54 protein-coding genes (2 of these 54 running past the window's edge) are annotated in these 56,091 nt (G+C 67.2%); 30 read left to right on the forward strand and 24 right to left on the reverse strand.

The window, feature by feature from the left end:
• The 3 genes from ACEN9G_RS29045 to ACEN9G_RS29055 form a co-directional block, all read left to right on the forward strand.
• Nucleotides 1–38, forward strand: partial view of a peptidase U32 family protein gene (locus tag ACEN9G_RS29045; RefSeq protein ID WP_483127389.1) — the end only. 1,933 nt of this gene lie to the left of the window's left edge; 38 of the gene's 1,971 nt are visible here — the last part of the coding sequence; its start codon lies beyond the left edge, outside the window; its stop codon occupies nt 36–38.
• An 8-nt stretch (nt 39–46) separates the two neighbouring features.
• Nucleotides 47–475, forward strand: coding sequence for a hypothetical protein (locus ACEN9G_RS29050; RefSeq protein WP_483127390.1), 429 nt, complete (start codon nt 47–49; stop codon nt 473–475).
• Between the two features lie 379 nt (nt 476–854).
• A complete protein-coding gene (locus tag ACEN9G_RS29055; RefSeq protein WP_413344454.1) occupies nt 855–2,189 on the forward strand; it encodes a sigma-54 dependent transcriptional regulator in 1,335 nt (444 codons plus the stop codon).
• Between the two features lie 261 nt (nt 2,190–2,450).
• Here the strand turns inward: ACEN9G_RS29055 and ACEN9G_RS29060 are convergent, their stop codons facing one another.
• Nucleotides 2,451–3,431 carry a hypothetical protein gene (locus ACEN9G_RS29060; protein WP_495605493.1) on the reverse strand — a complete coding sequence of 327 codons (981 nt, stop codon included), beginning with the start codon at nt 3,429–3,431 and terminating at the stop codon, nt 2,451–2,453.
• On the opposite strand from ACEN9G_RS29060, the gene ACEN9G_RS29065 reads away from it, so the two are divergent.
• From ACEN9G_RS29065 to ACEN9G_RS29085, 5 genes are read left to right on the forward strand one after another with little or no spacing between them, the layout of a single operon-like run.
• Nucleotides 3,389–4,816 carry a hypothetical protein gene (locus tag ACEN9G_RS29065; protein ID WP_495605494.1) on the forward strand — a complete coding sequence of 476 codons (1,428 nt, stop codon included), beginning with the start codon at nt 3,389–3,391 and terminating at the stop codon, nt 4,814–4,816. The two genes, ACEN9G_RS29060 and ACEN9G_RS29065, sit on opposite strands and share 43 nt — an antisense overlap.
• A gap of 59 nt (nt 4,817–4,875) precedes the next feature.
• Nucleotides 4,876–5,316 (forward strand): hypothetical protein, encoded by a 441-nt coding sequence (locus ACEN9G_RS29070; protein WP_413345475.1) that lies wholly within the window; start codon nt 4,876–4,878, stop codon nt 5,314–5,316.
• Nucleotides 5,313–5,993 (forward strand): C39 family peptidase, encoded by a 681-nt coding sequence (locus ACEN9G_RS29075; RefSeq protein WP_413345473.1) that lies wholly within the window; start codon nt 5,313–5,315, stop codon nt 5,991–5,993. The genes ACEN9G_RS29070 and ACEN9G_RS29075 overlap by 4 nt, the downstream gene beginning before the upstream one ends.
• Before the next feature lie 11 nt (nt 5,994–6,004).
• Entirely contained in the window at nt 6,005–6,508 is a 504-nt protein-coding gene (locus ACEN9G_RS29080) for a hypothetical protein (protein WP_413345472.1), read from the forward strand.
• 24 nt (nt 6,509–6,532) lie between these two features.
• Nucleotides 6,533–7,921, forward strand: coding sequence for an acetate kinase (locus ACEN9G_RS29085; RefSeq protein WP_483127392.1), 1,389 nt, complete (start codon nt 6,533–6,535; stop codon nt 7,919–7,921).
• A 61-nt stretch (nt 7,922–7,982) separates the two neighbouring features.
• Here the strand turns inward: ACEN9G_RS29085 and lpxO are convergent, their stop codons facing one another.
• The 4 genes from lpxO to ACEN9G_RS29105 form a co-directional block, all read right to left on the reverse strand.
• Complete coding sequence (lpxO, locus tag ACEN9G_RS29090) at nt 7,983–8,882, reverse strand: lipid A hydroxylase LpxO (protein WP_413343987.1); 900 nt, start codon at nt 8,880–8,882, stop codon at nt 7,983–7,985.
• Nucleotides 8,883–9,023: 141 nt separating this feature from the next.
• Nucleotides 9,024–9,254, reverse strand: coding sequence for a DUF6139 family protein (locus ACEN9G_RS29095; protein WP_036229374.1), 231 nt, complete (start codon nt 9,252–9,254; stop codon nt 9,024–9,026).
• Between the two features lie 111 nt (nt 9,255–9,365).
• Entirely contained in the window at nt 9,366–9,566 is a 201-nt protein-coding gene (locus ACEN9G_RS29100) for a hypothetical protein (RefSeq protein ID WP_091662476.1), read from the reverse strand.
• A gap of 162 nt (nt 9,567–9,728) precedes the next feature.
• Nucleotides 9,729–10,652, reverse strand: a complete 924-nt coding sequence (locus tag ACEN9G_RS29105) for a class I SAM-dependent methyltransferase (RefSeq protein WP_495605495.1) — start codon at nt 10,650–10,652, stop codon at nt 9,729–9,731.
• A gap of 193 nt (nt 10,653–10,845) precedes the next feature.
• Between ACEN9G_RS29105 and ACEN9G_RS29110 the strand changes: the two genes are divergently transcribed.
• The gene (locus ACEN9G_RS29110; protein WP_483127393.1) at nt 10,846–12,159 is read left to right on the forward strand and encodes a diguanylate cyclase domain-containing protein; all 1,314 of its coding nucleotides are present in this window, start codon (nt 10,846–10,848) and stop codon (nt 12,157–12,159) included.
• A 1-nt stretch (nt 12,160) separates the two neighbouring features.
• Here the strand turns inward: ACEN9G_RS29110 and ACEN9G_RS29115 are convergent, their stop codons facing one another.
• The 7 genes from ACEN9G_RS29115 to mltG form a co-directional block, all read right to left on the reverse strand.
• Nucleotides 12,161–12,811 (reverse strand): ankyrin repeat domain-containing protein, encoded by a 651-nt coding sequence (locus ACEN9G_RS29115; RefSeq protein WP_413343323.1) that lies wholly within the window; start codon nt 12,809–12,811, stop codon nt 12,161–12,163.
• 2 nt (nt 12,812–12,813) lie between these two features.
• Nucleotides 12,814–13,596, reverse strand: a complete 783-nt coding sequence (locus ACEN9G_RS29120; RefSeq protein WP_413343321.1) for a TatD family hydrolase — start codon at nt 13,594–13,596, stop codon at nt 12,814–12,816.
• Between the two features lie 151 nt (nt 13,597–13,747).
• Complete coding sequence (locus tag ACEN9G_RS29125) at nt 13,748–14,266, reverse strand: GNAT family N-acetyltransferase (RefSeq protein WP_413343319.1); 519 nt, start codon at nt 14,264–14,266, stop codon at nt 13,748–13,750.
• A 15-nt stretch (nt 14,267–14,281) separates the two neighbouring features.
• Nucleotides 14,282–14,683 (reverse strand): PilZ domain-containing protein, encoded by a 402-nt coding sequence (locus ACEN9G_RS29130; RefSeq protein WP_413343317.1) that lies wholly within the window; start codon nt 14,681–14,683, stop codon nt 14,282–14,284.
• Between the two features lie 13 nt (nt 14,684–14,696).
• Entirely contained in the window at nt 14,697–15,719 is a 1,023-nt protein-coding gene (locus tag ACEN9G_RS29135) for a DNA polymerase III subunit delta' (RefSeq protein ID WP_413343315.1), read from the reverse strand.
• Between the two features lie 2 nt (nt 15,720–15,721).
• On the reverse strand, nt 15,722–16,357 hold the full coding sequence (gene tmk / locus ACEN9G_RS29140; RefSeq protein WP_413343313.1) for a dTMP kinase: 636 nt from the start codon (nt 16,355–16,357) through the stop codon (nt 15,722–15,724).
• 6 nt (nt 16,358–16,363) lie between these two features.
• The gene (mltG, locus tag ACEN9G_RS29145; protein WP_413343311.1) at nt 16,364–17,365 is read right to left on the reverse strand and encodes an endolytic transglycosylase MltG; all 1,002 of its coding nucleotides are present in this window, start codon (nt 17,363–17,365) and stop codon (nt 16,364–16,366) included.
• Between the two features lie 104 nt (nt 17,366–17,469).
• On the opposite strand from mltG, the gene ygfZ reads away from it, so the two are divergent.
• From ygfZ to ACEN9G_RS29160, 3 genes are read left to right on the forward strand one after another with little or no spacing between them, the layout of a single operon-like run.
• Nucleotides 17,470–18,528, forward strand: a complete 1,059-nt coding sequence (gene ygfZ / locus ACEN9G_RS29150; protein WP_483127394.1) for a CAF17-like 4Fe-4S cluster assembly/insertion protein YgfZ — start codon at nt 17,470–17,472, stop codon at nt 18,526–18,528.
• 5 nt (nt 18,529–18,533) lie between these two features.
• Nucleotides 18,534–18,812: a DUF4936 family protein gene (locus ACEN9G_RS29155; RefSeq protein ID WP_413388573.1), complete on the forward strand. Its 279-nt coding sequence runs from the start codon at nt 18,534–18,536 to the stop codon at nt 18,810–18,812.
• Nucleotides 18,803–19,561, forward strand: coding sequence for an NRDE family protein (locus ACEN9G_RS29160; protein ID WP_413342381.1), 759 nt, complete (start codon nt 18,803–18,805; stop codon nt 19,559–19,561). The genes ACEN9G_RS29155 and ACEN9G_RS29160 overlap by 10 nt, the downstream gene beginning before the upstream one ends.
• Nucleotides 19,562–19,698: 137 nt before the next feature.
• Here the strand turns inward: ACEN9G_RS29160 and ACEN9G_RS29165 are convergent, their stop codons facing one another.
• The 3 genes from ACEN9G_RS29165 to ACEN9G_RS29175 form a co-directional block, all read right to left on the reverse strand.
• Nucleotides 19,699–20,610: an SDR family oxidoreductase gene (locus ACEN9G_RS29165; RefSeq protein ID WP_413342380.1), complete on the reverse strand. Its 912-nt coding sequence runs from the start codon at nt 20,608–20,610 to the stop codon at nt 19,699–19,701.
• A 31-nt stretch (nt 20,611–20,641) separates the two neighbouring features.
• Nucleotides 20,642–20,944, reverse strand: coding sequence for a Dabb family protein (locus ACEN9G_RS29170; RefSeq protein WP_413342378.1), 303 nt, complete (start codon nt 20,942–20,944; stop codon nt 20,642–20,644).
• A 195-nt stretch (nt 20,945–21,139) separates the two neighbouring features.
• Nucleotides 21,140–21,340 carry a DUF1737 domain-containing protein gene (locus tag ACEN9G_RS29175; RefSeq protein WP_413342376.1) on the reverse strand — a complete coding sequence of 67 codons (201 nt, stop codon included), beginning with the start codon at nt 21,338–21,340 and terminating at the stop codon, nt 21,140–21,142.
• A 123-nt stretch (nt 21,341–21,463) separates the two neighbouring features.
• Here ACEN9G_RS29175 and ACEN9G_RS29180 point away from each other — a divergent pair, with 123 nt between their 5' ends.
• The 3 genes from ACEN9G_RS29180 (at nt 21,464) to ACEN9G_RS29190 (ending at nt 25,512) form a co-directional block, all read left to right on the forward strand.
• Nucleotides 21,464–22,516: a site-specific integrase gene (locus ACEN9G_RS29180; RefSeq protein ID WP_413342374.1), complete on the forward strand. Its 1,053-nt coding sequence runs from the start codon at nt 21,464–21,466 to the stop codon at nt 22,514–22,516.
• A gap of 96 nt (nt 22,517–22,612) precedes the next feature.
• Complete coding sequence (locus ACEN9G_RS29185) at nt 22,613–24,313, forward strand: MFS transporter (protein WP_413342372.1); 1,701 nt, start codon at nt 22,613–22,615, stop codon at nt 24,311–24,313.
• Nucleotides 24,314–24,462: 149 nt separating this feature from the next.
• Nucleotides 24,463–25,512, forward strand: a complete 1,050-nt coding sequence (locus ACEN9G_RS29190) for a glycoside hydrolase family 5 protein (protein ID WP_413342370.1) — start codon at nt 24,463–24,465, stop codon at nt 25,510–25,512.
• A gap of 17 nt (nt 25,513–25,529) precedes the next feature.
• Here the strand turns inward: ACEN9G_RS29190 and ACEN9G_RS29195 are convergent, their stop codons facing one another.
• From ACEN9G_RS29195 to ACEN9G_RS29205, 3 genes are read right to left on the reverse strand one after another with little or no spacing between them, the layout of a single operon-like run.
• The gene (locus tag ACEN9G_RS29195) at nt 25,530–26,129 is read right to left on the reverse strand and encodes an XAC2610-related protein (protein WP_483127395.1); all 600 of its coding nucleotides are present in this window, start codon (nt 26,127–26,129) and stop codon (nt 25,530–25,532) included.
• Between the two features lie 22 nt (nt 26,130–26,151).
• Nucleotides 26,152–27,363 (reverse strand): MFS transporter, encoded by a 1,212-nt coding sequence (locus ACEN9G_RS29200; protein ID WP_483127396.1) that lies wholly within the window; start codon nt 27,361–27,363, stop codon nt 26,152–26,154.
• Nucleotides 27,364–27,408: 45 nt separating this feature from the next.
• The gene (locus ACEN9G_RS29205; protein WP_483127397.1) at nt 27,409–27,930 is read right to left on the reverse strand and encodes a TetR/AcrR family transcriptional regulator; all 522 of its coding nucleotides are present in this window, start codon (nt 27,928–27,930) and stop codon (nt 27,409–27,411) included.
• 149 nt (nt 27,931–28,079) lie between these two features.
• On the opposite strand from ACEN9G_RS29205, the gene ACEN9G_RS29210 reads away from it, so the two are divergent.
• Nucleotides 28,080–28,748 (forward strand): hypothetical protein, encoded by a 669-nt coding sequence (locus ACEN9G_RS29210; protein WP_483127398.1) that lies wholly within the window; start codon nt 28,080–28,082, stop codon nt 28,746–28,748.
• Here ACEN9G_RS29210 and ACEN9G_RS29215 read toward each other — a convergent pair.
• Nucleotides 28,738–30,825: a 3-hydroxyacyl-CoA dehydrogenase NAD-binding domain-containing protein gene (locus ACEN9G_RS29215; RefSeq protein WP_483127399.1), complete on the reverse strand. Its 2,088-nt coding sequence runs from the start codon at nt 30,823–30,825 to the stop codon at nt 28,738–28,740. The two genes, ACEN9G_RS29210 and ACEN9G_RS29215, sit on opposite strands and share 11 nt — an antisense overlap.
• A 63-nt stretch (nt 30,826–30,888) precedes the next feature.
• Nucleotides 30,889–32,541: a 3-(methylthio)propionyl-CoA ligase gene (locus ACEN9G_RS29220; RefSeq protein WP_413337823.1), complete on the reverse strand. Its 1,653-nt coding sequence runs from the start codon at nt 32,539–32,541 to the stop codon at nt 30,889–30,891.
• A gap of 287 nt (nt 32,542–32,828) precedes the next feature.
• Between ACEN9G_RS29220 and ACEN9G_RS29225 the strand changes: the two genes are divergently transcribed.
• The 10 genes from ACEN9G_RS29225 (at nt 32,829) to ACEN9G_RS29270 (ending at nt 40,702) form a co-directional block, all read left to right on the forward strand.
• On the forward strand, nt 32,829–34,223 hold the full coding sequence (locus tag ACEN9G_RS29225) for a protein adenylyltransferase SelO (RefSeq protein ID WP_413337824.1): 1,395 nt from the start codon (nt 32,829–32,831) through the stop codon (nt 34,221–34,223).
• 22 nt (nt 34,224–34,245) lie between these two features.
• Nucleotides 34,246–34,641, forward strand: coding sequence for a peptide-methionine (R)-S-oxide reductase MsrB (gene msrB / locus ACEN9G_RS29230; protein WP_413337825.1), 396 nt, complete (start codon nt 34,246–34,248; stop codon nt 34,639–34,641).
• A gap of 18 nt (nt 34,642–34,659) precedes the next feature.
• Nucleotides 34,660–35,313 carry a septation protein A gene (locus tag ACEN9G_RS29235; protein WP_413337826.1) on the forward strand — a complete coding sequence of 218 codons (654 nt, stop codon included), beginning with the start codon at nt 34,660–34,662 and terminating at the stop codon, nt 35,311–35,313.
• Entirely contained in the window at nt 35,310–35,585 is a 276-nt protein-coding gene (locus tag ACEN9G_RS29240; RefSeq protein WP_036229424.1) for a BolA family protein, read from the forward strand. Before ACEN9G_RS29235 ends, ACEN9G_RS29240 begins: the two co-directional genes overlap by 4 nt.
• 114 nt (nt 35,586–35,699) lie before the next feature.
• Nucleotides 35,700–36,491: a peptidylprolyl isomerase gene (locus tag ACEN9G_RS29245; protein ID WP_413337827.1), complete on the forward strand. Its 792-nt coding sequence runs from the start codon at nt 35,700–35,702 to the stop codon at nt 36,489–36,491.
• Between the two features lie 100 nt (nt 36,492–36,591).
• Nucleotides 36,592–37,371 (forward strand): peptidylprolyl isomerase, encoded by a 780-nt coding sequence (locus ACEN9G_RS29250; protein WP_056129624.1) that lies wholly within the window; start codon nt 36,592–36,594, stop codon nt 37,369–37,371.
• An 84-nt stretch (nt 37,372–37,455) separates the two neighbouring features.
• Nucleotides 37,456–38,748 carry a GDSL-type esterase/lipase family protein gene (locus ACEN9G_RS29255; protein ID WP_413337828.1) on the forward strand — a complete coding sequence of 431 codons (1,293 nt, stop codon included), beginning with the start codon at nt 37,456–37,458 and terminating at the stop codon, nt 38,746–38,748.
• Nucleotides 38,749–38,762: 14 nt separating this feature from the next.
• Nucleotides 38,763–39,815 (forward strand): hypothetical protein, encoded by a 1,053-nt coding sequence (locus ACEN9G_RS29260; RefSeq protein WP_413337829.1) that lies wholly within the window; start codon nt 38,763–38,765, stop codon nt 39,813–39,815.
• A 64-nt stretch (nt 39,816–39,879) separates the two neighbouring features.
• Nucleotides 39,880–40,239 (forward strand): DUF1304 domain-containing protein, encoded by a 360-nt coding sequence (locus tag ACEN9G_RS29265; RefSeq protein WP_413337830.1) that lies wholly within the window; start codon nt 39,880–39,882, stop codon nt 40,237–40,239.
• A gap of 16 nt (nt 40,240–40,255) precedes the next feature.
• Nucleotides 40,256–40,702: a GNAT family N-acetyltransferase gene (locus tag ACEN9G_RS29270; protein WP_413337832.1), complete on the forward strand. Its 447-nt coding sequence runs from the start codon at nt 40,256–40,258 to the stop codon at nt 40,700–40,702.
• Nucleotides 40,703–40,746: 44 nt separating this feature from the next.
• Here the strand turns inward: ACEN9G_RS29270 and purL are convergent, their stop codons facing one another.
• Entirely contained in the window at nt 40,747–44,799 is a 4,053-nt protein-coding gene (purL, locus tag ACEN9G_RS29275) for a phosphoribosylformylglycinamidine synthase (protein ID WP_413337833.1), read from the reverse strand.
• 171 nt (nt 44,800–44,970) lie between these two features.
• On the opposite strand from purL, the gene ACEN9G_RS29280 reads away from it, so the two are divergent.
• Nucleotides 44,971–46,662, forward strand: coding sequence for a response regulator (locus ACEN9G_RS29280; RefSeq protein ID WP_483127400.1), 1,692 nt, complete (start codon nt 44,971–44,973; stop codon nt 46,660–46,662).
• Between the two features lie 18 nt (nt 46,663–46,680).
• Here the strand turns inward: ACEN9G_RS29280 and ACEN9G_RS29285 are convergent, their stop codons facing one another.
• Both ACEN9G_RS29285 and ACEN9G_RS29290 read right to left on the reverse strand, forming a co-directional pair.
• Entirely contained in the window at nt 46,681–48,798 is a 2,118-nt protein-coding gene (locus ACEN9G_RS29285; RefSeq protein ID WP_483127401.1) for a galactocerebrosidase, read from the reverse strand.
• A 56-nt stretch (nt 48,799–48,854) separates the two neighbouring features.
• Nucleotides 48,855–52,472, reverse strand: coding sequence for a hydantoinase B/oxoprolinase family protein (locus ACEN9G_RS29290; RefSeq protein ID WP_483127402.1), 3,618 nt, complete (start codon nt 52,470–52,472; stop codon nt 48,855–48,857).
• 99 nt (nt 52,473–52,571) lie between these two features.
• On the opposite strand from ACEN9G_RS29290, the gene ACEN9G_RS29295 reads away from it, so the two are divergent.
• Nucleotides 52,572–54,068, forward strand: coding sequence for an NAD(P)H-hydrate dehydratase (locus ACEN9G_RS29295; RefSeq protein ID WP_483127403.1), 1,497 nt, complete (start codon nt 52,572–52,574; stop codon nt 54,066–54,068).
• A gap of 4 nt (nt 54,069–54,072) precedes the next feature.
• On the opposite strand, the gene ACEN9G_RS29300 is transcribed toward ACEN9G_RS29295, so the two are convergent.
• Nucleotides 54,073–54,792, reverse strand: coding sequence for an ABC transporter ATP-binding protein (locus ACEN9G_RS29300; RefSeq protein WP_413343676.1), 720 nt, complete (start codon nt 54,790–54,792; stop codon nt 54,073–54,075).
• On the opposite strand from ACEN9G_RS29300, the gene ACEN9G_RS29305 reads away from it, so the two are divergent.
• The gene (locus ACEN9G_RS29305) at nt 54,791–55,423 is read left to right on the forward strand and encodes an arylesterase (protein WP_413343674.1); all 633 of its coding nucleotides are present in this window, start codon (nt 54,791–54,793) and stop codon (nt 55,421–55,423) included. The two genes, ACEN9G_RS29300 and ACEN9G_RS29305, sit on opposite strands and share 2 nt — an antisense overlap.
• Nucleotides 55,423–56,091: the 5' portion of a tRNA 2-selenouridine(34) synthase MnmH gene (mnmH, locus tag ACEN9G_RS29310; protein ID WP_413343672.1), read on the forward strand. The gene runs 384 nt beyond the window's last position; only the first 669 of its 1,053 coding nucleotides appear in the window; the start codon lies at nt 55,423–55,425; its stop codon lies beyond the right edge, outside the window. The genes ACEN9G_RS29305 and mnmH overlap by 1 nt, the downstream gene beginning before the upstream one ends.

The following is a 56,091-nucleotide window of genomic DNA, read 5'->3' on the forward strand; positions in this document are numbered from 1 at the left end:
GCCCGCTCGTCTTCCACCGCCAGCGTCCGCGCGCATGAGGCCCTTGATGATCCTGCGCACTTCTCTACTGCTGGCCCTGCTGGGCGCGACGGGCGTGGCCCTCGCCGACGATGCCGCCATCCTGGCATGCCGCAAGCTGGCCGACGGCGCCGCGCGCCTGGGCTGCTATGACGCGATTCCCGCCGAAGCGCGTCCGGCCGCCGCCGCCGCGCAAGCCTTCGGCCTCGAACAAAAGACGCCCGACGAACCAGCCCGCTCGATCGAGAGCACGATCGTCGGCACGGTCTCCGGCTGGAGCCCGGCCACGCTGTTCACCCTTGCCAACGGCCAGGTGTGGAAAGTGGTCGACGGCAGCTCGGCGGACCTCGCGCCGGTGAGCAATCCACCGGTCAAGATCGTGCGCAATCTGTTCGGCACCCTGTTCCTCGAGATCGAAGGCACCAACGCCTCGCCCAAGGTCCGGCGCGTCCGCTGAATCTTTTCGCCATTCGCACGGTCCGCATGCCGTTCGGTTTTTGACCCCTCCCTTCCACGACCTCCCCCCCAGCGATGGGGGGTTCCCCTTCCGCATTCGGGAAAAAGCCACACGGCGGCCGTTATTTCCTTGACCATGACGAGGATCGGTTACACGATTGTGACTAATTGTAACCGCCGGTCGATAATGTAGCGTCCGCCACGAATATTTCACGGGCGGCATAATATTAAACAAAGATCAACTGATAGTAAGAAATTGCTAACAGGCTACAGAACAGCAGCCCAGGTTACACCCAGATACACTTGTCAAGAAATTATGCCGGCTCTCCCATTCGTCTGCCGCCGTTGCGAGGACCGGCCGATTACCCGATGGAGGATGGATGACCCGAAAGCGCCTGCTGTGCATTGCCCCGGATGACAAGGGTGCGCGCGCCCTGCTCAATGAAGCAATGCACGACTGGGAGATCCGCAGTGTCAGCAACTTCGGCGAAGCCGGGCGCGAACTGCGTAACGACCGTTACCTGGTCGGCCTGCTCGTGCACGACCGCGAACAGCACCGGCCGGCCGAAGTGGACACCTTCCTGCGCCGCCACAGCCATATGCAGTGGGTCGGCGTGTTCAACCCGCGCGATCTCGAATCCGCGCCCTGCCGCGACCTCGTCGTGGAGCACCTGTGCGATTACCACACGGCCCCCGTCGATCCGGTCCGGCTGGCCCATACGCTCGGCCATGCGCACGGCTGGGCGATGCTGCGCCCGCGGCCCAGCGCCAAAGACGCGCACGACGATCCCGCGTCGCCGCTGATCGGCGGCTGCGACGCGATCGCACGGCTGCGCGCGCAGGTGTCGCGTGTCGCCAAGGTCGCGGCGCCCGTGCTGATCTGGGGAGAAAGCGGCAGCGGCAAGGAGTTGACCGCCCAGGCGATCCACGCGCAGTCGGACCGGGCCGCGGGACCGTTCGTCCCCATCAACTGCGGCGCCATCGCACCGAGCCTGATCCACTCCGAGCTGTTCGGCTACGAGCGCGGGGCGTTCACGGGCGCCACGCGGAGCAAGGCCGGCCTGATCGAGTCGGCGGACGGCGGCACGCTGTTCCTCGACGAGATCGGCGACCTGCCGAAGGACCTGCAGGCCAACCTGCTGCGCTTCCTGCAGGAGAAGACGATCTGCCGCCTGGGCAGTACCCGCAACATCCGCGTGGACGTGCGGGTGATCGCCGCGTCGCACGTGCAGCTGCAGCAGGCCGTCGCGAGCGGCGCGTTCCGCGAGGACCTGTACTACCGCCTCGCCGTGCTGCCGGTGACGGTACCGCCGCTGCGCGAACGGCGCGACGACCTGGTCACGCTGGCCGAACACTTCTTCCACATGTACGCGAGCGAAAAATCGCCGCGCCTGAAGGGTTTTTCCAACCGGGCGATCGAGGCGATCCTCGACCACGACTGGCCGGGCAATGTGCGCGAACTGATCAACCGGGTGCGGCGGGCACTGGTCATGTCGGACGGCCGCCTGATCATGCCGGAAGACCTGGGACTGACGCGCGCGATCATGGCGCCGACGTCCGCCGCGCTGGACGACACCCGCATGCGTTCCGAGCGGCGCGCCCTGCGCGAATGCCTGGACCGCAGCGGCCACAACGTGAGCCGCGCGGCACGCGACCTGGGTGTATCGCGCACGACGATGTACCGTTTGCTGAGCAAGCACGGCATCCGCGAGTGACGCGTGTCCGGTATGTGGCACAAGTGGACAAGGTGTCCACTTTTTTTTGTGTGTTGCAGCGCGTATGTGGACAGAGTTGTACCGGAAGTGAAACAGTTTTTCGATATTTTCGGTAATTCGTGCGGGGATTTCTCTGACAGGCGTGTAGGAAAATCCGTACAAAGTCAACAAAAACAATGGGTTAGAAAGCTCTGCAGTGGGGCTGGCACTGAAACTGCAAAGGGATGGAGGTCGGCGCTACAGCCGACCCATCACCAACCATCAAACCCAGAGGGGAACTCGAATGAACAAGACTTTGCTCGTGACTGCCATTTCGCTGGCATTCTCGCTGACCGCACAAGCCCAGGATGGCGTCAATGCGAACGGCGGCGGCGCCACCGTCACGCAGACCACGACCCGCACGTCGGACAGCAGCGACAACAGCACCCGTAACTCGAACAACACCTCGGACAGCAGCAACAACAGCACCAACTCCTCGGACAGCAGCAACAACAGCACGAACACGAGCACGGCAACCACGAACTCGGACCAGAACAACAACAAGAGCACCAACACGACCACTACGACCACGTCGACGGACAACAGCAACCGCAGCACCAACACGGCCGACAACAGCGACCGCAGCGACAACAGCAACCGCAGCACGACGACCACGACGACCGACAACAGCAACCGCAGCACCAACACGGCCGACAACAGCAACCGCAGCAGGACGGACAACAGCAACCGCAGCACGAACACCGACAACAGCAACCGCAGCGTCACCACCACGACGACCAACAGGTCGACGGACAACAGCGACAACAGCACCCGTAACTCGAACAACACGTCGGACAGCAGCAACAACAGCACCAACAACACCTCGACCAACCGCACGGTCTCGAACTCGACGACGACCAACCGCGACAACGACAACAGCACGGGCAAGAACAACAGCTCGGGCGACTCGACCGCGTCCGCGACCGGCTCCGTCGCCGTGAACAACGGCGGCACCGCGACGTCGAACTTCTCGAACAGCTTCAACACCTCGTCGTCCAACAACACGGCGAACCTGACGGGCCGCGTGTCGGGCAACACCATCTCGAACATCGGCAACGTCGCCACCAACACCGGTAACGCCAACGGCGCCGCCGGCACCGCGGGCAACGGCGCAGCCGGCACCGGCGGCGGCATCACGGCAACCGCCGGCGCGGGCGGCAGTGCGGGCAGCGCGAACGGCGCAGCCGGTTCGGCCGGCGGCACTGGCCACCAACGGCGGCGCCAGCGCAGGCGGCGCCACCATCGGCGGCGCGACCGCGGGTGCGGGCGGCGCAGGCGGCATGGCGACGGGCGCGACCAGCGGCAATGGCGGCCGCGGCGCGGCGGGCGGTGCCGGCGGCGGCTCCGGCATGGTCTCCGCCACCGGCGGCGCAGGTGCGGCCAGCGGCGCGGCCACGGGCACCGGCGGTGCGGGTGCGGCGGGCGGCATGGCCGGCAACGCGATGGGTGGCAATGGCGGCGCGTCGGGCGACCTGTCGGGCGGTAACGGCGGCGCCAGCGGTGCCACGACGGCAGGCCTGGGCGGCGCCGGCGGCAGGACCGGTGCGGCCACGGGCGGTGCCGGCGGTGCCGGTGCGGCAGGCGGCGCGGGCGGCGCAGGTGCGGCGGGCGGCATGGGCGGCACCGGCGGTGCAGGCGGCGCAGCAGGTTCGGCAGGCAATGCCGGCTCGACCGCATCGAACGCAGCCACGGGCGGCATGACCCGCGCCGGCGGCAGCTGGGCAACGTCGGGCGCCGGCGGCTCCTCGTCGGCCGACGGCGGCACGGGCGGCGCCAGCGGCACCGCCACCTCGGGCTCGCCCGCCTCGACCGGCGGCGCCACCACCAGCGGTGCGTCGACCTCGACGGCAGGCACCACGACCGGCGGCGCCGGCGGTGCAGGCGCAGCGGGTGCAGCAGGCGGTGCCGGCGGTGCGGGTGCGGCAGGTGCGGCAGGCGGTGCGGGCGCCGCAGGTGCTGCCGGCTCGAACATGGCCGGTAACGGCGCGGCAGGCGGCGCAGCGACCGGCGCTGCCGGCGGTGCGGGCGCAGCCCTGACCTCGACGGCCGGCAACGCTGCCGGCAACACGGGTGGCGCAGGCGGCGCGGGTGGTGCCGGTGCGGCCGGTACGGCGACCTCGGGCGCAGGCGGCGCAGGTGCCGCCGGCACGGCAACCTCGGGTGCGGGCGGTGCCGGCGCAGCGGGCGGTGCGGGTGCCGCCAGCGGCATGGCGTCGAACACGGCAGGCGCAGGTGCGGCCGGCGGTTCGGCCACGACCGGCAGCGCCACGACCGGTTCGGCAACCGTGGGCGATTCGACCGCCGGCAACGGCGGCGCGGGCGGCGCGGGCGGCTCGACCACCGGCGGCGCAGGCGGCGCCCTGGCCAACATCACGGCCGGCGTGGGCACGGGTGGCCTGGGCGGTGCGGGCACCGGCGGCAACGGCGGCTCGAACACCGTCAATGCCGGCTCCTTCGACATGTCCAACAACATGAGCGGTGTCGGCCAGTCGGCTGCGGGCGTGATGGTGATCAGCCAGAACAACGGCTTCTCCTCGCTGGTCCAGCAGAGTGTCAACGTCCAGAGCAACCTGGCTGTCGGCAAGTAATGCCAAGGACCGCCGTGCCTGCGGGCACGGCGGTTTTTCGATGCAACCGGGGGTAGAGAATGCAGTCATCACTCAAGAGTAGCGTCAGCAACCGCGTGTGCAGCTTCGCTGTGCTCGCGGTCTGCGCATCCGCGGCCTGGGCAGGACCGGAACTCGCGGTTCCCGCCCGGGACAGCGCGCCGGCCGCCCAGCCGGCCACGGGTGCCGACAAGGGAGACGGCAAGTCGGTCCAGGCGCAGGACTCGCTCGGATTCGGCCCCGCCGCCGACCTGGGCAAGCTGGAGCATTCGCGCGGTGGGACGGACACGTTCAACACCAGCAACAACGCGAATCTCGGCGGGGTCGTGAGCGGCAACAGCGCGGTGAACGTCGTCACGGGGTCGAACACGATCGATGCCGGCGCGTTCGCCAACATGTCGGGCATACCGGTGGTTATCCAGAACAGCGGCGCGAACGTCCTGATCCAGAATGCCACCATCGTCAACCTGCAGTTCAAATGAAGTACGGCGCCCTGCCCCTGCTGCTGTGCGCACTGGCGGGCGCTGCCCGCGTGGATGCGGCCGACCTGCCGATCGCGGGCGGCGCCCGGTTCGACGTACCGGTCAAGAGCATGCGCGAACTGCGCTTCGCGTCGACGACCCGCCAGCAATACGACTTCAGCTGCGGCTCGGCCGCCCTGGCCACGCTGCTGACCTATCACTACGGCTATCCGATCAGCGAAACGACCGCCTTCAAGGCGATGTGGGAGATCGGCGACCAGGCCAAGATCCGGCGCGAAGGCTTTTCGCTGCTGGACATGCAGCGCTATCTCGCAAAGATCGGCTATAAGGCGGACGGCTTCCAGGTGCCGTTGCAGAAACTGTTCGACAGCAAACTGCCCGCCATCGTGCTGATCTCCGAGAAGGGCTACAACCACTTCGTCGTGATCAAGGGCGCGGACGACGGGCGCATCCTGCTGGGCGATCCGTCCAGCGGCACGCGCTCCGTGACGCGCGAGCACTTCGAATCCATCTGGCCGACCCGGCTGCTGTTCGTGATCCACGACGCGCCCGGCAAGCCTTCGTTCAACGCCGACCTCGACTGGCGCGCCGCGCCGCGCGCGCCGCTGGCCGAGGGTGTGACCCGGACCGCGATCGACATGACGACGCTGCCGAAATTCGGTCCCGGCGATTTTTGACAGGAGACCCCATGCGCATCCCCGTCCAGATCGGCCTCGTGCTGGCCAGCGCCGCGATCGCGACGCAGGGCCATGCCAGCGGCCCGGACAACCCGTTCACCAGCGACAACGCCGTGGCGGCCGACTCGCTGGACGACTACCGCGGCGGCTTCATCACCGACAACGGCCTGGCGGTATCGCTCGGCATCGAGCGCATCGTCACGATCAACGGCAACGTGGCCGAACGCAGCCAGCTGGAGCTCGGCGACCTCGGCAAGCTGACGAGCGGCCACAGTACGCTCACCGCCGACATGGCGAACCAGGTGCGGCTGATCCAGAACGGCGGCGGCACGTTCAACGTCCAGATGGGCGACACCACGCTGGGCGGCACCGTCATCCAGAACAGCCTGAACAACCAGTTGATCAACAACCAGACCATCATCAATGCAAGCGTGAACGCACGCGGACTGCTGCAGTCCATGAACTTCCAGTCCAGCCTCGCGAACGCGCTCAATACCGCCGCCACCGGCAGGTGACGGATTTTTACCTGGAGAAAACCTATGCATAAAATTCCAGCGCTGTACGGCGTGATTGGTGTCAGCGTGGCCCTGGCGGCCATCCCGGCCGGTGCCCAGTCCGGTCCTGACCTCCTCGAGCAGCTCAAGATCATGCGACAACAGCTGGAAGAGCAGCGCGCGCGCGTCGACGAACTGGAACGCCAGTTGCGCGCGAGCGGCGTGGCGCCGCCCGCGAACACGGCGGCGGCGGCGCCGTCGCAGCTCGAGCGGATGCGCGGCACCGGCAACCTGCCGGCGCCCCAGCCCGACGCGCCCGCGCAGGTGCAGGCCGGCCCGCTCGACGCGCCGCCCAGGCTCGCCGTCCCGTTCGCGGATCCGGTCTATCCGGGCCGCCTGGCGCCGCTGCGCGGCACGGGTGGTGGCGGGCAGGCCCAGGCGGGCAACGATGCCGTCGGCCGCCCGCCCGCGCCGAAAACGCCGGAAGTGGCGCCGATCTTCGAGACCCCGGGCGTGCTCACGCCGCGGGGTAAAGTCGTGTTCGAGCCATCCGTGCAGTATGGCTATTCGTCCAGCAACCGCGTCGCCCTCGTCGGCTACACGGTGATCCCGGCCCTGCTGATCGGCCTGCTGGACGTGCGCGAAGTGAAACGCAATACGACGACGGGCACCGCCACGTTCCGCTACGGCTTCGACAACCGCCTGGAATTCGAAGCGAAGATCCCGTACGTCTACCGCAGCGATTCGACCGTCAGCCGCGAGCTGTTCACGGGCACCGCCGCCGAGCGCGCGTTCGAGACGAGCGGCAAGGGCATCGGCGACATCGAGCTGGGCTGGCGCTACCAGCTGAACGACGGCGGCGTCGACACCCCGTACTACATCGCCGGCCTGCGCTTCAAGTCGCGCACGGGCCGCGATCCGTTCGAGGTCGTGACGGATTGCCAGACCCGCTGCGTGGGCCAGAACGTCACCGGGACGGGCCTGCCGCTCGACCTGCCGACCGGCTCCGGCTTCTATTCGGTGCAGCCAAGCGTGACGTGGCTGCTGCCGTCCGATCCGGCCATCTTCTTCGGCGGCTTCAGCTACACGAAGAACTTCAAGCGCGGCAACGTCTACCGCACCGTGCTGAACGGCGGCAAGGAACTGCTGGGCACGGTGGAACCGGGCGACGTGTTCGGGTTCAACTTCGGCATGGGTCTCGCGCTGAACGAGCGGGCGTCGTTCAGCATCGGCTACGACCACAACTCCGTGGGCCGCATGCACCAGAACGGCGTGGTCATCCCGGGTTCCGTGCGCGTGCAGCTCGGTACGCTGCTGCTCGGCTACTCGTACCGCCTGAAGAACAACCGCACCTTGAGCGTATCGGTGGGCGCGGGCCTCACGCGCGATACGCCGGACGTCACGCTGATGGTCAGGATGCCCTTCACGTTTTGAGGATCCCCTTTGGCCGCAAGGCGCGGCCCAACAAGAAGGGCTGCGCTTGCGGCCCTTTTTTTCAGACGTAATAGACGAGTGCCGCGAGGCCCACGATCAGCGCGACCTTCGTCGCTTTATAGGCCGTCTTGTTCCAGGCCTTGTAGCGGCGGCGGTACTGGCCCATCACGTACGAAACGCGGAACAGCTTGCTGACGAGGCCCGTCTGGTCGCCGCTCTCGTTGGGCGAGGCGGCCGCCGTCATCATCGTGCGGCCCAGCCAGCGGTTCACGGCCTGCATCCAGCGGAACCGCATTGGACGCTCGACGTCGCAGAACAGGATCAGGCGGTCGCTGTCGCTGGCGTTCTCGGCCCAGTGAATGAAGGTTTCGTCGAAGATGACGCCCTGGCCGTCGCGCCAGCTGTAGCGCTGGCCGTCGACTTCGATGAAGCAGCGGTCGTCGTTCGGCGTGGCCAGGCCCAGGTGGTAGCGCATCGAGCCCGCGAACGGGTCGCGGTGCGGGTTCAGCTTCGCGCCCGGCGGCAGCTCGGCGAACATCGCGGCCTTCACGGACGGGATGCCCTGCAGCAGCGCGTACGTCTGCGGGCACAGGCGCTCGGCCGACGGGTGGCTCGCGTCGTACCACTTCAGGTAGAAGCGCTTCCAGCCCGTCTTGAAGAAGGAATTGAAACCGGCATCGTTGTTCTCCTCGGACGCCTTGATCTTCTTCATCTCGATGAGGCGCAGGCCTTCCTCGCGGATCGTCGGCCAGTTCTCCTGCAGCACGGACAATTCGGGGAATTCACGGACCGGGATGTACGGCGTGCTGGGCACCTTCGAGAACAGGTGCATGAAGATATTGATCGGCGCCATGAACGACGAATGGTCGAACAGCTGTCGGCCGAACGGCAGGCGGACCTTGCCACGGAAATGGATGTGCAGGACCGACAGCACGAGAAAACCGACTACGAACCACTTCATGACGCCTCCGACTGAACGAGGCGCAAGGATACCATATGCGATACGCGGCCGTACGCGCTCCGCCCCGGCTGGTCCGGACGGACGGCGTACGGCCGCGAATGTGGTGCTACCGCGACAGCGTCAATGCGCGCCAGTGCATCGTCAATGCATCGTCGACGACGTGACGGCGTAGCCTTTTTCCGCCAGTTGGGCGTTCAGGTTCTGGATATCGTAATCGGGCAGGTCTCCGGCATCGTCGTCGACTTCGAAGGCCCGCGCTTCGACCTCCCAGTCGGTATTCGTGGCTTCCTCGGGGATATTGCGGGTCTCGGGGACGGCCAGGTAAGAAAACTTGCCGTCGTGTTCGGCTCTGCGGTAGATGTCCAGGCGCATAGTCACTCCTTTAAAAGCATGGCCGTCGAATGAAAGCCATCAGTATGGGCACGATAGGCGAACGGTTCGTGTCCGTCTGTTAATCCGCGCACACTGGCTGGACGACAAGTTTCAGCGTCCCACGCCCCCGCCCAGCACGCGCGCCGGCAGCATGACGATCGCCCGCAGCAACTCGAAGACGGCCTCGACGCCGATCCCGAGCAGCCGGAACGGCAGCAGCACGAGCCAGACGAGCGGATACATCACGAGCGCCAGCAGCGCGATCGGCCAGCAGAGGAACAATAACACCAACCACACGAGGAAACCCAGCATCGTCAGCTCCATCTTTCAGGGCAAGGGCCGGTGCGGCCCGACGATGTGACTGTAGTTGTATGGACGCCAATCCGCAATGTTTCTGCGACGGACGGTCAGCGGGGGGAGACAAACGGGGCAAAAGCGGGGACGAGCGGACGTCGTCCCCGGCAGGGCAAACGATCAGGCCAGGACGGTGTCGCGGACCTGCACCGGCACGCCCGCCCGTTCGACGACCTCGGCGCGCATCGACGCTTCCAGCGACGGAATCGAGCCGCCCGCGCGGTAGGCAAAGCTCACCTGCACGACGTCGCCTGCCTGCACGTCCAGCGGCGTGGCCAGCGGCAGCATCATGTAGTGGTTCAGCCAGTCGATCGTCGTGCCGCGTTCCTCGACGATGGACAGCACGTTCTTGGTGATGAAGCGCAGCGCGTTCAGGCGGCCGCCCTGCTCCATGCGGAACTGGCCTTCCCACGCGATCGCGTCGCCGACGGGCTGGCTGAAGTCCATGATCGCATACACGCACGGCTGCGCCAGGTCGATGGTGCCCGGGTAAATCACGTTGGTCGGCTGGAATTGCACGATCGGTGCATAGAAACCCTCGAAATCGTATTCGAGCTGCAGCGGCTGCGCGGCCATGATGACGGCTTCCGGCATGAAGATCGGCAGCGGACCGCCGAAGCGCGCCAGGTAGCGCCGCTTGAACGACTCGATGACCTCGACCTGCTTTTCGCGCAGCATGCCGACGTGGATCATTTCGCAGATGACGAGATCGACGGGTTCCGGCGGCAGGTATTCGAACGCGTCCGCATGGATGACCTCGACCTTGTGGCCGTTCGGGTTCATGGCGAGGAAGCGGCGCGCCTCGCGCACCATGTCCGGGTTGAACTCGACGCAATAGACCTGCGACGCGTTCTGGGCCGCGAAGTACGAAAGCACGCCCGTGCCTCCGCCCAGCTCCAGCACCTTCATGCCCGGCTTCACGGCGTGGTAGATCGCGGACTTGAAGCTGTGCATGCGGTTATGGTCCATCAGCATGTTGTGATGGTAGTGGACCGGAATAAACTGCCCCAGGTAGCAGCTTTCGATTTCGCGTTCGTTGAGCATGGGTTCCTCTATGTCGGAGTGTGCCTGCATTATCTCCATGCTTTTATGCAACTGATGCGCCGAGCTGACGGGGATTTGCCGGCCAGTTTGTCGGATCGATGGGACAGCCGGTCGGCGATGCTTAAATACCTTGACCTTTTTCCATGTGGGAATGTTAGTATTTTCCCACCGCTGTTTCCGTTAGCAGGCCGCCATGGTCCATTCGATCCGTTCCCTGTCGGCGAATATCGCCGATTTGTTGCTGGACGTAGTTTTCCTGGTGGACCGGCGCGGCATCATCGTGGACGTCAGCGCCGGGTGCGAACGCATGCTCGGCTACCGTCCCACCGAGTTGATCGGTCAATACATGCTCGATTTCGTCGTCCCCGAGGACCGCGCCATCACGTGCATGGAAAGCGCGCGCGTGCAGGCGGGACAGGAACGCGTCGGCTTCGAGAACCGCTACCTGCACAAGGATGGACGCCGCGTCGACGTGATGTGGTCGGCGCGCTTCATCGCGGACCATGGCCTGCGCCTGGGCGTCGGGCGCGACATCAGCGCCCGCAAGCGCGCCGAGCGGCGCCAGGCGGCGACGTACGCGATTTCCGAAGCGGCCTACCACGCCGGCGACCTGGCCGGACTCTGCGGCGAGATCCACGCCATCCTCGACCACCTGGTGGGTGCGCCCGGGATGGTGGTCGTCAGCGACCCGACCCCGCAGCATGGTTTCAAGGTCGTCTACCAGTGCGACCACGATCCGAAGATGCGCCTGCCGTCGCGCGCGTGCCTGGCGCGCTGGCGCGCGGCCGCGACGACGCCGGACAGTATCGCGCCGGACGCCGTCCGCCACGTCGGCGCCGGCCGCCTGAACACGTGGCTCATGATCGAACTGGGCGGCCCGGCCGGCACGATCGGCGCGCTGCTGCTGCGCGACCGCACCGGCACCGGATACTCCCCCGCCGACCGCGGCCTGCTGCGCTTCGTCGCAGCCCAGGTCGGCCTGGCGCTGGAACGCAAGCGCCTGCATGACGACCTGATGCGGTCGGCCTGCCTCGACGAACTGACGGGCTTGCCGAACCGCCGGCTGTTCTTCGACCGCATCCGCACGGCCATCGCGCGGGCGCGGCGCTGCCAATCGCGGCTCGGCCTGCTTTACGTGGACGTGAACGATTTCAAGGAGGTCAACGACCGCTATGGCCATGCGGCCGGCGACGCGCTGCTGCGGGAAGTCGCGGCGCGGCTGGTGGAATGCGCGCGCGAATCGGACACGGTGGCGCGCCTGGGCGGCGACGAATTCGTGCTGCTGCTGGAAGACCTGCAGGCGCCCGAGGACGCGGAACACTGCGCCGACAAGATCCGCGCCGCGCTCGTGCGGCCCGTGCCGACGCAATGCGCGCCGCTGCACATCGGCGTCAGCATCGGCATCGGCCTGTTCCCCGATCACGCGGACCAGGTCGAGACCTTACTCATGCATGCGGACGCGCACATGTACACGCGCAAGCGCGCCCACAAGTGCGGAGAAAGCTAGCTCAGCGGGCAGGCTTGACCTGCGTGTCGAGCTTCGCCGCGATGGTGGCGTGATCCGCACGGCGCGCGATCTCGGCCGCCGTGAGACCTTCGCCATTCTTCAGTGTCGGATCGGCGCCCTGGCCGAGCAGGAACACGGCCGTGTCCTCGTGGCCTTCGCGCGCCGCCATCATCAGCGGCGTGAACTTGCCGCTCGCCGGCGGCGACTGCGCATCGATGCGGGCGCCGTGCGCGAGCAGCAGGCGCGCGATGTCGTTATCGCCGCTCGCGGCCGCGTAGTGCAGCGGCGTCCAGCCCGGGCGGTTTACCGCGGCGCCTTTTGCGATCAGCGCCTCGGCGGCCGGCTTGTTGTGCTTGTACGCGGCCATCATCAGCGCCGTGTTGCCGTTCAGCGCAGGCGCGTCGACGTTCGTACCCGGGTGGCGCAGCAGCGCGTCGACCACCTGCATCGCGCCTTCGCGCACGGCCAGCACGAGGGGCGGTTCGCCGCCAACCGGGTTGGCCTGGTTCGGGTCGACCTTGCCCAGCAGCGAACGCACCGTGCGCGCATCGTCCATCTGCACGGCACGGAAGAAGTCGCTCGTCTGGTCGGCCATCGCCATGGCGGGTGCCGCCAGCGCGGCGGCGAGCACGATCGATCGAAGAAGGGTCACGGTCAGGTCCTCGCGGTCTTGAACAGGTTGAAGAAATTTTCGGTGGTGCGGTCGGCGATCTCGCGCAGCGGCACGTCCTTCAACGTGGCGAGATATTCCGCCACGTGCGCCACATAGCCCGGCTCGTTCATCTTGCCGCGGAACGGCACGGGGGCGAGGTAAGGCGAATCCGTCTCGATGAGGATGCGGTCCAGCGGCAGCGCCCGCGCCACCGCCTGCAGGTCCTTCGCACTCTTGAACGTCACGATGCCGGAGAACGAGATATAAAAACCCATCTCGATGGCGGCGAGGGCCACGTCGAGCGACTCCGTGAAGCAGTGCATCACGCCCGCGACGCCGCCCTGGTCCGTGCCCGCACGTTCTTCGCGCATGATGCGGATCGTGTCTTCGCTGGCCGAGCGCGTGTGGATGATCAGCGGCTTGCGGGTCTCGCGCGACGCGCGGATGTGCGTACGGAAACGCTCGCGCTGCCATTCGAGGTCGCCTTCCAGCCGGTAATAATCGAGACCGGTTTCACCGATCGCGATGACCTTCGGGTGATCGGCCAGCTCGACGAGCTGGGCGACGGTGGGCTCGGGCGTGTCCTCGTAATCGGGGTGCACGCCGACGGACGCATAAATGTGCGGGTATTGCTCGGCAAGCGCGAGCACGCTGGGAAACTCCGGCAGGTCGACGGAGACGCACAGCGCGTGCGAGACCTTGTTCTCGGCCATCCTGGCCAGGATGTCCGGCATCCTGGCGGCCAGTTCCGGGAAATTGATGTGGCAGTGGGAATCGATATACATCCAGATATTGTACGCGACGTACAAAAGTACCGCCTGCGTTCGCTCCGTCGTTCCCGCGCAGGCGGGAACCCAATTTCGTCGCGTCTACATGACGCAAAACTTGGGCCCTGCCGAGGGGGACGCCTGGTCCAGGGGCGACGGTTTTGCGGTCTCAGGCCACCCGCTTACCGAGGATGATCAGGTCCCGCTCGATCCCATCCAGATTCGCCACCCGCGGAAAATGCGCCCACGTATCGAACCCGTATTTGCGGAACAGGGCCAGGCTCGGCACATTGTGGCCAAAGATGAAGCCCAGCAAGGTATGCACGTTCACATTGGGCGCGAACGCCATCGCCTGTTCGAGGCAGTAACGCCCGACACCCTTGCCGCGCCACGCTTCCGCGATATAGATCGACAGCTCGGCCGTGCCGGAATATGCCGGACGGCCATAGAAATTCGAGTAAGAGCACCAGCCGATCACGGCCGGCTCGTCCGACGTATCGGCCGCGTCGTGGATCACCCACAGCGGACGGCGTTCCGGCATGTGGTCGTTGAACCAGCCTTCGCGCGACTGCACGGTGACGGGTTCGGTGTCGGCCGTGACTTCGCGCGAGGCGATGGTGGAATTGTAGATGTCGACGATGACGGGAAGATCTTCTCGACGAGCGAGGCGGTGTACGTAGGACGGCATGGTGAAACCAGGAAGTTACAGGGTATGGGTGGCGCGCGCCGAACGCAGCGCGGCGCCGAGGATTTCTTCGATGCGCAAGCGGGCGCGCTGTCCGGTTTCGTCGGCCGGGAAGTGCACGCCGATGCCTTGCGCCTTGTTGTTGTTCGCGCCGGCCGGCGTGATCCACGCGACCTTGCCGGCGATCGGGTATTTGTTCGGGTCGTCCATCAGCGACAGGATCAGGTAGATCTCGTCGCCGATCTTGTATGGCTTGTTGGTCGGCACGAACATGCCGCCATTCTTCAGGAACGGCATATAGGCCGCGTACAGGGCGGCCTTTTCCTTGATGGCGAGCGACAGTACGGACGGCCGCGCCGGCTGCGGCGCGTTCGGATCGGCGGGCAGGCCACTGATCGGACCGTTCGGCGATACGCTCATCATCTTCCTTTCATCACACACCGCAGCGGGCGGTGTAATCGAGCAACATGTCTTCGACAAACAGCTTCGGCGACAAGGGGTGATCGGCCACGGCGCGGCGCTCGTTCGTGGACTTGATAGCCTGCATCAACTGGGCCACGGGCACCCGTCCGGCCAGCGCCGCGAGTTCCCGCTGATATCTCGGATAATACCGGATCACTCCGGACAGCTTGTACGAGAACACGTCATACAGCCACCGCTGCTGCCACGCGACGAGGGATGCGAGCGGCGCCTTGCTCAATTTGTCGGCGCTGCGCAACGCGGCATCGACGCTCGGTTGCGCGAGCACTTGCAGCAGGCCGTCGAGCTCTTCGCGGCTGCCCGTCTCCGCCTGTGCCAGCGCCGCGAGCGGCGCGCCGCCCTGCTCGCGCAGCCAGCCGTCCGCATCGGTGACGCCCTGCGCTGCGAGCCACGCCAACGCCTGGGCATGATCCGGCATCGGCAAGGCGAATTTGCGGCAGCGCGACAGGATCGTCGGCAGCAGCCGGTCCAGCCCGTTCGATGCCAGCAGGAACACGGTGCCCGGCGGCGGTTCCTCGAGCGTCTTCAGCAGCGCATTCGACGCGGGCATGTTCAGCGCCTCGGCCGGGTACAGCACGACGACGCGCAGGCCCTGGCGGTGCGTCGAGATGTTCATGAAATCGGCCAGCGCACGCACCTGCTCGATCTTGATTTCTTTCGACGCCGTCTTCGACTTGGCCTTTTTCTCTTCGGCCGGCGCCTCGTCGCCCTCCGCGGAGGGCGCTTCGTCTTCCATCGCTTCGGGCCGCACGCGGCGGTAGTCGGGGTGATTGCCCTGGACAAACCAGCCGCACGACGCGCACGCCCCGCATGCGTGCCCGTCCGGCCTCCCGTTTTCGCACAGCAGCGCCTGGGCGAACGCTTCGATGAAATCGGCCTTGCCGATTCCGGCCGGGCCGTAAAACAGGATCGCATGCGGCAGCCGCACGCGCATCGCCTGCAGCCGGGTCCACGCGTCTTCTTGCCAGGGGTACATGCTCACAGCCAGGTCTCCAGCGCGGCCTGCAGCGCGCCGCGCACTTCGGCTATCGTCTTCGTCGAATCGATGACGACGATGCGGCCGCCGGATTCCGCCGCGCGGCGCAGGTATTCGGCGCGCACACGCGCGAAGAAATCGGCCTGCTCCATCTCGAACTTGTCGAGCGTGCGCGAGGCGGACAGGCGGGCCTTGGCGACGTCCAGCGGGACGTCGAACAGCAGGGTCAGGTCGGGCTGCAGGTGCGGATGCACCCACTGCTCCAGCGCCTCCAGCCTGGCGCGATCGAGACCGCGCCCGCCGCCCTGGTAGGCGAAGCTGGCATCCGTGAAGCGGTCGGACAGCACCCAGTCGCCGCGCGCGATCGCCGGTTCGACGACTTGCGCGACGTGCTCGCGCCGGCTGGCGAACATGATGAGGGCTTCCGTCTCGAGGTGCATTTTTTCGTGCAGCACGAGGTCGCGCAGCTTTTCGCCGAGCGGCGTGCCGCCCGGCTCGCGCGTCGAGACGACCCGCTTGCCCGCGCCTTTCAGCAGCGAGGTGACGTAGCCGATGTGCGTCGACTTGCCGGCGCCGTCGATGCCTTCGAAGGTGATGAAACGTCCGCGGGTGGCATCGGTTTGATTCATGGCATTCATTCGTAATTACTGCGACTGGTTGCGCTGGTACTGGTTCACGGCCTTGTTGTGCTCATTCAGGTTGACCGAGAAGTGGCTCGTGCCATCGCCGCGCGACACGAAATACAGGGCTTCCGTCTTCGCGGGCGCCGTCGCGGCGGCCAGCGATTGCACGCCCGGCAGCGCGATCGGCGTCGGCGGCAGGCCGGCGCGCGTATAGGTATTGTACGGGGTGTCCGTCTCGAGGTCCTTTTTGCGGATCTTGCCGTCGTATTTCTCGCCCATGCCGTAGATGACGGTGGGGTCGGTCTGCAGCAGCATGCCCGCTTTCAGGCGGTTGACGAAGACGCCCGCGATCATCGCGCGCTCGCTCTTCTGGCCCGTTTCCTTTTCCACCAGCGACGCCATGATCAGCGCCTGGTACGGCTCCGTGTACGGCAGGCCCGGGTCGCGTTTCTCCCACGCGGCCTTCAGGCGCTTCATCATCATCTCGTGCGCCTGCTTGTAGATCGACAGGTCGCTCGCCTTCTTCGCGAACAGGTACGTATCGGGGAAGAACAGGCCTTCGGGCGCCTTGTAGTCCGGGGCGACTTTCGCCAGCAATTCCTGGTCGGACAGTTTCGCCGTCTCGTGCTTCAGGTTCGGGGCCGCGTCGATGGCTTGCCGCATCTGGCGGAAAGTCCAGCCTTCGATGATCGTCAGCGATTCCTGCGCGAACTCACCGCGCACGAGCTGGGTGAGGAGACGGCGCGGCGACGTATCCGGCTTCAGCTCGTAGCTGCCGGCCTTGATCTTGCCCGCCTTGCCCGTGATCCGCGCCAGCACGCCGAACAGGAACGGGTTGACGGGCACGCCGGCCGTCGCCATCTGCTGCGCGGCGCCAGCCACGTGGCTGCCCTGCGCGATGGCGAACGGGATGACGGCCGCGTTGCCCGGCGTGATCGGCTGCCTGCTCCACCACTGAAAGCCGGCGCCGGCACCGACGGCCACGATGACGCCTGTGACGATGAGTTTTTTTATGAATGCCATGCTGGATCTGGTTTTTCGCCGTCGTCGGCGCAATTTTGAAGGCGAACTTATAATGAGGCCGTAATCATAAAGCCGATACAGCCAAACCGGAAATAAATCGTGTCATGAATCATTGGATCGAACACCTCGCCACCCTGGGCGCCCGCTTTCACCCCGATAGCCCGACGCAGGTCGAGGACTTCGGCCGCGCACTCGCCACCGCCGACCTCGAACAGGGCTTCGTCGCCCCCGTCACCGACCTCGGACTGATTGGGATTGCCGGCGAAGACGCCGCCAGCTTCCTCCACAACCAGCTGACCAACGACGTCGAGCACCTCGGCCCATCCGAAGCGCGCCTCGCCGGCTATTGCACGCCGAAGGGGCGCCTCCAGGCGACATTCCTGATGTGGCGCGATGCCGAGAACATTTATTTGCAGCTGCCGCGCGCCATCCAGGCGCCGCTGCAGAAGCGCCTGACGATGTTCGTGCTGCGCGCGAAAGCGAAGCTGCGCGACGCCAGCGACGAACCGCGGCATGCCGCCGTCCTCGGCCTGGGCGGCGCGGCCGCGGCCGACGCGCTCCGTGCCCGTGCCGGCACCCTGCCCGACGCACCGTACGCGAAAGTCGACGGCGAGGCCGGCACCGTGATCCGCCTGACGGACGCATTCGGCCAGCCGCGCTACCTGTGGCTGACGACGCCTGACAGCGCGATCGCCGCGCTGGCCGCATGGAAGGACACGCTCGCGCTGGGCGGCAACGCGGCCTGGCAACTGGCGGCCATCCACGCCGGCGTGCCGCAGATCGGCCCCGGCACGCAGGAACAGTTCGTGCCGCAGATGGTCAACTACGAACTGCTCGGCGGCGTCAATTTCAAGAAGGGCTGCTATCCGGGCCAGGAAATCGTCGCCCGCAGCCAGTATCTCGGCAAGCTGAAACGCCGCATGGCGCTGGCCACGCTCGCCAATGCGGCCGCGCGTCCGGGCGACGAAGTGTATTCCGTCGCCGACCCGGACCAGCCGTCCGGCATGATCGTCAACGCGGCGCCGAACGGCGCCGGCGGGGCCGATGTCCTCGTCGAGATCAAGCTCGCGGCGCTGGACGGCGAGGTGCGCCACGGCTCCGCCGGCGGCACGAAGCTGGATTTCCTGCCGCTGCCGTACGCCCTCGACGCACTCGACGTTTGACGCACATGATCGACCTGTACGTCTATTACAAGGTGCGCGACGTCGACGCCGCCGCGCTCGCGCCGCGCGTGCGCGCGCTGCAGGCTGGCGTCGGCGTGCCGGCGCAGCTGAAACGCCGGCCCGAGGTGCGCGACGGCCTGCAGACCTGGATGGAAGTCTACCCCGGCGTGGACGACGCCTTTCCCGCGCGGCTCGACGCCGCGGCCCGCAGCGCCGGATTCGAAGGCCTCATCGAAGGTCCCCGCCGCGCCGAAATTTTTACGGATCTTCCAACATGTGCCTGATCGTCTTTGCCTGGCGCGTGATCCCCGGCCTGCCGCTGGTCGCCTGCGCCAACCGCGACGAATACTATGATCGTCCCGCCACTCCGGCCGGTCCGTGGCCGGACGCCCCGAACATCATCGCGGGCCGCGACCTGCGCGGCGGCGGCAGCTGGATGGGCGTGACGAAGGACGGCCCGCGCGGCCCGAAATTCGCCGCCCTCACGAACGTCCGTTCTCCCAGCGACTCGCGCACGGATGCGCCCACGCGCGGCGCCCTCGTCGCCGATTTTCTCAAGGGCGACGAGGATGCGCCGGCCTACCTCGCCCGTATCGCGCCGGATGCGGACGCCTACAACGGCTTCAACCTGATCCTGGGCGACCGCGACGGCATGGTCTGGTTCTCGAACCACGCGGGCGACGACCCGCGCAACGGCAAGCCGCTTGAGCCGGGCATCTACGGCGTGTCGAACGGCCTGCTGGATGCGCCGTGGCCCAAGGTCGTGCGCACGAAAGCGACGTTCGCCAGCCTGCTGCTGCAGGGCGCGCCGGAAGAAGCGTATTTCGAGATGCTCGCCGACACGACGCGCGCGCCTGACATGCGCCTCCCGCACACCGGCGTGCCGCTCGACCTGGAACGGCAGCTGTCCGCAGTCTGCATCGAGATTCCCGGTTACGGCACCCGCACGTCGACCGTCGTCAAGATGTACGACGGTGCCGAACCGGAGCTGCACGAACGCATCCTGAAACCTTGCGACCAGGCCGCGGCCTGATTGGACTGCCCCTCGGATGGGGGCAGGAATTTCCGCAGCGCACTGCTAATCTTGTTGCTCTACAGTAACAACAAGGAGCAGAGCATGCGCAAGGCAATCAAGGCGGAATTCGCGCACATCGCGGCGAACGTGCCGCCCTACTTTCCCTCGCCCTGAACCGCGGCCTTCAGCATGGCCGTGAATTGCGGCGTCGCCGCGTAGGCATCGGCCGGCGGCAGGCCATGCACGATGGTCTCCATGCGCTGGACCACGCCCTGCAGCGCCTGCGGATGCGTGAAGATATAGAAATCGCCCCGGCGGATACCGTCGAACGTGATGCGGGCCACGTCCGCCGCGGTCATCTTGCCCGACGCGACGGCCTGTTCCAGCAGCGCCTGGCCCGCCTGCTGGCTGGGCGTCGGCGGCCCGTCGTGGCGGAGGTCGCCGGGACGGTGCCGCGCCGAGTGCGCGATCGCCGTCGGCACGAAATACGGGCACAGCACCGACGCATTGATTGCCGCATCGACGAGGCGCAGGTCGTGGTACAACGTCTCCGACAGCGCGACGACGGCGTGCTTCGACACGTTGTACGGGCCCATCACGGGTGGCACCAGCAGCCCCGCCATCGACGCCGTGTTCACGATATGGCCTTCGTAGCCGGGGTCGCGGCGCGCGGCGTCGAGCATCAGCGGCGTGAACACGCGCACGCCGTGGATCACGCCCCACAGGTTCACGCCCAGCACCCATTCCCAGTCGGCTTCCGTGTGTTCCCAGATCAGGCCCGCCGTGCCGACGCCGGCATTGTTGAACAACAGGTGCACGCCGCCGTAGCGGATCATCGCCGCATCGGCCAGCTCTTCGACGTGCGCGGCCTTGCGCACGTCGCACACCATCGCCAGCACGTCGGCGCCGCCGGCCTGCAGCGCGTCGGTCGCCTGTTCCAGTGCATGCGCATCGACGTCGGCCAGGACCAGCTTCATGCCCAGCCGGGCCGCCTCGTTGGCGAACTCGCGTCCGAGTCCGCTGCCGGCGCCCGTGATGACGGCCACCCGTCCCGCAAAGTTCTCCATGGGGCCCTCCCCGTCGTTGTTACTTCACACGTCAGACTTCATAGTCCATGCACTGGCGCCCCTCGCGGATCGCGCCGATGAACGGCACGACCGCCTGGTGCACCGGATGCTTGATGTAGGCGTCGAGCGCGGCCTTGTCCTCGAACTCGGAATACAGCACGACGTCGTACGTGGCTTCCAGGCCGGGCTGGGCGATGACGACTTCGAACTTGATCTGGCCCGGGACGATGGTGGCGCATTCGTCCAGGCGGCGCTTCATTTCGATGGCGTTGGCGGCGCGGTCGGCGCCTTCGGCGTGGTCTTTCAGTTTCCACATGACGATGTGCTTGAGCATGGATTTCCTTTGTAGCGTTCAAGTTTGGACTGTCGCGACGTCCCGTTCCGAGGGATGGCGCGCCCTTATTATAAGAGCGATAAGGCGCTCCCGCCCTCGCCCGTTGGTGGCGGGGTTGGGTTGGTGGCGGGCCACATGTCGGTTAGTTGCATAATTTTGGAACAGCCCCCTTCGTCGCCTGGGTGGCCGCTGCACTTACGCAAGCGAGGACCGCGTGCCGGGCCAGATGACCGCCTGTGCCACGATGACGGTTTCGCCGTTGAAGGTGGCGGCGGGCGAGCCGTACAGCAGATACCCCTGCTCGAGGGCCGCGCTCACGCGGCGGCAAAACGACGCGTCGTCCGGGCCGGTGAGGATACGGTACGCTGGAAGACCTTCGGGCGGATGGTCGGACATGGTGCTCCCCTGGAGTGTGCGTTGTTGTAAGGATCGTCGAGTATATTGCCGAAACTACAGTCTTGCTGGCCGCAGTGGCCAGCGCCCGCGTCGCAAGTCGGTTAGTTGCAGTATGATGAGGCCATGAGCCATTCACCTTCCCTCGCCGACTGGGACAAGCGTCCCGTCGAGGCCTTCGCCGCCTTCGTCGTCACGCCGGAGTTCGTCCTCACGTCCAGCCGCCAGCGCGACGTACCGCTGCCTGTGTCGAAGGAATCCGCCGCCATCTACCGATTCATGTTCGGCAAGTTCGCCACGTGGATGCTCGAACGCGGTCTCAGGATGTCGACCGTGAACGCGGCCGACCTGCGCCGCTTCATCGAGCTGGCCAAGGACGGCCGGCGCGACCTCAACAGCAAGATCGCCTATCGCTACCTGCGCCTGCTGGAGCGCTGCTTCGACTACCTGGAACGCGCGCCGAACCCTGCCCGCCAGGCCATCATCGCGACGGACCGCGCCCACCTCGCCGAGGACGCCCCGATGACGGCGCTGAGCGCGGACGACCTGCAGCGCTTCCTGGCCGCCCTCCCCGCCGGCCGTACGGAAGACATGGCGTGCCACGCCGGCTGGAAGCGCCGGCGCGACCGCGCGATGCAGATCGTGATGGCGCTCGCCGGCCTGCGCGTGGCGGAAGCCATCGGCCTGCTGCTGGACGAAGTCGGCCGCCAGCCCGACATCGACGGCGCCATCACGCTCGACATCACCCCGGAAGCGAAGCACCGCACGAGCTACGAGCATACGACGACGCTGCCGCGGGCCGGCGTCGCCGAACTGACGGCATGGCTGAAGGAACGGGCGGAGCTCGAGATTCCGGGAGACCTGGTCTTCCCCGCGAACCTGGAAGGGGAGCCGCTGCACAAGGCGACCGTCTACCGGCAGACACGCGCGACGTTCGAGCGGGCCGGCATTGGCGTGTCCCGCGCGGGCGGGCGCACCCTGCGCAACAGCTTCGCCGTCCAGCAGCTCGAACAGGGCATGTCGCGCGGCGAGCTGACGACGGCGCTGGGCCTCGCGCTGGAGCGGTCGACGGAAGCGTACAAGTATGCGCGGCTGCATGAGGCGCCGGGCGACGCCTCGCCGGGCGACGCTTCGCCGGATGATCCCGACGACCCCGACCCAACTGTAAGCCCCGCGTAAGTTTCCAGCAAGCGTGCCGTAAGCTTCCCGGCGCACAGTCAGCAGGCTGCCCGCGCCATCGGGCGGCGCACACAATAAACACGACTGGAGACCACAATGGCAATCAACCCCGGCATGGCCGCGGGCGGCAAATCCATGCCGTCCGGCGTTGGGCTCACGAAGGAAGAGCGCAAGGTCATCTTCGCCTCCTCGCTCGGTACCGTCTTCGAATGGTACGACTTTTACCTGTATGGTTCGCTGGCGACCGTGATCGCCAAGCAGTTCTTCATCGGCGATCCGACCACCTCGTTCATCTTCGCGCTGCTCGCCTTCGCGGCCGGCTTCATCGTGCGGCCGTTCGGCGCACTCGTGTTCGGCCGCCTTGGCGACATGATCGGCCGTAAGTATACCTTCCTCGTCACGATCATGATCATGGGCGGCTCCACGTTCATCGTCGGCCTGCTGCCAGGCTATGCGTCGATCGGCATCGTGGCGCCCATCGTCCTCGTCACGCTGCGGATCCTGCAAGGCCTCGCGCTGGGCGGCGAATACGGCGGCGCCGCCACGTACGTCGCCGAACACGCGCCCGACGGACGCCGGGGCTTCTTCACGTCGTGGATCCAGACGACGGCCACGCTCGGCCTGTTCCTGTCGCTGCTCGTGATCACCGGCGTGCGTGCCGGCATGGACACCGCCGCGTTCGACGCGTGGGGCTGGCGCATCCCGTTCCTCGTTTCCGTGCTGCTGCTTGCCGTGTCGGTGTGGATCCGCATGTCGATGAGCGAGTCGCCCGCGTTCGCGCGCATGAAGGCCGAGGGCCGCACGTCGAAGGCGCCGCTGAGCGAAGCCTTCCTGACCTGGAAGAACGGCAAGATCGCGCTGCTCGCGCTGCTGGGCGTCGTGATGGGCCAGGCCGTCGTCTGGTACACGGGCCAGTTCTACGCGCTGTTCTTCCTCACCAAGACGCTGAAGATCGACGACGCGACGGCCAACATCCTGATCGCGATCGCGCTCGCGCTGGCGACGCCGTTCTTCATCTTTTTCGGCTCGCTGTCCGACCGCATCGGCCGCAAGACGATCATCATGGCCGGCTGCCTGATCGCCGCGCTGACGTACTTCCCGATCTTCAAGGGCCTCACGCACTACGGCAACCCGGCGCTGGAGACGGCGCTGAACAACTCGCCCGTCGTCGTCGTGGCCGATCCGGCGTCCTGCCACTTCCAGTTCAACGCCACCGGCACGAAGAAATTCCCGTCGTCGTGCGACATCGCCACCGCGCAGCTGACGGCGGCTTCGGTCAGCTACACGCGCCAGGATGCGCCGGCCGGCACCATCGCCAGCGTCAAGGTCGGCGACAAGGTCTACCCGTCGTTCAACGCGACGATGACCGCGGACGGCCTGAACTTCGACCTGGCCAGCAAGGACCGCGAGGCCGCGCTGAAGAAGGACCTGGGCGCCGCCATCAAGGCCGCCGGCTATCCCGCGAAGGCCGACCCCACGCAGATCAACAAGCCGATGATCGTGCTGCTGCTGTTCGTGCTGGTCCTGTACGTGACGATGGTGTACGGCCCCGTGGCCGCAATGCTCGTCGAGATGTTCCCGACGCGCATCCGCTACACGTCGATGTCGCTGCCCTACCACATCGGCAACGGCTGGTTCGGGGGCCTGCTGCCGACCACCGCCTTCGCGCTCGTCGCGGCCAACGGCAACATCTACTACGGCCTGTGGTATCCGATCGTGATCGCGGTCGCGACCGTCGTCATCGGCACCCTGTTCGTGCGCGAGACGAAGGACAACAACATCTACGCGGCCGATTGACCCAACCGGGGTCAGAGCCCGTTTTTGAACAATTTCCCAAAACCGGGCTCTGACCCCGGTTTTTGGAAATGTCTCGTTGTCACATGCTTGGCAGGAGGACGAGATAGCGCTACCATCGACGAACACAACGATAACGATGGAGACTCTTCATGCTCAAGCTGCCGCGCCTCGCCGCCGCCGTCACGCTCACCCTCGTCGCGCACGCCGCGTTCGCCGACGATCCCGCCCCCAACCCGCCGCCGGCCACGTCGCAGTTCAAGGAGATTGCCGCGCACGACCAGGTCCGGCAACTGGGCCGCGGCGTCAACGTCATCGGCTACGATCCGTTCTGGCAGGACGGCGCCAGCGGCAATTACAAGGAGGAACACTTCGCGCAGATCAAGGCGGCCGGGTTCTCGACCGTGCGCGTCGTGCTGTTCGCGTTCCGCGCCCTCGACGCGCGGAACCGCCTCGATCCGAAATGGCTGAACCGCCTCGACTGGGTCGTCGCGACGGCCACGAAGCACGGCCTCAACGTGATCGTCGACGAACACGATTTCGACGACTGCTCGAAGGATGTCGCCGCCTGCATGCCGAAGCTGAAGGCCGTCTGGAGCCAGCTGGCGGAGCGCTACCGCAATGAGCCGAACACGGTCGTCTTCGAACTGCTCAACGAGCCGCACGGCCAGTTCGACGCGGCCACGTGGAACGCCAGCTTCCCGCAGGTGCTGGCCATCATGCGCAAGACGAACCCCACGCGCAACGTCATCATCGGCGGCGTGCGCTGGAACAGCCGCGACACGCTGAAGGACCTGGCGCTGCCGGCCGCCGACAAACACCTCATCGCCACGTTCCACTACTACGACCCGTTCCCGTTCACGCACCAGGGCGCGTCGTGGGCCGACGAGCCGATCCGCTCCACGACGGGCATCCGCTTCGGCAAGCCGGCCGAGATCGCGCAGATCGACAAGGATTTCGCGGCCGTAAAAGCATGGAGCGATGCGAGCGGCCGCCCCGTCTTCCTCGGCGAATTCGGCGCCTACGACAAGGCCGCGATGGACGACCGCGTGCTGTGGACGTCGACCGTCGCGCGCACGGCCGAGAAATATGGCTTCGCGTGGGGCTACTGGCAGTTCTCCAGCGACTTCGTGCTGTACGACTTCAAGAAGAACGAGTTCGTGAAGCCGATCCTGAAGGCGCTCGTGCCGGAGACGCGCTAGCCGCGCAGCGGGCGGCCTCAGAAGCGCTTCGTGCAATGCCTGCGCACGCGTTTCCGGCCGCCCGCATACGTCGTGTCGATGTGCTCGTAACACGAGAACTCACCGGTTTCCCGGTCGTACAGCGGCCGCACGCTGTACTCGCTCGTCTTGACGAGCCGTCCCTTGCGCCAGCAATAGCGCTCGCCGCCGACATCTTCCGCCCCGCCTTTCCAGTCGCCCGTCACGCAGTTCGGATCGCGGCCGTCGACGCCGATGTTGCCGATCGCGGACAGCGCCTCGTCGAACAGGAAGCGTCCGCGCACGCGATCGTAGAGGTACACGGTGCTGCTGGTATTGCCGATCGGTGCGACGTCGCTCGTCACGACGAGGTCCGGGCAGCCGTCGTTGTTCAGGTCCTGCGCGAACAACCCGCCGTCGTCGCCGTAGTGGTTCGTCACGCCGTCGAGCACCTGCACAGTCCGTGCCGAGCGCACGTCGACGACGCGCACGGTGCCCGCGGACGGCGCATCCGCGTCCTTGGGCACCCAGCGGAACGCGACCTGCGCGCCGCATCCCCGACCCGCCGCCAGCGCTGCGACCGGAACAAGACAGACCAGCAAAAGAACCGCTTTTTTCATGCATGCCTCCATCGTGGATCGTTCACGCGGCCGGCGGCAGCTCGGCCATCGCGCCGCTCCCCCACGCCCGCATCCGGTTCGCCGCCCACGCCGTCAGGATCGCGCCCGTCAGCAGCACGAGCCGCGTATCCACGAGCGTCAGCACGGCGCCCGCCGCCGCCATCAGGATGTTCGCGAGGCAGAACGTCGTCGACAGCAGCCCCATGACGGCGCCCTGCCCGTGGCCGCCGCCGAACCGGTCCGCGGCCCACGCCTGCACGACCGCGTTGTAGAACGCATGCGGCAACCCGAACGCCATGATGCCGATGAGACCCACCCACAGATGGCCCACGCCGAGCGAGCCGATGGCCAGCGCCACGCACGCGGCCAGCCACGCGGCGCGGCGCATCGGCTCCGTGCGGCTGGCGCGGCCGGCGAACAGGGCGGAACACGTCATCAGGCCGCACATGCCGACGTTGACGAGCGCGATCGCGCGCGTATCGTAATGGCCCACCTCGACGAGCCACAGCGGATAGAACTCGTAGAACGCCGTCACGCCGCACGTGTACGCGAGCTGCACGCCGAACAGCGCGCGCAGGCCGTCGTGGCGCAGCAGGTTGAACGCGTGGCGTTCGCGCGCCACGCTCCACCACGACGGCCCGGCCGCGCGCGGCTTGCGTTCCAGCGCGGCGCCGACGAGCGCCGCGCCCAGCAGCAGAGCGCCCGCGGCGATGTAGAACGGCACCGTGAGGCCCCACGCGATCGTGAACCCGGCCAGCAGCGGCCCGACCAGCCAGCCCAGGTGCAGCGCACCGTTCAGCCACGACAGCGCGTGATTGCGCAGCGGGCCTTGCAGCCGGTCCGCGAGCATCGCGCGCACGATCGCGCTGTGACCCTCCAGCAGGCCGGTGCCGAAGCGGGCGACGAGGAACAGCGGATACGAGCGGCGCGCCAGCGCCCACGCCGTCAGCACGTGGCCGATGGCGGCGCCGACGGCCGTCACCAGCAGCAGCGGCCGGCGGCCGTAGCGGTCCGACAGCGACCCGAGCACGGCGGTGCCCAGCAGCAGGCCGATCGGGTTGACCATCAGCGCCAGCGCGAACAGCAGCTTGGGCGGCAGGCCGAGGAAGTGCGTCAGGCTGTCCGGCGCGCCGTTTACGAACAGCGGCGGCAGGATGGGATAAGGGAGCGACGCGCCGGTCGTGGACAACAGTCCGAGCAGGCAGGCGGTCGCGATCAGGAGGGCGTTCTTCATGGCGGACAGCCTAGCACGGCGCGCACCCCGACCGCATCAGGGACATTACCCAGGCGCGGCCGCGGCGACGGACAACCGCGCGAGCTCCTCGGCGAGCACCGCCGCCGGCACGCCGCCGCCCTGCATCCACAGTGCGAGCGCCGCGAACTGGCCTTCCGCGCACGCGAGCGCGCGCACATCCGCGCGCGGCCCCACCACACCGCGGCCACGCAACCTCGGCACGATGCGCGCCGCCAGCAGGCGCGCGATGCGCGAGCGCAGCGGCTGTTCCAGCAGCACGCGCACGGCGCCCGACCGTTCGCGCACATGTTCGATCAGCGCCAGCAGCGCCGCCGGATCGGGCGGATCGGCCGCCAGCACGCGCAGCGGCCAGTCCATCGACGCGGCCAGCAGGTCGTCCTTGGTACGGAAATGTTCGTACAAGGTGGAGCGGCCCAGGTCCGCGCGCTCGGCCACCGCCGTCATCGCGACGGCGTCATAGCCCTCGGCCATCAGCAGTTCGATGAACGCCCCGACGGCCGCCTTGCGCGTGCGCTGCCGGCGCCGGTCCTGCACGACTTCTTCCATCGCATCTCCATGAGCGGACATAAGTGGACGAAAGTGGACGAAAACGGACATCCAAGCGGTTTTGTCCGCTAACGGACGGCACGGCCGCACCATCCGCCAACGCGACGCCCGCCGCTGGTCCAATATGGTTTTCCATCGAAAGGACCGCCATGATAGCAGCCGACAGCACGCCCCGTTCCATCCCGCCCGCCGCCTGGGCCCTCGCCGTCGCGGGTGCCGCGATGGTCGCCCTCCTCTTCCATCATCCGGTCGTCGCACACGGCACGGGCCACGCCGGCACGCTGGCCGCGCTCGTGCGCCTGGGCGACGGCGCCGCACGCGTGCACGGCGCGCTGTTCGTCGTCTGCGGCTTCCTGCTGTACGGTGTGATCGCGCTGGCGCTGACGCTCGGCCCGCGCCGTCCCGTCATCGCGTTCGGCGTCGCCTGCCATGCGCTGGGCTGCGCGGCCGTCGGCGGCGCGATGCTGGGCGACGGCTTCGTCACGTCCAGGCTCGCCGGGGTCGCGATCGAGCAGGGCTGGCCGCACGACGCCACGGCCGCGGCGTTCTCGCTGATCGCCATCGCGATCCAGGTGCTGACCAAGGCGGGCCTGATCGGCATGGGCGTAGGCATGTGCTGCCTGTCGTGGGCAAGCCCGCGCGCAGCAGACGGCAAATGCAGGCTGCTGGCCGTGCTGGCGCTGCCGGCGGGCCTGGGCACGGCGCTCGCGGCCGCGAGCGGCCTGCACATGCACCCGCATTCGCTGATGCTGCTGACGGGCGTGCAGGCGCTGTGGTACGCGGGCGCCGCGTTGACGTTGTGGCGGGTCAGCCGTTGAAGGTCTTGCCCTCGGCCGCCAGGCGGACGAGCAGCGGCGCCGGCGTCCACGCCTCGCCGTGGTAGCCGCGGGCGTACTTCTCGACGGCCGCCAGCACGGCCGGCAGGCCGACGGTGTCCGCATGGAACATCGGGCCGCCGCGGAACAGCGGGAAGCCGTAGCCGGACAAATACACCATGTCGACGTCCGATGCCCTGAGGGCGATGCCCTCGTCCAGGATCCGCGCGCCCTCGTTGACCAGCGCGTAGACGAGGCGCTCGACGATCTCCTCGTCGGAGATGGCGCGGCGCTCGATGCCCAGGTCCTGCGAATGCCGCACGATCATGTCGTCGACCCACGGCGACGGGCGCGGCGTGCGGTCACCGGCCTGGTAGTCGTACCAGCCGGCGCCCGTCTTCTGGCCGAATCGGCCCTGTTCGCACAGCAGGTCGGCCGTCTTCGAATACTTCACGTCCGGCGACTCGACGGCGCGGCGCTTGCGGATGTACCAGCCGACGTCGTTGCCGGCCAGGTCGCCCATGCGGAACGGGCCCATGGCGAAGCCGAAGGTCTCGATGGCCGCGTCGACCTGCTGCGGCAGCGCGCCTTCGTCCAGCAGGAAGCCGGCCTGGCGGATGTACTGCTCCACCATGCGGTTGCCGATGAAGCCGTCGCACACGCCGGCGACGACGCCCGTCTTCCTGATTTTCTTCGCCAGCGCCAGCGCGGTCGCCAGCACGTCCTTGCCGGTCGCCGCGCCGCGCACGATTTCCAGCAGCCTCATCACGTTGGCGGGGCTGAAGAAGTGCAGCCCGATGACGTCCTGCGGGCGTGCCGTGAACGCGGCGATGCGGTTCAGGTCCAGGGTCGACGTATTCGACGCGAGGATGGCGCCCGGCTTCATCGTGGCGTCGAGCTGGCGGAACACGGACGCCTTCACGTCCATGTCCTCGAACACGGCTTCGATGACGATATCGGCCTGGGCGATGTCGGCGTAATCCAGTGTGCCGCGGATGAGCCCCACGCGCTGCGCGGCCTTGTCCGCCGCCAGCTTGCCCTTCCTGACCGTGTTCTCGTAATTCTTGCGGATGGTGGCGAGACCCTTGTCGAGCGCATCCTGCTTCGTCTCGAGGATCGTCACGGGGATGCCGGCGTTGGCGAAGTTCATCGCGATGCCGCCGCCCATCGTGCCCGCGCCGACGACGGCCGCGCTGCGGATCTCGCGGACGGGCGTGTCGGCCGGGACATCCGGCACCTTGCTCGCGGCGCGCTCGGCGAAGAACGCATGGCGCAACGCCTTCGATTCCGTCGTCTGCGTGAGGTGGATGAAGCGCTCGCGCTCGAATGCCAGGCCCTCTTCGAACGGCTTTTCGACGGATGCCGCGACGGTCTCCACGCATTCGACGGGCGCCGGGAACGGCCCCGCCTCGGCTTTTACGCGCGCCCGCGCGGCGGCCAGGAAGCCCGCGGCATCGGGGTGGTCGACCTGGCGCTCGCGCACCTTCGGCAGCGGCCGCACGCCGGCGACGCGGCGCGCGAACGCGATCGCGCCCGCAACGAGGTCGGACCCGGCCGGCAGCAGTTCGTCGAACAGCAAGCTGCCAGCCAGCTTTTCGGACAGCACCGGCGTGCCCGTCACGATCATGTTCAGCGCGGCCTCCAGGCCCAGCACGCGCGGCAGGCGCTGCGTGCCGCCGGCGCCCGGCAGCAGCCCCAGCTTCACTTCCGGCAGCGCGATCTGCGCACCCGGCAGCGCCACGCGGTAGTTGGCGCCCAGCGCCAGTTCCAGGCCGCCGCCCATGCACACGGTGTGGATCGCGGCGACGACAGGCTTCGCCGAATTCTCGACCGTGCGGATCAGGGTGTGCAGAGTCGGTTCCGTGAGCGCCTTCGGCGAGTTGAATTCGCGGATGTCGGCACCGCCCGAAAACGCCTTGCCCGCGCCCGTGATGACGATGGCCTTCACGGCCGGATCCTGCGCGGCGCGATTCAGGCCTTCGACGGCGGCGGTACGCGTCGCCAGGCCGAGGCCATTGACGGGCGGGTTGTTCAGCGTGATGACGGCGACGTCATCGATGACCTGGTAGTCGGCGCTCATGGGTCTCCTTGCGTGGGTGTGATTGTCGGTGGCGACAATATAACCGCTAAAAGAACGGTCGTGTTATTTTTGATCCGTGCCGGGCAGGCGATAGTCCCGGAACTGTTCGCGCAAGCGGTTCTTCTGGATCTTGCCGGTCGCCCCGGTCGGCAGAGAGTCCACGAACAGCACGTCGTCCGGCATCCAGAACTTCGCGACCTTCCCGTCGAAGAACCGCAGCAGCTCCTCGCGCGTCACCTCGGCTTCCGGCCGCCGCACGACGACGAGCACGGGCCGCTCGTCCCATTTCGGATGCCGCACGCCGATGCAGGCGGCCTGCAGCACGCCCGGGTGCGCCATCGCGATGTTCTCGAGGTCGATCGATCCGATCCACTCGCCGCCGGACTTGATGACGTCCTTGCTGCGGTCCGTGATCTGCATGTAGCCGTCCGCGTCGATGGTCGCCACGTCGCCGGTCGGGAACCAGCCGTCCTGCAGCACGTCGCCGCCCTCGTCGCGGAAGTACCGCGAGATGATCCACGGCCCCTTGACGAGCAGGTGGCCGAACGTAAGTCCGTCCCACGGCAGCTCATTGCCGTCGTCGTCGACGATCTTCATGTCCACGCCGAAGATGGCGTGGCCCTGCTTGCGCAGCACGGCGCGCTGCCCGGCGACGGGCAGGTCGCGGTGCCGCGCCAGCAGGCCGCAGGTCGTGCCGAGCGGCGACATCTCCGTCATGCCCCAGGCGTGGATGACCTCGATGCCGAAGCGGTCGATCAGCGTGTCCATCAGCGCGGGTGGGCACGCGGCGCCGCCGATGACCGTGCGGCGGAACGTCGAGAACGTGAGCCCGCTCTGCAGCGCGTAATTGATCAGGCCGAGCCAGACCGTCGGTACGCCCGCCGAGAACGTGACGCCCTCGGCCTCGAACAGGTCGTACAGCGATTTGCCGTCGAGCGCCGCGCCGGGCAGCACCAGCTTGGCGCCGGACAGCAGCACGGAATACGGCAGGCCCCACGCGTTCACGTGGAACATGGGCACGACGGGCAGCACGACGTCGCGCCCGGCCACGTTCAGCGCGTTGGGCAGCGCGGACGCGTACGCGTGCAGCACCGTCGACCGATGCGAATACAGCGCCCCCTTCGGATTGCCCGTCGTGCCGGACGTGTAGCACAGCGACGCGGCCGCGCGCTCGTCGAGTTCGGGCCAGTCATAATCTTCCGACGCCGCGGCGAGCAGGTCTTCGTAGCACAGCAGGTTCGGCATGCTGCCGTCCGAAGGCAGGTGCGCCCGGTCGCTCATCAGCACGAACGCCTTCACGGTCGGGCACAGCGGCGCGATCGCCGCCACCAGCGGCAAGAACGTCAGGTCGAAGAACAGCAGCTGGTCGTCGGCGTGGTTGACGATGTACGCGATCTGCTCGGGATGCAGGCGCGGATTGATCGTGTGCAGCACGGCGCCCGAGCCGGACACGCCGTAATACAGTTCCAGGTGCCGGTAGCCGTTCCACGCCAGCGTGCCGACGCGCTCGCCCATCGCGATGCCCTGCGCCTGCAGGACGTTCGCCACGCGCCGCGCCCGCGCTGCGCACTCGCGCACGCTGTAGCGGTGCATGTCGCCCTCGACCCGGCGCGAGACGATCTCGCTGCCGCCGTAATGCCGTGCGGCGAACTGGATGATGCTGGAGATTAACAGGGGCTGGTCCATCATCCGGCCCATCAACGGAACAGGAGTCATCGGTCTCTCTGGGTTGCTTGTGGGAAGCCGAGTTTCGAACGCTCGTACGGAAAACGTCAACGGAATTCGATGCTGCACTGCACCAGCCCGACATTACCAAACGGTTACGGAATGTAACCCGAATAGGCCGCGCACGTCTTGCGCCCATAGAATCCGCGCGTGTGCGGTAAAATCCGCGCACGAAGAACCAATCAACCCGAGGAAGCGTTATCAGCACCCGCACCGCCGACGATCTGCCATTCGACAATTCCTTTGCCGAACTGCCGCCCGCGTTTTATACGCGCCTGATGCCGACGCCCCTGCCCGCGCCCTACTTTGTCGCGGCCAGCGCGCCGGCTGCGCGGCTTGTCGGGCTCGACGCCGCCGACCTCGCGCGCGAGGATGTCGTCGCCGTCTTCACGGGCAACCACGTCCCGCCCCGCTCGCAGCCGCTGGCCGCCGTCTATTCCGGCCACCAGTTCGGCCACTGGGCCGGCCAGCTGGGCGACGGCCGCGCGATCCTGCTGGGCGACATCGACGGCCCCGAGGGCCGCATGGAACTCCAGCTGAAGGGCGCCGGCATGACCCCGTACTCGCGCATGGGCGACGGCCGCGCCGTGCTGCGCTCGTCGATCCGCGAGTTCCTGTGTTCCGAGGCGATGGCCGCCCTCGGCATCCCGACGACGCGCGCGCTGATGGTGACGGGTTCGAACCAGAGCGTGATCCGCGAATCGATGGAGACGGCCGCCGTCGTCACCCGCATGGCGCCGTCGTTCGTGCGCTTCGGCTCCTTCGAGCACTGGCGCTACCGCGACAAGCCGGAAGAACTGCGCACCCTGGCGGACTACGTCATCAAGACGTTCTATCCGGACCTGGCCGGCGCCCCCAATCCCTGTCTCGCCCTGCTCGAGGAAGTCACGCGCCGCACGGCGCGCATGATCGCGCACTGGCAATCCGTCGGCTTCATGCACGGCGTGATGAACACGGACAATATGTCGATCCTGGGCCTCACGCTGGACTATGGCCCGTTCGGCTTCATGGAAGCGTTCGACGTCGACCACATCTGCAACCACACGGACCAGGGCGGCCGCTATTCGTACGCGAACCAGGTGCCCGTCGGCCACTGGAACTGCTATGCGCTGGCGAACGCGCTGCTGCCGCTGATCGAGGACCAGGAAGCGGCGCAGGCGGCGCTTGACGTGTATGTCGACGCCTACGGCGAAAAGTTCGATGAACTGCTGCGCGCCAAGCTCGGGCTCAAGTCGACGCAAGAGAACGACCGCGCGCTGGCCGACGACATGTTCAAGGTCATGCAGGCGAACCACGTCGACTTCACACTGTTCTTCCGCCGCCTGGGCGACCTGCGCCTGGAAGAACCCGAAACGGATGCGCCGCTGCGCGACCTGTTCCTCGACCGCCCCGCGTTCGACGCGTGGGCCGTCGCCTACCGCGCGCGGCTGCGCCAGGAAATGAGTGTCGATGCGGCGCGCCGGGTTGCGATGCACGCCGTCAACCCCAAATATATACTGCGCAACTACCTGGCCCAGGTGGCCATCGAAAAGGCGCAGAATGGCGACTTTGAAGAAGTGCGCAGGCTGCTCGGCGTGCTCGAGCGTCCGTTCGACGACCAGCCGGAAAACGACGCCTATGCCGCACTGCCGCCGGACTGGGCATCTCATCTCGAAGTGAGCTGCTCTTCCTGAATACGATTTACAACGAGGGATCATGACCGACAAAGTGACAAAGACCGACGCCGAATGGCGCGCCCAGCTGGACCCGATGGAATACCAGGTCACCCGCCACGCGGCGACCGAGCGCGCGTTCACGGGCAAGTTCTGGGACCACCATGAGCACGGCATCTATCACTGCGTGTGCTGCGACACGCCGCTGTTCGAGTCGGACGCGAAGTTCGATTCCGGCTGCGGCTGGCCCAGCTATTTCAAGGCCCTCGATCCGGACAACGTGATCGAGAAGGTCGACCGCAGCCATGGCATGGTGCGCACGGAAATCATCTGCGCCGTCTGCGATGCCCACCTGGGCCACGTGTTCCCGGACGGCCCGCCGCCGACCGGCCTGCGCTATTGCATCAACTCGGCCGCGCTCCGCTTCGAGCCGATCTGAACCAGGGGCGACGTACCGATGAAATTCCTGTTCGACCTGTTCCCGGTCATCCTCTTCTTCCTCGTCTATAAAGTCGCGGACGGCCACCAGGACGCGGCGCACGCGCTCGTCCAGCAATACATGGGCGGCCTGATCGCCGGCGGCAGCGTCACGCCCGACCAGTCGCCGATCATCCTGGCCTCCGCGGTCGGCATCATCGCGACCATCCTGCAGATCCTGTACCTGCTGGCGCGCGGCCGCAAGGTGGACGGCATGCTGTGGCTGTCCCTCGGCGTCATCGTCGTGACGGGCGGCGCGACCATCTATTTCCACGATCCGGACTTCATCAAGTGGAAGCCGACGATCCTGTACTGGGCCTTCGCGCTGGCGCTGTTCGTCGCGCAGGTCGGCTTCCGCAACAACCTGATGCGCAAGGTGATGGAAGCGCAGATCCGCCTGCCGGATGCCGTGTGGGCCAAGGTCGGCTATGCATGGATGGGCTTCTTCGCCGCCATCGGCGTGCTGAACCTCGTGATGGCCTTCATCGTCTTCAAGGGCAACACGGGCGCGTGGGTGAATTTCAAGCTGTTCGGCATCACGGGCATCTTCTTCGCGTTCATCGTCATCCAGACGCTGATGCTGTCGAAGTACATCGAAGAACGCGAGCAGCCGCAGGGCAAGGGAGACGCATGATGGACGACCGCGTGGAACGCATCCGGCAGTCACTCGACGCCGCATTGAGCCCGTCCGTACTGGAGGTCGGCGACGATTCGCACCTGCACGCAGGGCATCCCGGCGCGGCCTCCGGCGGGGGGCATTACCGAGTGAAAATCGTTTCGGAACGCTTCGAGGGACTGAGACTGGTCATGCGACATCGACTGGTATATGATGCCGTGCAAGGTATGATGCACACCGACATACATGCCCTGGCGATTACCGCCGTCGCGCCCTCGGAGCAGTCGTGACGGCGTGTTTTTCGGAAGTCTTAAGTGAGATGTAAGTAAGTCGATCCAGAATCCGCTACGCACTACAAAAACTAATCAAATCCTCGTCCAAGCAACCCCCTCACAGGAAACAAAATGACTTTTAAGCCAGCACGGCTGCTGTTAGCCCTGATCGCTATCGCCGCATCGTTTGCGTACTCGCCTTCGTTCGCACAGAACCTCGCCGTGGTGAACGGCAAAGCCATTCCGTCGTCGCGCGCCGACGCGATCGTCAAGCAGGTCGTGGCGCAAGGCCAGGGCACCGACAGCCCGCAACTGCGCGACGCAATCAAGAAGGACCTGATCTCGCGCGAAGTGATGATGCAGGAAGCGATCAAGCAAGGGTACGACAAGAATCCTGAAGTCAAGGCGGCATTGGAGAACGCCCGCCAGACCATCGTGATCAACGCCCTCGCCCGCGACTACATCACGAAGCACCCGGTGTCCGACGCCGAAGTGAAGGCCGAGTACGACCGCTTCGCGAAGCAGACCGGCGACAAGGAATACCACGTGCGTCATATCCTGTTCGCGACCGAAGACGAAGCGAAGGCAGCCATCGCCAAGCTGAAAGGCGGCGCCAAATTCGAAGACCTGGCCAAGGGATCGAAAGACACCGGCACCGCCAACAACGGCGGCGACCTGGATTGGGCCAGCCCGTCGTCGTTCCCGCCGGAATTCGCAGCGGGCTTCACCAACCTGCAGAAAGGCGCGATCACCGACACCCCGGTCAAGACCCAGGTGGGCTACCACGTGATCAAGCTGGACGACGTCCGTCCGGCCAAGCTGCCGACGCTGGACGAAGTCAAGCCGCAGATTTCCGAAGCGCTGACCCAGCAGAAGCTGGCCGCGTTTCAAGAGGAAATGGTCAAGAAGGCAAAGGTACAGTAACATTGCAGCGCCGGCGGCTTCGGCCGCCGGTTTTCGTCGCCACGGCGACATTTCGTGTTGACCACCGGATCCACCACCGGTTTTAGATAGGATCGAATAAATGATTGTGAAGCCAGCCCGCCTGTTGTTAGCCATGACCGCGATGGTAGCCCTGCCGTCGTTCGCGCAGAACGTTGCGACCGTCAATGGCAAGCCCATCCCCGCGGCCAAGGTTGACCAGGTGGTCAAGCAGGTCGTCGCCCAGGGCAAGGCAACCGATTCCCCGCAACTGCGCGAGGCAATCAAGAAGGACCTGATCGGCCGCGAAGTCCTGATCCAGGAAGCCGACAAGCAAGGCGTCGGCACCCGTCCGGACGTCAAGAACGCAATCGACAACGCACGCCAGAGCATCATCATCAATGCGATGCTGGCCGATTACATCAAGAAAAACCCGGTCAAGGACGCCGACATCAAGGCCGAGTACGACAAGTACAAGGCACAGATGGGCGACAAGGAATACCACGCCCGTCACATCCTGGTCGGCACGGAAGACGAAGCCAAGCAGATCATCGCCAAGCTGAAGGGCGGCGCCAAGTTCGAAGACCTGGCCAAGCAGTCGAAAGACCCGGGCTCGGCAGCGAACGGCGGCGACCTGGACTGGGCAAGCCCGGCCTCGTTCGTGCCTGAGTTCTCGAAGGCCATGACCTCGCTGAACAAAGGCCAGATCACCGAGACCCCGGTCAAGACGCAATACGGCTACCACGTGATCAAGCTGGAAGACGTCCGCGCCGCCAAGATCCCGCCGCTGGAAGAAGTCAAGCAGCAGGTCGCGGAATCGCTGCAACAGCGCAAGCTGGCCGCATTCCGTGAAGAGCTGATGAAGAAGGCCAAGATCCAGTAATCAGGTCACGCCTGAAAAAAGCGCTCCTCGTGGGCGCTTTTTTTTGACCAATTTGTTCGACCATACAACAAACTCGAGACGCCCATGACATTCCGCCATTCCGCCGCCCTCATCCTGTCCGCCCTGGCCGCAAGCGCCGCGACAGCCGCGACCACCCTGCCCCTGTACGTCGGCCAGCCGCTGGCCGGCGCCAAGGTCATGTTCGGCGACTTCGACGTGCAAAAGCCGCTGGACGGCGATGCCGGCCGCATGGACGACGATCCGAAGCTGAAGAACGCCGTCGTCGAAGCCCGCCGCACCAGCAAGGATGCGGCCGCCGACGCGCTCGGCCTGACCTGGAAGGACGCGTGGTTCTCGACCGTGCGCGTGGAGAGCGCACCGCTCGACCTGCGCCCGTACCTGGCCAAGGGCACGGTCTCGTTCGACCTGAAGGTCAATGAACTGGCCAAGGGCGGCCTGAACTTCCGCATCGACTGCGGCAAGAATTGCGAGCGCAAGGTCACCGACGTGCTCCCCGCACGCGCGGCCGAGGGCAAGGGCTGGCAACACCTCAGCTATGCGCTGTCGTGCTTCTACCGCAAGGGCGACGACTTCAGCGCCGTGACGAAACCGTTCGCGCTGGACGGCACGGGCGCCGGCGACGTGGAGATCGCGAACATCCGCATCGACAAGGCGGGCAAGCCGAACCAGGCGTGCCCGGACTACCGCACGGTCAGCGTGACCCCGTCGCCGCTGAACGAATCGTGGTCGCTCGACTGGTGGATGCCGCGCCATGAAGAGAAACTGGCCGAGATCGCGCGCCGCAAGGCCGCCGGCGAGCGCACGGAACTCGTCTTCATCGGCGACTCCATCACGCACCACTGGGAAAAAGAGCAGCCTGAGCTCTTCAAGACGTTCTACGGCAAGTACAACGCGCTGGACCTGGGCTATGGCGGCGACCGCACGGAAAACGTCCTGTGGCGCCTGCAGCATGGCGAGATCGACGGCATCGACCCGAAGGTCGCCGTCCTGATGATCGGCACCAACAACACCGGCTTCCGCCAGGAAGCGCCGGAACTGATCCATGCTGGCATCAAGCGCGACATCGCGGAAATCCGCAAGCGCCTGCCGAAGGCGAAGATCCTGCTGCTGGCGATCTTCCCGCGCGGCGAGAAGCCGGACGACACCTTGCGCGTCCTGAACGAGAAGGTCAACGCGATGCTGCCTAAGCTGGCAGACAACAAGCACGTGTTCTTCCTGAACATGAACAAGGCGTTCCTGGGGCCGGACGGCACCCTGTCGAAAGACATCATGCCCGACCTGCTGCATCCGAACGCCGAAGGCTACAAGATCTGGCAGCGCGAGATGCAGCCGGAACTGGACAAGCTGATGCGCTGACACGTTCCGACCGCATGAACGATAGTCTTGCAGGGATGCTCGAGGCGGCGCAACGTCCCGTATCCCGGTCGCGCCGGCAATTCCTGCACGCCACGTGCGGGGCGGCAGCTGTCGGCGTGCTTGGCACGGCACGTGCGCTGTCCGCCTCGCCACGCCAGCGCGTCATCGTCGACAACGATTTTTCGGGCGACCCCGACGGCCTGTTTCAGCTGGCCCATCACCTGGCCTCGCCTTCCGTCGAGATTCCGTTCGTGATCGGGTCGCATATCCACGTCAACGACTTCCTCGACCCGACGGCGGCCCAGCCGGAGAATGCCGCCGCGAGGGCGCGCGAACTCTACGCAACGATGAAACCGGGTCCGCGGCCGCCCGTCGTCGCCGGGCGCAACGCGGCCCTGTCGGCCGACGCCATGCCGGAACTGAACGAGGCGGCGGGCCGGATCATCGGCGAGGCGCTGCGCACCGACACCGCGCTGCCCCTCTATTACGCCGCCGGCGCGGGCCTCACCGACCTGGCCGTGGCGTTGATGCATGAGCCGCGCATCGGCCGCAAACTGACGCTCGTCTGGATCGGCGGGATGGAGCATGCCGACCTGCTGCCTGGCGTGCCGCAGCGCCGCGACGCCGAATACAATCTCACGATCGACCTCGCGGCCGCGCGGTGGATATTCAACCGGTCGGACGTCGAGGTCTGGCAAGTGCCGCGCAACGTCTACCGCCAGCTCAACATCGGCTATGCGGAACTCGACGAGGGCCTGCGCCCCGCCGGAAAACTCGGCGCGTTCCTGATCCGGCAACTCGAGCGCGTATCACGGCGGATGGGCGCCAACTTCGGCGAAACCTATATCCTGGGTGACAGTCCCCTCGTCACGCTTACGGCGCTCCAATCCGCGTTCGATCCGGATACGTCGTCGAGCGACTACGTCGTACGGCCAACGCCCCGCCTCGCCGCGGACGGACACTACGAGGTCCACGCCGGCGGCCGCCCGATGCGGGTCTACAGGACCATCGATACACGGCTTACGTTCGCAGACATGTTCGCGAAGTTCGCCAGGAGCGGACTGTAGCCGGCGGCTGGACCTGCCGAAGATGTTACTCTACAGTACGTACATCTCGACAACCGGACCACCTATGTTACTCATCGCTACCATCCTGACCGCCATCGTCATCGCCATCCACGTCTACATCGTGCTGATCGAGACCATCCTGTTCCGCACGCGCGGCAGGAAGGTGTTCGGCATCAAGGAAGACCGGGTAGAGGCGCTCGCGCCGCTGATGTCGAACCAGGGGTGCTACAACGGTTTCCTGGTGGCGAGCCTGGCGGTGGGACTGCTGCACCCGAATCCGGCGATCGGGCGCGCGTTCGTCGTGTTCGGGCTCGTGTGCGTGGCCGTCGCGGGCGTGTGGGGTGCGGCGACGGTGTCGCGCCGCATCCTGTTCGTGCAGACCGTGCCGGCCGTGCTGGCGCTGGTCGCATGGCTGGCAGCCTGACGCGGAGCGTGCGCCGATGCTGAACTGGACTCAAGAAAACTACCTGGTCTCGACCGACGACAGCCTCCTGCAGCTCGACGTCATTCACCAGAACCTCTCCCGGACGACCTGGGCCGCGGGCATCGACGAGGCGACGGTACGCAACGCCGTCGCGCACAGCCTCAACTTCGGCCTGTACGACGGCGGCCGGCAGATCGGCTACGCCCGTTTCATCACCGACCATACGACGTTTGCCTACATGGCGGACGTGTTCGTCATCGACGACTATCGGGGCAAGGGACTGGGACGGTGGCTCGTCGAGTGCATGCTGGCCTACCCAGGCATCGAGCGCTATCGACGGCTGCTGCTGGCGACGACGAGCGCGCCCTGGCTGTACGAAAAGCTGGGGTTCACGACGCCCGACAACCCGAAGCTCTTCTGGCACATCAACCGGCCCGGCATCTACAAACAGCGGCCGGAATGAAAAAGCGCTGCCGGGGCAGCGCTTCTTTCATGGGACCGGCCGGATCAGCCCACCCACTTCCGCGCATTCTGGAACATGCGCGCCCACGGCGAATCCTCGCCCCAGCCATCCGGATGCCACGACATCGTGACGGTACGGGCCACGCGCTCGGCGTGCGGCATCATCACGGTGAAGCGGCCGTCCGGCGTCGTGACGGCCGTCAGGCCTTCCGGCGAGCCGTTCGGGTTGAACGGATACGCCTCGGTGGCGGCGCCGCGGTTGTCGATGTAGCGCAGCGCCTTCACGACCTGCGTGATGTCGCCGGTCTGCGAGAAGTCCGCGAAACCTTCGCCGTGCGCGATCGCCAGCGGGGCGTGCGTGCCTGCGAGGTCCTGGAAGAAGATCGACGGCGAATCCATCACCTCGACCATGCCGAAGCGCGCCTCGAACTGTTCCGACTTGTTGCGGGTGAACTTCGGCCACGCGTCGGCACCCGGGATGATCGATTTCAGGTTGCTCATCATCTGGCAGCCGTTGCAGACGCCGAGGCCGAACGTGTCGCCGCGGCCGAAGAATTGCGCGAACGCCGCCTTCAGTTCCGGGTTGAACAGGATCGTCTTGGCCCAGCCTTCGCCGGCGCCCAGCACGTCGCCGTACGAGAAGCCGCCCACGGCGATCAGGCCCTTGAAATCGTCCAGCTTCGCGCGGCCGGCGATCAGGTCGCTCATGTGCACGTCGACGGCCTTGAAGCCCGCCTGGTGCATCGCCCATGCCGTCTCGATGTGCGAGTTGACGCCCTGCTCGCGCAGGATCGCCACGGTCGGACGCGCACCGGTCGCAACGAATGCGCTCATATATGGCGCGGCGATGTTCACGGCAGGGTCGTGCACGAGCTTCGGGGTGAAGCCCGGATCCTGCTCGTCGAGCAGGCGCTCGTATTCCTGGTCCACGCACGCCGGGTTGTCGCGCAGGCGCGCGATGCGCCAGCTCGTCTCGCTCCACAGGCGGTGCAGTTCGCTGCGGCGCTTGTTGTAGATGACCTTCGTGTCGCGCGTGAATTCCACGACGCCGCGGTCGTTCACTTTACCGATGATGTGGCTGCAGGCGCCCAGGTCGAACGAGCGCAGCACGTTCATGACGTCCGACTTCTCGGCGGTCCTGACCTGCACGACGGCGCCCAGCTCTTCGTTGAACAGCGCGCGCAGCGTGAGGTCGTTGCGGCGCTCGCCCACCTGCGCCGCCCAGTTCTTGGCGTCGCCGTGGTCGGACGCGTGCTCGCCTTCCATCGTCAGGATGTCCAGGTTGACGGACACGCCGGCGCGGCCCGCGAAGGCCATCTCGCACAGCGTGGCGTACAGGCCGCCGTCCGAACGGTCGTGGTAGGCGAGCAGCTTGCCGTCGTTGTTCAGCTGCTGGATCGCGGCGAAGAACGCCTTCAGGTCGGCCGGGTTGTCGACGTCCGGCGCGTCGTTGCCCAGTTGTTGCGTCACCTGTGCCAGCGCCGAGGCGCCCAGGCGGTTCTTGCCGCGGCCCAGGTCGATGAGGATCAGCGACGTGTCGCCCAGGTCCGTGCGCAGTTGCGGCGTCAGGGTCTTGCGCACGTCGGTGACGGGCGCGAAGCTCGATACGATCAGCGATACCGGCGACACGACGGCCTTGTTCTCGCCATCCTCATTCCACGTCGTGCGCATCGACAGCGAGTCCTTGCCGACCGGGATCGAGACGCCCAGCGCCGGGCATAGCTCCATGCCGACGGCTTTCACGGTGTCGAACAGCGCGGCGTCCTGGCCCGGCTGGCCACAGGCGGCCATCCAGTTGGCGGACAGCTTGATGGCGGCGATGTCCGCGATCGGCGCCGCGGCGATGTTCGTGATCGCCTCGCCGACGGCCATGCGGCCCGACGCGGCCGCGTCGATGACGGCGACCGGCGTCCGCTCGCCCATCGCCATCGCCTCGCCCTTGTAGCCTTCGAAGCTCAAGGTCGTGACGGCGCAGTCGGCGACCGGCACCTGCCACGGACCGACCATCTGGTCGCGCACGCTCATGCCGCCGACGCTCCTGTCGCCGATGGTGATCAGGAACGATTTGTCGGCCACGGTCGGCAGCAGCAGCACGCGGCGCGCGACTTCTTCCAGGTCCAGGCCCGTCACGTCGACCGGCTTGAACTGCTCTTTCGCGTGCTCGACGTTGCGGTGCATCTTCGGCGGCTTGCCGAGCAGGACGTCCATCGGCATGTCGACCGGCGAAGTATTCGTGATCGGGTCGATCAGGCGCAGCTGGCGCTCTTCGGTGGCGACGCCCACCGCGGCGAACGGGCAGCGCTCGCGCTCGCAGATGGCGGCGAAACGCGGCAGGTCGTCCGGCGAAATCGCGAGCACGTAGCGTTCCTGCGACTCGTTGCTCCAGATTTCCTTCGGCGACATGCCGCTTTCTTCCAGCGGCACCTTGCGCAGGTCGAACGTGGCGCCGCGCCTGGCGTCGTTGGTGATCTCCGGGAACGCGTTCGAGATGCCGCCCGCGCCCACGTCGTGGATCGAGATGATCGGATTCCCGGCGCCCAGCTGCCAGCAGCTGTTGATGACTTCCTGCGCACGACGTTCCATCTCGGGGTTGCCGCGCTGGACCGAGTCGAAGTCCAGGTCGGCCGTGTTGGTGCCCGTCGCCATCGACGACGCGGCCGCGCCGGCCATGCCGATGCGCATGCCCGGACCGCCCAGCTGCAGCAGCAGGCTGCCGACCGGGATGTCGTTCTTGTGGGTGTGTTCGTCCGAGATGTTGCCGATGCCGCCCGCGATCATGATCGGCTTGTGGTAGCCGAACACGGTGTTGCCATTGATGGCGGTCGGGCCCACGTTCTGTTCGTAGACGCGGAAGTAGCCGCCGAGGTTAGGCCGGCCGAATTCGTTGTTGAAGGCGGCGCCGCCCAGCGGGCCGTCGACCATGATCTGCAGCGGCGACGCGATGCGTTCCGGCTTGCCGTAGACTTTATCGCTGCCAGCCTTGTCGGCCGAATTCACGTTGGCGGCGTTTTCCCACGGCTGCACGGCGTCCGGCAGGTACAGGTTCGATACGGTAAAACCGGTGAGGCCGGCCTTCGGCTTGGCGCCGCGGCCCGTTGCGCCCTCGTCGCGGATCTCGCCGCCGGCGCCCGTCGAGGCGCCCGGGAACGGGGAGATCGCGGTCGGATGGTTGTGGGTCTCGACCTTCATCAGCGTGTGCGTCAGCTGCGTGACCGGCGCGTATTCCTGGCTGCCGGCCTGCGGATAGAAGCGCAGCGCGTCCGCGCCTTCCATGATCGCCGAGTTGTCGCTGTACGCGACGATCGTGCCCTTCGGCTGCAGCTGGTGCGTATTCTTGATCATCTGGAACAGGGATTTGTCCTGTTTCGCGCCGTCGATGGTCCACTCGGCGTTGAAGATCTTGTGGCGGCAGTGCTCCGAGTTCGCCTGCGCGAACATCATCAGCTCGACGTCCGTCGGGTTGCGCTGGACGCGGGCAAACGCTTCGAATAAATAGTCGATCTCGTCCTCGGCCAAGGCGAGACCCATCGTGGCATTCGCTTCGACCAGCGCGTCGCGGCCGCGGCCCAATACGTCGATCTGGTCCAGCGGACGGCTTTCCAGGTCCGTGAACAGGGCCTGGGCCTGGTCGGCGCTGCGCAGCACCGTTTCCGTCATGCGGTCGTGCAGCAGCGCGGCGACGCCCTGGATGTCGTCTTCGGCCAGCTTCTTCGGCGCGCCGAAGCCCGTGCCGAGGATGCCGCTCTTCAGGACGATCTTGAACGCGACGCCGCGTTCGACGCGGTGGATGTGGGCCATGCCGCAGTTGTGGGCGATATCGGTCGCTTTCGACGCCCACGGCGAGATGGTGCCCAGGCGCGGGATCACGAAGAATTCCTCGGTGACGCCCTCGTACTGCGTTTCCGGCACGGGCTCCCCATAGGTGAGCATGGCCGTCAAGCGCTCGGTGTCCTCCGTGGACAGGGGGGCGCTTGCGTCGATGAAGTGGTAGTAGCGCGCCGACACGTCGGCAATCGTCGGGGCGACGGCTTGCAGTTGCGTGAGGAGGCGTTGGCTACGGAAAGCAGAGAGGGCGTTGGAACCCGGCAGAATCAACATGGCTTGGAAGTCGGTTGATGCAGCGTGGCTGCGGGTGAAAGAAGCCCGGTATTATACAGCGTTGCCCCCTTTCCCGTCTGGCATGAAGCCCGCACGGGAGGCAAAAAGTTGCCGACCTTGCAGCTTAGCGGTATCGTAGTGTCGAAAAAACCCTGACGGTTTCCGAGACGCATGCCAGAAAACAGCTCATCCAGCCCAGCCGGTACGCCGCAGAACGCGCAGCTCAACAATCAGTTGAATGCGCAACTGAGCGTGCTCATCGTCGACCCGAACCCGGCGCTCAGGGCGAACCTGCAGAACATGCTCAACCAGTCGGGCGTGACGCGCATCGAATCCGCCGTCAACGCGAGCACCGCGATCAAGGCGCTCGCCCGCAAGTCCTTCGACATCGTCCTGTGCGAGTACGACCTCAGTGGCGGAACGGCGAATGCCGAAGGCCAGGACGGCCAGCAGCTGCTGGAAGACCTGCGCCACCACCGCCTCATCCCGCCCTGGGCCATCTTCATCATGCTGACGGCCGAAGGCGCGTACGGCAAGGTGGTCAGCGCGGCCGAGCTCACGCCCACGGACTACATCCTGAAACCGTTCACGGCGCAGGCGCTGCACCAGCGCATCCAGAAAGCGGTCGCCCGCCGTGCCGCCCTGCTCCCCGTGTACCAGCTGATCGCGCAGGCGCGCCCGCGCGAAGCGATCGACGCCGCCATCGAATCGGCCCGGACGCGCCCGCACTACGCCCTCGATTTCGCGCGGCTGCGCGCGGAACTGCACGTGTCGCTGAAGGAGCACGAGCTCGCCGAAACCGTCTACCGCGACGTGCTGGCCGAAAAGCCGGCGGGCTGGGCACGGCTCGGGCTCGCGCGCGCCATCGCCGCCCAGGGCCGCACGATCGACGCGATCCCGCTGCTGGAACACATCGTGGCCGAGAACCCGCGCCTGATGGCCGCCTACGACCTGCTCGCGCGCTGCCAGCAGGAGCGCGGCGACGCTGCGCTCGCGAAGAAGACGCTGGAAGACGCCGTGACCATCTCGCCATACGTCGTGCGGCGCCTGCGCCGGCTGGGCGAGGTGGCGCTCGAAGCGGGCGACGCGGACGGCGCCGAAAAATCGTTCCGGCAAGTGGTGACGCGTTCCCGTTATTCCGAATTCCGCAACCCCGAAGACCACGTGAACCTCGTCCGGGCGCTCGTCGGCAAGGGCGATCCGGCCGGCGCGTCGACCGTGATCCGCGACCTCGAACGCTCCCTCCGGGGCACGCCCGCGGCCGATGCGTGCAAGGCGATCTCGGTGGCGCTGCTGCACGACCTGGCCGGCAATGGCGCGGCCGCCGTCAAGGAACTCAAGCTCGCGGTGGACGCCGTACGCGCGGGTGGCGCGCTGTCGCCCAATATGCGCGTCGGCCTCGCGCAAACGTGCCTCGCGCACCGCATGGACGACGAGGCGTCGGAAGTGATGCTCGGCGCGCTGAACGGCGGCGACGACGCGCTGTCCGCGCAGCAGGCGCTGAACGTGTTCGTGCGCGCGGGCCGGCCCGACCTCGCGGACGGCATGGGCAAGCAGTTGCGCGCCCAGGCCCAGATCCTGCTGGGCGTCGCGGACGAGAAGCGCAACATGGGCGACGTGCGCGGCGCCGTGCAAACCCTGCTGGAAGCGCTGCACATGGCGCCGAACAACCTGCAGGTCATGATCGCGGTCGTCGGCGGCGTCCTCCGCCAGATCATGGAGATGGGCTGGGACCACCCGCTGGCCGCGCTGTCGGAAGAACAGCTGGAGCATATCCGCGCGCTCGATCCCGCGCATCCGCGGCTCGCGGCGCTGGATGCGGAGATGGAAGCGGCGAAACGGAAGTACGGTATCGCGAACTGAGCTCGACCTGACCGCCACTCAGCGCTTGCGGACGTACAGCGGCGCCTGCCCCGGCAACGGCTTCGTCGGCGGCGGCAGCGCGCCGTCGACGCGGTTGATCACGACGTCGCGGTAATACGGCATGCTCAGGCCTGACTGCGCCGGTCCCGCCAGCAGGCCGGCCATGCCCTTGCTGTACATGCCGTCGGTCGCCTCCACCACCGGCTTGCCGTCGACGTAGCCGCGGATGCGCGTCCCGCTGAACTGCAGCTTCAGCGTATGCCAGCGGTCGGCGGCCACGCCGGCCAGCGGCGCCCGGGCCAGCACCTTCTCTCCACCCTCGGCCGCATCGTTCGCCGCCTTGATCAGCGCCTGCTGCTCGGCATCGCCGACCAGCGCTTTCTTGTCCACCTTGCCGCGCACGACGACGAGGCGCACCTCGCCCGCGCCGTCCAGTTCCAGCAGATAGCCTTTCGGGATCGCGCCGTAGCCGCTGCCCACGTCGTTGATCCGGCCCATCACGGCGGCCGATTCGCCGCCGCGCACCCTCACGTCCGCACTGACCTCGTAGTCGGTCCAGCCGTCGTCGCCGAGGATCGTGTACGGCTTCCAGTCCGGCGCCCACGAATGCGGTCTCACGGGCACGCTCTGGCGCAGGCAGGTGCGCTGGTCGCCAGGGCACGGCGCCAGCTCGAACGCGCCCTCGATGTCGGCGAAGTAACGCGGCAGGTAACCCCAGGCGCGCGCATCCCGGTAACGGTCGAAGTCTACGCGGTACGGGAACGGGAAGGCCTGCTGCGCGGGCACCCCGGCGAATCCGCCCTTTTGCTGGCCGCGCGTGGTCGTCAGCGAATAGATCGCGTCCGGATCGACTGTCAGCGCCACCGCGCCGCCCTCCGGATGCAGGTCCGCGACGTGCACGAACTGCGCGCGCGCATCGCTGCGCCACACGGCCACGTCGGCCGTCGACAGGCCCGCGCCGACCGCCACGCGCACCGTCTGCGGGGCCTTCGCCCGGCGCGTCTCGATGATCACGCTGTAGTCCGGGCCGGGCGATTTCAGCGTCACGTAGCTGCCGCCGTCCTGCAGGGCGCCGCTGCCCTGCGGCACGTAGGTCCATCCGGCCGCCGTGAACTGGCCGTAGTGCGCGTAGGCCCACAGTTGCGGATTGATCTCGTAATGGCCGCTCCATGGCCAGTTCGCCCGGATGGCCGCTTCCTTCACGCCCGAATACGGCTCCAGCGTGTACAGGCCCGCGATGCCGTACCAGTTGACGATCTTCGTCACGCCGCTGTCGATCCAGTTGCGGTTGAACGCCTGGACGATCCCCAGCGCGCCGTCGAATCCGGCCACGTAGACGTGCTGCTCGGTATTCCAGATCGGCTTGCCCATGCCGGCCGCCGCCTCGCGCACCCACGTGGGCACGATGTATTCGGGCGCGTTGATGTGGGCACCGATGATGTCGATCGCGTCGCGCAGGCCCGCATCCTTGGGCATGTCCTTCACGAAATCGAATTTATCGTCGGGCCAGTTATCGAAACTGTGCAGCTTCACGTTGGAGAATCCGCCGGCGTCGAGGCGCGCGCGCAGCGTCTTTGCGAAATCGTAGCTGACGCCCCGTTCATTGCGGCTGCCGATCGCGTCGAGTTCGAGCCCGTACACGTCGCGCAGGCCTTTCAGCCAGCTGACATAGTAGTCGGCCCCGTCGGGCGAAAAGAAGTCGCGGTTGCCGCCGTCGCCGATCCATCCGGGCGCGCTCCACGCGGCCGCGTCCAGGGTCAGTGCGGGATTGCGCCGCTTCGCCTCGCGCAGCACCCACCACGTGTAACCGCGGCCGTAGTCGACCTCCGTGCGCGTATGGCGGTGGCTGGGCATGGAGCCCTGCGTGGAATTCCCGTCGCCCGGTATCTCCACGATCAGCGCGCTGATCGAGGCGCCGAACTTCGGCTTGTACATCAGGTCGAGGATCTGGCTGCGCTGCGGCTCCGGATAATCCTTCAGCAGCACGGACGTCGCCCCGCCGCCGTCGACCACGCCGATGCCGTCGAAGCGGGTGCCGGGCGCGCGGCCGTCCAGCGTGATGGTCTGGACGCCGGCATGGGCGGGCAGCGCTGCGGTCAGCGCCAGGGAAAGCAGGAAGGTTCGTCGTGTAGTCATGGCCGCAGTATGGGCCGCGGCTTACGCAAAGAACAATTCCGATTTCATATGGGAGCTTACGAAATCGGCATACCTGCGGCCTCGCCATACCCGCCCCCACCCGGCGTCTCGATGACGAACACGTCCCCAGCCTGCATGTCCACCTTGCCGATATGGCCCAGCTCCTCGACGCGTCCTTCGGCCCGCTCGACGAGATTGCGCCCGCGCGCGCCCGGCGCCCCGCCGGCCATGCCGAACGGCGCATGCACGCGGTTGTTGGACAGGATCGCGGCCGTCATCGGTTCGAGGAAGCGGATGCGCCGCACGCCGCCGTTCCCGCCGTGCCAGCGCCCCGCCCCGCCGGAACCGGCGCGGATCGCATAGCTCTCCAGCCGCACGGGGAAACGGAATTCCAGGATCTCCGGGTCCGTCAGCCGGGAGTTCGTCATATTCGTCTGCACGACGTCCGTGCCGTCGAAGCCCGGGCCCGCGCCCGAACCGCCGGAGATCGTCTCGTAATACTGGTAGTGCGCATTCCCGAACGTGAAGTTGTTCATCGTGCCCTGCGCCGCCGCCATCACGCCGAGCGCGCCGTACAGCGCGTTCGTGATGCACGTCGACGTCTCCACGTTGCCCGACACGACCGACGCCGGATAGTGCGGATTGAGCATGGAGCCCGGCGGGATGATGACCTTCAGCGGCTTCAGGCAGCCGGCGTTCAGCGGAATCTCGTCGTCGACGAGCGTGCGGAACACGTACAGCACCGCCGCCATGCAGACGGCGGACGGCGCGTTGAAATTGTTCGGCAGCTGGCCGGACGTCCCCGTAAAATCGATCTCCGCGCTGCGCGCCGCGCGGTCGACGCGGATCGTGACTTCGATGCGCGCGCCGTTATCGAGCTCGTTGACGAAGTGCCCGTCCTGCAGCGCCGTGATCACGCGCCGCACGGCTTCCTCGGCATTGTCCTGCACGTGCCCCATGTAGGCGCGCACGACGTCCAGGCCGTAGAAGGCGACCATCTTGCGCAGCTCGTCGACACCCTTCTGGTTCGCCGCGACCTGGGCCCGCAAGTCGGCCAGGTTCTGGTCCGGATTGCGCGCGGGCCAGCGTGCGCCGGCCAGCAAGGCGCGGGTGTCGGCCTCGCGCAGCACGCCGTCCGCGCCGTCGACCAGCTTGAAATTGTCGATCAGGACGCCCTCCTCCTCGATGTGCGTGGAGTCGGGCGGCATCGATCCCGGCGTCGTGCCGCCGATGTCCGCGTGGTGGCCGCGCGAGCCCACGTAGAACAGGATGTCGCGGCCCGCCGCGTCGAACACGGGCGAGATCACCGTCACGTCGGGCAGGTGCGTGCCGCCGTTGTACGGGTCGTTCAGCACGTAGACGTCGCCCGCCTTCATCGTCCCTGCGTTCTTGCGCATCACGGCCTTGATGCTTTCGCCCATCGACCCGAGGTGCACGGGCATGTGCGGCGCGTTCGCGACGAGGTTGCCGTCCGCGTCGAAGATGGCGCAGCTGAAGTCCAGGCGCTCCTTGATGTTGACGGAGTACGCCGTGTTCTGCAGCCGCAGTCCCATCTGCTCGGCGATGGACATGAACAGGTTGTTGAAGATCTCCAGCATCACCGGATCGACCGTCGTGCCGATCGCGTGGCGCTGCGGCAGCGCGTGCACGCGGCGCAGCACGAGGTGGTTGTACGCCGTGACCTCGGCGCGCCAGCCCGACTCCACGATCGTCGTCGCATTCGCTTCCGCGATGATGGCCGGGCCGTCGATGACGTCGCCCGGCGCGATGTCCTGGCGGCGGTACACGCCCGTGTCGCGCCACGCGCCGTCCGCGTACATCCGCACCGTCTCGAACGCCGGCGCGGCGGCGGCGCGCGCAACGACGGTTACCTGCTGCTCGGGCGGCGCATCGGAGCGCCCCAGCGCTTCCACCGACACGGCTTCCACGACGAGCGCCTTGCCCGGCATCAGGAAGGAAAAGCGCCGGCGGTATGCCTGCTCGAATTGCGCCTGCAGCGCGGCGCGGTCGCCATCCAGCACGACGATGGCGGAATCGGTGCCTTCGTAGCGCAGGTGCACGCGGCGCAGCACGTCGATGCGCTCCGGCGCCACGCCCTGGGCCGCGAGGTCGGCCCGCGCCGCGCCGGCCAGCGCATCCAGCTCGGCCGCCAGGGCATCGGGGCCGACGTCGTCCAGCCGGCGTTCGACGGCCCGCGAGCGCATCGCGCCCTGGTCGGCGAGGCCCATGCCATAGGCCGAGAGCACGCCCGCCAGCGAATGGATGAACACCGTCTTCATGCCCAGTGCGTCCGCGACGAGGCAGGCGTGCTGGCCGCCCGCGCCGCCGAAGCTCGTGAGTGCGTAGTCCGTGACGTCGTGTCCGCGCTGCACCGAGATCTGCTTGATCGCGTTCGCCATATTGCCCACGGCGATGCGGATGAAGCCCTCGGCGACGGCTTCGGGCTGCGGCCGCGTCCCGGTCGCGCGTTCGACGTCGTCGGCCATCGTTTCGAAGCCCGCGCGCACGGCGGCGGCGTCGAGCGGTTGGTCCGCACCAGGTCCGAACAGGCACGGGAAGTGCTGCGGCTGGATCTTGCCGAGCATGACGTTGCAGTCCGTGACGGCCAGCGGTCCGCCGCGCCGGTAGCTCGCGGGCCCCGGATTCGCGCCGGCGCTGTCCGGCCCCACGCGGTAGCGGCTGCCGTCGAAATGCAGGATCGAGCCGCCGCCCGCGGCGACGGTGTGGATGCTCATCATGGGCGCGCGCATGCGCACGCCGGCCACCTGCGTCTCGAATACGCGCTCGAACTCGCCCGCATAGTGCGACACGTCCGTCGATGTGCCGCCCATGTCGAAGCCGATGATGCGCTCGAAGCCGGCCAGGCGGCTCGCGCGCACCATGCCGACGATCCCGCCGGCCGGACCGGACAGGATGCTGTCCTTGCCGTGGAATGCGCGCGCGTCCGCCAGGCCGCCGCTGGACTGCATGAATTGCAAATTCACGCCCGGCAGCTCGGACGCCACCTGGTCCACGTAGCGGCGCAGGATCGGCGACAGGTAAGCGTCGACGACCGTCGTGTCGCCCCGCGCCACGAGTTTCATCAGGGGACTCGTCGCATGCGACACGGACACCTGCGTAAAGCCGATGGCGCGGGCGATGCGCGCGACGGCTTCCTCGTGCTGGCAGTAGCGATAGCCGTGCATGAACACGATGGCGAGCGCGCGGATGCCGGCGTCGTACGCGGCCTGCAGGTCGCGCCGCGCGGCCGCTTCGTCGAGCGGCACGACGACGTCGCCGTGGGCGCCGATGCGTTCGTCCACTTCGATCACGCGGCCGTACAGCAGTTCGGGCAGCACGATGTGGCGGTCGAACAGGCGCGGACGGTTCTGGTAGGCGATGCGCAGCGCGTCACGGAAACCCCGCGTGATCGCGAGCACGGTGGGCTCGCCCTTGCGCTCCAGCAGCGCATTGGTCGCGACCGTCGTGCCCATCTTGACGGCGTCCACCTGTCCGGCGGGGATCGGCGCGCCGGGCGCCAGGCCGAGCAGGTGACGGATGCCGGCCACGGCCGCGTCCCGGTACTGTTCAGGATTTTCCGACAGCAGCTTGTGCGTCACGAGGCTGCCGTCGGGCCGGCGCGCCACGATGTCCGTGAACGTACCGCCGCGGTCGATCCAGAACTGCCAATCCATCGTATGCCCCCAGAATGTCATCGAGCGGCTATTGTAGTCGCGCGCGGCGCCGATTTTGGCGACAATGCAGTTTTCGCAACCCTCACGCCTGGAACCGCCATGGACAATCCGCTCTACAGCGTCGCGCAGATCCGCGCCATCGAACAGGCCGCGCAGTCGCAGCTCCCGCCGGGCACGTTGATGCGACGCGCCGGCGAGGCCGCATCCACGTATGCGCTCGAAGTGCTGGGCGGCCTGCCGACGGGCCGCATCCTCGTGCTGGCCGGCCCCGGCAACAACGGCGGCGATGCGCTGGAATTGGCCGCGAACCTGGCCAATTTCGGCGCGAACGTGGACATCGTCCACCTCGCCGGCCCGGCGCCGTCGCCCGAAACCCGGCACGCCCTCGCGCGGGCCCAGGCCAGCCGGGCGCGCTTCGTGGCGGACCTCGCGGACTGCCATGGCTGCTGCCTCGTCGTCGACGGCCTGTTCGGCATCGGCCTCGCGCGTCCGCTCGCGGGCGAGGCGCGCGCGCTCGTCGAACGCACGCACGGCATGACGTGTCCGGTGCTCGCGCTGGACGTGCCGAGCGGCCTCGATGCGGACACGGGGTGCGTCGTGGGCCCGGACGGCATCGCCGTGCGCGCCACGCATACGATCACCTTCCTCGGCGACAAACCGGGCCTGCACACGGGCGACGGCTGCGACCACGCGGGCCGCGTGCACGTCAACCGCCTCGGTGCGCATGGCCTGCACACGGAAGCCGCGCACGCGCGCCTGAACGCGCCTGCACTGTTCGCGGGCTGTCTCGCGCCGCGCCGCAACAATTCGCACAAGGGCACCTATGGCGACGTCGCCGTGCTGGGCGGCGCGCGCGGGATGGCGGGTGCCGGCATCCTGGCGGCGCGCGCGGCGCTGTATGCGGGCGCGGGCCGCGTGTTCGTGGCGGCCGTCGATCCGGGACCGGGCCTCGACCCGCTGCAGCCGGAGATCATGTTCCGCGACGCGGTCGGCTTCGCGTTCGACGGCCGCACGGTCGTCGCCGGTCCGGGCATGGGCGATTCCGCCGGCGCCACGCACCTGCTGTCGAAAGTCATCGACGGCACGGGGCCGCTCGTGGTCGATGCGGACGCGCTGAACCTGTGCGCGGCCAGCCCCGACCTGGCCGCCCGCCTGGCCGCGCACGACGGCGACGTGGTCATCACGCCGCACCCGCTGGAAGCCGCACGCCTGCTGGGCGTGACGGCCGCCATCGTGCAGGCCGACCGGCTGGAACATGCGCGCGAACTGGCGCAGCGTCTGGATGCCGTCGTCGTGCTGAAAGGCGCGGGCAGCGTCATCGCGCGGCCAGACGGTGAAGTGGCGCTGAATGCGACGGGCAATCCGGGCCTTGCCACGGGTGGCACGGGCGACGTGCTGGCGGGCCTCGTCGGCACCCTGCTGGGCCAGGGCTGGCCCGCCTGGGAAGCGGCGCTGGCCGCGACGTGGCTGCACGGCGCGGCGGCCGACCGGCTCGTGGCGAGCGGCGTCGGCCCGATCGGCCTCACGGCGGGCGAGCTGCCGCGTGCGATCCGTGCCGAGCTGAATGCGCTCGTGGCCGACGCCGCGCTCGCGTAGACGCTCAGACGGCCAGGCGGCCTGCGGCGATCGTCAGCGTGCGGCCGCAGCGCGCGGCCATGGCGGGATCGTGGGTGACGAGCACGAGGGTCGAGCCGCGCTCGCGATTCAGTTCGAACATCAGCTGGATGACGGCTTCGCCGGTGGCGGCATCGAGGCTGCCCGTGGGCTCGTCCGCGAACAGCAGCGGCGGTTCGGTGACGAAGGCGCGGGCCAGCGCCACGCGCTGCTGCTCGCCGCCCGACAGGTACTTCGGATAGTGGCGCAGGCGGCTCGACAGGCCCACGCGTCCCAGCATCGCCTCGGCTTTTGCGCGGGCATCCGCATCGCCCCGCAATTCCAGCGGCAGCATCACGTTTTCCACCGCGTTCAGGTGCGCGAGCAGCTGGAACGACTGGAACACGAAGCCCAGCTTCGCCTTGCGGAACGCGGCGCGGCCATCCTCGTCGAGGGCGAAGATATCCGTACCGTCGAGCAGGACCTGGCCCGACGATGGCGTATCGAGGCCGGCCAGCAGGCCGAGCAACGTGGACTTGCCGGAGCCGGAAGCGCCGACGAGGGCAAGCGTCTCGGCCGGTTGCACGGTAAAATCCACCTCGTGCAGGATGGTGAGCTCGCCGCTGGCATCCGCCACGCGCTTCGACAGGCCGCGGACCTCGATGGCAGGCCTTGCCGTTCCGCTCACACTTGAACTGCCTTTTGACGCCTCGGGAATATCACGCATGCTTGCTTTACTCAGGAAATGGACGATCGCTGCCGTCGCGGTTCTTGGCATGGCCGCGGCGGGGAGCGCCTATTCTGCCCCAAAAACCGTGCTCGTGGTGGGCGACAGCCTGTCCGCCGAATACGGCCTCGCGCGCGGCACCGGCTGGGTCGCCCTGCTGGAGCAGCGCCTGAAGGCCGAGAAGATCGACGCCCGCATCGTCAACGCCAGCATCAGCGGCGAGACGACGAGCGGCGGCCGCACCCGCCTGCCCGCCCTGCTGCAGCAGCACAGGCCGGACGTCGTCGTGCTGGAACTGGGCGCGAACGACGGCCTGCGCGGCCTGCCGGTGCCGGCCGCCGCGGACAACCTGCGCACGATGATCCAGCTCGCGCAGCGGAACAGGGCCAAGGTCCTGCTCGTCGGCATGCGCATGCCGCCCAACTACGGGCGCGCCTACACGGAACGCTTCGCCGGCATGTACAGGGACCTCGCAGGTACATACAAAGTGCCGCTGGTGCCGTTCATGCTGGACGGCGTCGCGCAGGACGCGGCAAACTTCCAGGCCGACCGCATGCATCCGCTCGCGACCGCCCACCCGACCATCCTCAACAACATCTGGCCGCAATTCGCGCCTCTCGTCAAACGATAATGAAATACCCCGCAGTCCTCGGCGTCGACGACGTCCTGCCCGTGCTCGACCAGTTCGACACCATCATCGACGCGCGCAGCGAGTCCGAGTTCGCGCTCGATCGCATCCCGGGCGCCATCAACTGTCCCACGCTGGACGACGCGCAGCGCGTCCTCGTCGGCACCACGTACAAGCAGGTCGGCGCCTTCGAGGCGAAGAAGATCGGCGCCCCGCTCGTCGCGCAGAACATCGCGCGCCACATCGAGACGCTCTTCGCCGCCAAGCCGAAGGACTGGAAACCGCTCGTCTACTGCTGGCGCGGCGGCAACCGCAGCGGCTCGATGGCGCTGATCTTCGCCAAGATCGGCTGGCCCGTCGTGCAGCTCGACGGCGGCTACAAGGCCTATCGCGCCTACGTCGCGGCCGCGCTGGAAAACCCGCCTCCGCTGGATTTCCGCGTCATTTGCGGCACGACGGGCAGCGGCAAGAGCCGCCTGCTCGAAACGCTGGAATCCGTCGGCGCGCAGGTGCTCGACCTGGAGCGCCTCGCCGCGCACCGCGGCTCCGTCCTCGGCCACCTGCCGGGCGAGCCGCAGCCGAGCCAGAAGATGTTCGAGACGCGCATCTGGGACAAGTTGCGCCGCTTCGATCCGTCGCGGCCCGTGTTCGTGGAATCGGAGAGCAAGAAG

It is taken from the genome of Massilia sp. Masssp94 (genome assembly GCF_059491305.1).

Coding starts and splice junctions, on each gene's coding strand:
- ACEN9G_RS29200 (WP_483127396.1), bottom strand. CDS start 27,363: ATGAAGAACGCCCTCCTGATCGCGACCGCCTGCCTGCTCGGACTGTTG.
- ACEN9G_RS29130 (WP_413343317.1), bottom strand. CDS start 14,683: ATGAGCGTATCGCCGAACGGTCCGATCAGTGGCCTGCCCGCCGATCCG.
- ACEN9G_RS29125 (WP_413343319.1), bottom strand. CDS start 14,266: ATGCCGTCCTACGTACACCGCCTCGCTCGTCGAGAAGATCTTCCCGTC.
- ACEN9G_RS29235 (WP_413337826.1), top strand. CDS start 34,660: ATGAAATTCCTGTTCGACCTGTTCCCGGTCATCCTCTTCTTCCTCGTC.
- ACEN9G_RS29155 (WP_413388573.1), top strand. CDS start 18,534: ATGATCGACCTGTACGTCTATTACAAGGTGCGCGACGTCGACGCCGCC.
- ACEN9G_RS29160 (WP_413342381.1), top strand. CDS start 18,803: ATGTGCCTGATCGTCTTTGCCTGGCGCGTGATCCCCGGCCTGCCGCTG.
- ACEN9G_RS29245 (WP_413337827.1), top strand. CDS start 35,700: ATGACTTTTAAGCCAGCACGGCTGCTGTTAGCCCTGATCGCTATCGCC.
- ACEN9G_RS29300 (WP_413343676.1), bottom strand. CDS start 54,792: ATGCGTGATATTCCCGAGGCGTCAAAAGGCAGTTCAAGTGTGAGCGGA.
- ACEN9G_RS29240 (WP_036229424.1), top strand. CDS start 35,310: ATGATGGACGACCGCGTGGAACGCATCCGGCAGTCACTCGACGCCGCA.
- ACEN9G_RS29095 (WP_036229374.1), bottom strand. CDS start 9,254: ATGCGCCTGGACATCTACCGCAGAGCCGAACACGACGGCAAGTTTTCT.
- tmk (WP_413343313.1), bottom strand. CDS start 16,357: ATGAATGCCATGAATCAAACCGATGCCACCCGCGGACGTTTCATCACC.
- ygfZ (WP_483127394.1), top strand. CDS start 17,470: ATGAATCATTGGATCGAACACCTCGCCACCCTGGGCGCCCGCTTTCAC.
- ACEN9G_RS29190 (WP_413342370.1), top strand. CDS start 24,463: ATGCTCAAGCTGCCGCGCCTCGCCGCCGCCGTCACGCTCACCCTCGTC.
- ACEN9G_RS29175 (WP_413342376.1), bottom strand. CDS start 21,340: ATGTCCGACCATCCGCCCGAAGGTCTTCCAGCGTACCGTATCCTCACC.
- msrB (WP_413337825.1), top strand. CDS start 34,246: ATGACCGACAAAGTGACAAAGACCGACGCCGAATGGCGCGCCCAGCTG.
- ACEN9G_RS29285 (WP_483127401.1), bottom strand. CDS start 48,798: ATGACTACACGACGAACCTTCCTGCTTTCCCTGGCGCTGACCGCAGCG.
- ACEN9G_RS29055 (WP_413344454.1), top strand. CDS start 855: ATGACCCGAAAGCGCCTGCTGTGCATTGCCCCGGATGACAAGGGTGCG.
- ACEN9G_RS29085 (WP_483127392.1), top strand. CDS start 6,533: ATGCATAAAATTCCAGCGCTGTACGGCGTGATTGGTGTCAGCGTGGCC.
- ACEN9G_RS29205 (WP_483127397.1), bottom strand. CDS start 27,930: ATGGAAGAAGTCGTGCAGGACCGGCGCCGGCAGCGCACGCGCAAGGCG.
- ACEN9G_RS29210 (WP_483127398.1), top strand. CDS start 28,080: ATGATAGCAGCCGACAGCACGCCCCGTTCCATCCCGCCCGCCGCCTGG.
- ACEN9G_RS29185 (WP_413342372.1), top strand. CDS start 22,613: ATGGCAATCAACCCCGGCATGGCCGCGGGCGGCAAATCCATGCCGTCC.
- ACEN9G_RS29305 (WP_413343674.1), top strand. CDS start 54,791: ATGCTTGCTTTACTCAGGAAATGGACGATCGCTGCCGTCGCGGTTCTT.
- ACEN9G_RS29295 (WP_483127403.1), top strand. CDS start 52,572: ATGGACAATCCGCTCTACAGCGTCGCGCAGATCCGCGCCATCGAACAG.
- ACEN9G_RS29110 (WP_483127393.1), top strand. CDS start 10,846: ATGGTCCATTCGATCCGTTCCCTGTCGGCGAATATCGCCGATTTGTTG.
- ACEN9G_RS29120 (WP_413343321.1), bottom strand. CDS start 13,596: ATGTATATCGATTCCCACTGCCACATCAATTTCCCGGAACTGGCCGCC.
- ACEN9G_RS29270 (WP_413337832.1), top strand. CDS start 40,256: ATGCTGAACTGGACTCAAGAAAACTACCTGGTCTCGACCGACGACAGC.
- ACEN9G_RS29075 (WP_413345473.1), top strand. CDS start 5,313: ATGAAGTACGGCGCCCTGCCCCTGCTGCTGTGCGCACTGGCGGGCGCT.
- purL (WP_413337833.1), bottom strand. CDS start 44,799: ATGTTGATTCTGCCGGGTTCCAACGCCCTCTCTGCTTTCCGTAGCCAA.
- ACEN9G_RS29105 (WP_495605495.1), bottom strand. CDS start 10,652: ATGCTCAACGAACGCGAAATCGAAAGCTGCTACCTGGGGCAGTTTATT.
- ACEN9G_RS29220 (WP_413337823.1), bottom strand. CDS start 32,541: ATGACTCCTGTTCCGTTGATGGGCCGGATGATGGACCAGCCCCTGTTA.
- mltG (WP_413343311.1), bottom strand. CDS start 17,365: ATGGCATTCATAAAAAAACTCATCGTCACAGGCGTCATCGTGGCCGTC.
- ACEN9G_RS29100 (WP_091662476.1), bottom strand. CDS start 9,566: ATGCTGGGTTTCCTCGTGTGGTTGGTGTTATTGTTCCTCTGCTGGCCG.
- ACEN9G_RS29170 (WP_413342378.1), bottom strand. CDS start 20,944: ATGCTCAAGCACATCGTCATGTGGAAACTGAAAGACCACGCCGAAGGC.
- ACEN9G_RS29225 (WP_413337824.1), top strand. CDS start 32,829: ATGCCGACGCCCCTGCCCGCGCCCTACTTTGTCGCGGCCAGCGCGCCG.
- ACEN9G_RS29180 (WP_413342374.1), top strand. CDS start 21,464: ATGAGCCATTCACCTTCCCTCGCCGACTGGGACAAGCGTCCCGTCGAG.
- ACEN9G_RS29195 (WP_483127395.1), bottom strand. CDS start 26,129: ATGAAAAAAGCGGTTCTTTTGCTGGTCTGTCTTGTTCCGGTCGCAGCG.
- ACEN9G_RS29135 (WP_413343315.1), bottom strand. CDS start 15,719: ATGTACCCCTGGCAAGAAGACGCGTGGACCCGGCTGCAGGCGATGCGC.
- lpxO (WP_413343987.1), bottom strand. CDS start 8,882: ATGAAGTGGTTCGTAGTCGGTTTTCTCGTGCTGTCGGTCCTGCACATC.
- ACEN9G_RS29215 (WP_483127399.1), bottom strand. CDS start 30,825: ATGAGCGCCGACTACCAGGTCATCGATGACGTCGCCGTCATCACGCTG.
- ACEN9G_RS29280 (WP_483127400.1), top strand. CDS start 44,971: ATGCCAGAAAACAGCTCATCCAGCCCAGCCGGTACGCCGCAGAACGCG.
- ACEN9G_RS29260 (WP_413337829.1), top strand. CDS start 38,763: ATGAACGATAGTCTTGCAGGGATGCTCGAGGCGGCGCAACGTCCCGTA.
- ACEN9G_RS29250 (WP_056129624.1), top strand. CDS start 36,592: ATGATTGTGAAGCCAGCCCGCCTGTTGTTAGCCATGACCGCGATGGTA.
- ACEN9G_RS29070 (WP_413345475.1), top strand. CDS start 4,876: ATGCAGTCATCACTCAAGAGTAGCGTCAGCAACCGCGTGTGCAGCTTC.
- ACEN9G_RS29265 (WP_413337830.1), top strand. CDS start 39,880: ATGTTACTCATCGCTACCATCCTGACCGCCATCGTCATCGCCATCCAC.
- ACEN9G_RS29290 (WP_483127402.1), bottom strand. CDS start 52,472: ATGGATTGGCAGTTCTGGATCGACCGCGGCGGTACGTTCACGGACATC.
- ACEN9G_RS29050 (WP_483127390.1), top strand. CDS start 47: ATGATCCTGCGCACTTCTCTACTGCTGGCCCTGCTGGGCGCGACGGGC.
- ACEN9G_RS29255 (WP_413337828.1), top strand. CDS start 37,456: ATGACATTCCGCCATTCCGCCGCCCTCATCCTGTCCGCCCTGGCCGCA.
- ACEN9G_RS29080 (WP_413345472.1), top strand. CDS start 6,005: ATGCGCATCCCCGTCCAGATCGGCCTCGTGCTGGCCAGCGCCGCGATC.
- ACEN9G_RS29165 (WP_413342380.1), bottom strand. CDS start 20,610: ATGGAGAACTTTGCGGGACGGGTGGCCGTCATCACGGGCGCCGGCAGC.